This window comes from Cerasibacillus sp. (assembly GCF_036516575.1).
Taxonomy (GTDB): Bacteria; Bacillota; Bacilli; order Bacillales; family Amphibacillaceae; genus Cerasibacillus.
This window is the reverse complement of the sequence record NZ_DATBTY010000081.1, coordinates 1-42,162: the sequence shown is the minus strand read 5'-3', so window position 1 is coordinate 42,162 and position 42,162 is coordinate 1. Positions and strand designations below refer to the sequence as shown.

At 37.4% G+C, this 42,162-nt stretch carries 39 protein-coding genes; 31 read left to right on the top strand and 8 right to left on the bottom strand.

The features are described 5' to 3' along the window. The 7 genes from VIG73_RS14360 to VIG73_RS14330 all read left to right on the top strand — a co-directional run. A partial coding sequence (locus tag VIG73_RS14360; protein WP_331643233.1) for an aminotransferase class I/II-fold pyridoxal phosphate-dependent enzyme occupies nucleotides 1-423 on the top strand: 423 nt, incomplete at its 5' end. A gap of 2 nt (nucleotides 424-425) precedes the next feature. Beyond that, nucleotides 426-2,093, top strand: a complete 1,668-nt coding sequence (locus VIG73_RS14355; protein ID WP_331643231.1) for a thiamine pyrophosphate-binding protein — start codon at nucleotides 426-428, stop codon at nucleotides 2,091-2,093. Nucleotides 2,094-2,123: 30 nt separating this feature from the next. Then, nucleotides 2,124-3,623: an aldehyde dehydrogenase family protein gene (locus tag VIG73_RS14350; RefSeq protein WP_331643229.1), complete on the top strand. Its 1,500-nt coding sequence runs from the start codon at nucleotides 2,124-2,126 to the stop codon at nucleotides 3,621-3,623. 36 nt (nucleotides 3,624-3,659) lie between these two features. Continuing rightward, the gene (locus tag VIG73_RS14345; RefSeq protein ID WP_331643227.1) at nucleotides 3,660-4,832 is read left to right on the top strand and encodes a saccharopine dehydrogenase family protein; all 1,173 of its coding nucleotides are present in this window, start codon (nucleotides 3,660-3,662) and stop codon (nucleotides 4,830-4,832) included. An 86-nt stretch (nucleotides 4,833-4,918) separates the two neighbouring features. Then, nucleotides 4,919-5,653, top strand: coding sequence for an IclR family transcriptional regulator (locus tag VIG73_RS14340; RefSeq protein WP_331643225.1), 735 nt, complete (start codon nucleotides 4,919-4,921; stop codon nucleotides 5,651-5,653). Between the two features lie 19 nt (nucleotides 5,654-5,672). Beyond that, entirely contained in the window at nucleotides 5,673-5,990 is a 318-nt protein-coding gene (locus tag VIG73_RS14335; RefSeq protein WP_331643223.1) for a DUF3870 domain-containing protein, read from the top strand. An 88-nt stretch (nucleotides 5,991-6,078) separates the two neighbouring features. After that, nucleotides 6,079-6,837, top strand: coding sequence for a class I SAM-dependent methyltransferase (locus tag VIG73_RS14330; protein ID WP_331643220.1), 759 nt, complete (start codon nucleotides 6,079-6,081; stop codon nucleotides 6,835-6,837). 100 nt (nucleotides 6,838-6,937) lie between these two features. On the opposite strand, the gene VIG73_RS14325 is transcribed toward VIG73_RS14330, so the two are convergent. From VIG73_RS14325 to VIG73_RS14315, 3 genes are all read right to left on the bottom strand, one after another. Further along, entirely contained in the window at nucleotides 6,938-8,383 is a 1,446-nt protein-coding gene (locus tag VIG73_RS14325) for an NAD-dependent succinate-semialdehyde dehydrogenase (RefSeq protein WP_331643218.1), read from the bottom strand. Nucleotides 8,384-8,518: 135 nt separating this feature from the next. Beyond that, entirely contained in the window at nucleotides 8,519-9,724 is a 1,206-nt protein-coding gene (locus VIG73_RS14320; protein ID WP_331643216.1) for an acyl-CoA dehydrogenase family protein, read from the bottom strand. Between the two features lie 15 nt (nucleotides 9,725-9,739). Continuing rightward, nucleotides 9,740-10,894, bottom strand: a complete 1,155-nt coding sequence (locus tag VIG73_RS14315; RefSeq protein WP_331643214.1) for a CoA transferase — start codon at nucleotides 10,892-10,894, stop codon at nucleotides 9,740-9,742. 387 nt (nucleotides 10,895-11,281) lie between these two features. On the opposite strand from VIG73_RS14315, the gene VIG73_RS14310 reads away from it, so the two are divergent. Then, nucleotides 11,282-11,662: a hypothetical protein gene (locus VIG73_RS14310; protein WP_331643212.1), complete on the top strand. Its 381-nt coding sequence runs from the start codon at nucleotides 11,282-11,284 to the stop codon at nucleotides 11,660-11,662. Nucleotides 11,663-11,737: 75 nt separating this feature from the next. On the opposite strand, the gene mreBH is transcribed toward VIG73_RS14310, so the two are convergent. Next, nucleotides 11,738-12,745 (bottom strand): rod-share determining protein MreBH, encoded by a 1,008-nt coding sequence (gene mreBH, locus VIG73_RS14305; RefSeq protein WP_331643210.1) that lies wholly within the window; start codon nucleotides 12,743-12,745, stop codon nucleotides 11,738-11,740. A gap of 410 nt (nucleotides 12,746-13,155) precedes the next feature. Here mreBH and VIG73_RS14300 point away from each other — a divergent pair, with 410 nt between their 5' ends. Then, nucleotides 13,156-13,965 (top strand): CAP domain-containing protein, encoded by an 810-nt coding sequence (locus VIG73_RS14300; protein WP_331643208.1) that lies wholly within the window; start codon nucleotides 13,156-13,158, stop codon nucleotides 13,963-13,965. A 158-nt stretch (nucleotides 13,966-14,123) separates the two neighbouring features. Then, nucleotides 14,124-14,894, top strand: a complete 771-nt coding sequence (locus VIG73_RS14295; protein WP_331643206.1) for a lysophospholipid acyltransferase family protein — start codon at nucleotides 14,124-14,126, stop codon at nucleotides 14,892-14,894. A 47-nt stretch (nucleotides 14,895-14,941) separates the two neighbouring features. Here the strand turns inward: VIG73_RS14295 and VIG73_RS14290 are convergent, their stop codons facing one another. Further along, complete coding sequence (locus tag VIG73_RS14290) at nucleotides 14,942-15,736, bottom strand: histidinol-phosphatase HisJ family protein (RefSeq protein WP_331643204.1); 795 nt, start codon at nucleotides 15,734-15,736, stop codon at nucleotides 14,942-14,944. Nucleotides 15,737-15,850: 114 nt separating this feature from the next. On the opposite strand from VIG73_RS14290, the gene hisZ reads away from it, so the two are divergent. The 8 genes from hisZ to VIG73_RS14250 are packed head-to-tail and all read left to right on the top strand — an operon-like array spanning nucleotide 15,851 to nucleotide 23,473. Then, nucleotides 15,851-17,068, top strand: coding sequence for an ATP phosphoribosyltransferase regulatory subunit (gene hisZ / locus VIG73_RS14285; RefSeq protein WP_331643202.1), 1,218 nt, complete (start codon nucleotides 15,851-15,853; stop codon nucleotides 17,066-17,068). Nucleotides 17,069-17,092: 24 nt separating this feature from the next. Beyond that, entirely contained in the window at nucleotides 17,093-17,725 is a 633-nt protein-coding gene (gene hisG, locus VIG73_RS14280) for an ATP phosphoribosyltransferase (protein ID WP_331643200.1), read from the top strand. Next, on the top strand, nucleotides 17,722-19,032 hold the full coding sequence (gene hisD / locus VIG73_RS14275; RefSeq protein WP_331643198.1) for a histidinol dehydrogenase: 1,311 nt from the start codon (nucleotides 17,722-17,724) through the stop codon (nucleotides 19,030-19,032). Before hisG ends, hisD begins: the two co-directional genes overlap by 4 nt. Beyond that, nucleotides 18,995-19,582: an imidazoleglycerol-phosphate dehydratase HisB gene (gene hisB / locus VIG73_RS14270; protein WP_331643196.1), complete on the top strand. Its 588-nt coding sequence runs from the start codon at nucleotides 18,995-18,997 to the stop codon at nucleotides 19,580-19,582. Before hisD ends, hisB begins: the two co-directional genes overlap by 38 nt. Nucleotides 19,583-19,607: 25 nt before the next feature. Then, a complete protein-coding gene (gene hisA, locus VIG73_RS14265; protein ID WP_331643194.1) occupies nucleotides 19,608-20,318 on the top strand; it encodes a 1-(5-phosphoribosyl)-5-[(5-phosphoribosylamino)methylideneamino]imidazole-4-carboxamide isomerase in 711 nt (236 codons plus the stop codon). A gap of 1 nt (nucleotide 20,319) precedes the next feature. Next, the gene (gene hisF, locus VIG73_RS14260) at nucleotides 20,320-21,672 is read left to right on the top strand and encodes an imidazole glycerol phosphate synthase subunit HisF (RefSeq protein ID WP_331643192.1); all 1,353 of its coding nucleotides are present in this window, start codon (nucleotides 20,320-20,322) and stop codon (nucleotides 21,670-21,672) included. Between the two features lie 4 nt (nucleotides 21,673-21,676). Next, entirely contained in the window at nucleotides 21,677-22,753 is a 1,077-nt protein-coding gene (gene hisC / locus VIG73_RS14255; protein WP_331643190.1) for a histidinol-phosphate transaminase, read from the top strand. A 51-nt stretch (nucleotides 22,754-22,804) separates the two neighbouring features. Further along, a complete protein-coding gene (locus VIG73_RS14250; protein ID WP_331643187.1) occupies nucleotides 22,805-23,473 on the top strand; it encodes an SOS response-associated peptidase in 669 nt (222 codons plus the stop codon). A gap of 385 nt (nucleotides 23,474-23,858) precedes the next feature. Here VIG73_RS14250 and VIG73_RS14245 read toward each other — a convergent pair whose 3' ends face one another. Continuing rightward, nucleotides 23,859-25,229, bottom strand: a complete 1,371-nt coding sequence (locus VIG73_RS14245) for a sodium:alanine symporter family protein (protein ID WP_331643185.1) — start codon at nucleotides 25,227-25,229, stop codon at nucleotides 23,859-23,861. A gap of 216 nt (nucleotides 25,230-25,445) precedes the next feature. On the opposite strand from VIG73_RS14245, the gene VIG73_RS14240 reads away from it, so the two are divergent. The 3 genes from VIG73_RS14240 to VIG73_RS14230 all read left to right on the top strand — a co-directional run bounded on the left by VIG73_RS14240 (nucleotide 25,446) and on the right by VIG73_RS14230 (nucleotide 27,173). Continuing rightward, a complete protein-coding gene (locus VIG73_RS14240; protein WP_331643183.1) occupies nucleotides 25,446-25,919 on the top strand; it encodes a low molecular weight protein-tyrosine-phosphatase in 474 nt (157 codons plus the stop codon). Nucleotides 25,920-25,933: 14 nt separating this feature from the next. Further along, complete coding sequence (locus VIG73_RS14235) at nucleotides 25,934-26,221, top strand: YtxH domain-containing protein (protein ID WP_331643181.1); 288 nt, start codon at nucleotides 25,934-25,936, stop codon at nucleotides 26,219-26,221. Nucleotides 26,222-26,336: 115 nt separating this feature from the next. Continuing rightward, on the top strand, nucleotides 26,337-27,173 hold the full coding sequence (locus VIG73_RS14230) for a YihY/virulence factor BrkB family protein (RefSeq protein WP_331643179.1): 837 nt from the start codon (nucleotides 26,337-26,339) through the stop codon (nucleotides 27,171-27,173). Between the two features lie 355 nt (nucleotides 27,174-27,528). On the opposite strand, the gene VIG73_RS14225 is transcribed toward VIG73_RS14230, so the two are convergent. Further along, entirely contained in the window at nucleotides 27,529-29,460 is a 1,932-nt protein-coding gene (locus tag VIG73_RS14225; protein ID WP_331643177.1) for a heavy metal translocating P-type ATPase, read from the bottom strand. Nucleotides 29,461-29,704: 244 nt separating this feature from the next. On the opposite strand from VIG73_RS14225, the gene VIG73_RS14220 reads away from it, so the two are divergent. The 8 genes from VIG73_RS14220 to pdaA all read left to right on the top strand — a co-directional run bounded on the left by VIG73_RS14220 (nucleotide 29,705) and on the right by pdaA (nucleotide 38,409). Next, complete coding sequence (locus VIG73_RS14220; protein WP_331643175.1) at nucleotides 29,705-30,565, top strand: transporter substrate-binding domain-containing protein; 861 nt, start codon at nucleotides 29,705-29,707, stop codon at nucleotides 30,563-30,565. 41 nt (nucleotides 30,566-30,606) lie between these two features. Further along, on the top strand, nucleotides 30,607-31,290 hold the full coding sequence (locus VIG73_RS14215) for an amino acid ABC transporter permease (protein WP_331643173.1): 684 nt from the start codon (nucleotides 30,607-30,609) through the stop codon (nucleotides 31,288-31,290). A 105-nt stretch (nucleotides 31,291-31,395) separates the two neighbouring features. Continuing rightward, a complete protein-coding gene (locus VIG73_RS14210) occupies nucleotides 31,396-31,782 on the top strand; it encodes an OsmC family protein (RefSeq protein ID WP_331643171.1) in 387 nt (128 codons plus the stop codon). Between the two features lie 48 nt (nucleotides 31,783-31,830). Next, nucleotides 31,831-32,631, top strand: coding sequence for a YfkD family protein (locus tag VIG73_RS14205; protein WP_331643169.1), 801 nt, complete (start codon nucleotides 31,831-31,833; stop codon nucleotides 32,629-32,631). Nucleotides 32,632-33,245: 614 nt separating this feature from the next. Continuing rightward, nucleotides 33,246-34,556, top strand: coding sequence for a Na+/H+ antiporter family protein (locus tag VIG73_RS14200; RefSeq protein ID WP_331643167.1), 1,311 nt, complete (start codon nucleotides 33,246-33,248; stop codon nucleotides 34,554-34,556). A 194-nt stretch (nucleotides 34,557-34,750) separates the two neighbouring features. Continuing rightward, nucleotides 34,751-36,166 (top strand): glycolate oxidase subunit GlcD, encoded by a 1,416-nt coding sequence (gene glcD, locus VIG73_RS14195; protein WP_331643165.1) that lies wholly within the window; start codon nucleotides 34,751-34,753, stop codon nucleotides 36,164-36,166. Further along, complete coding sequence (locus VIG73_RS14190) at nucleotides 36,166-37,497, top strand: (Fe-S)-binding protein (RefSeq protein ID WP_331643162.1); 1,332 nt, start codon at nucleotides 36,166-36,168, stop codon at nucleotides 37,495-37,497. Before glcD ends, VIG73_RS14190 begins: the two co-directional genes overlap by 1 nt. Nucleotides 37,498-37,611: 114 nt before the next feature. Next, entirely contained in the window at nucleotides 37,612-38,409 is a 798-nt protein-coding gene (gene pdaA / locus VIG73_RS14185; RefSeq protein WP_414648422.1) for a delta-lactam-biosynthetic de-N-acetylase, read from the top strand. A gap of 29 nt (nucleotides 38,410-38,438) precedes the next feature. On the opposite strand, the gene VIG73_RS14180 is transcribed toward pdaA, so the two are convergent. Continuing rightward, nucleotides 38,439-38,837: a LysR substrate-binding domain-containing protein gene (locus tag VIG73_RS14180; RefSeq protein ID WP_331643160.1), complete on the bottom strand. Its 399-nt coding sequence runs from the start codon at nucleotides 38,835-38,837 to the stop codon at nucleotides 38,439-38,441. Between the two features lie 352 nt (nucleotides 38,838-39,189). On the opposite strand from VIG73_RS14180, the gene mbcS reads away from it, so the two are divergent. Further along, nucleotides 39,190-40,773, top strand: coding sequence for an acyl-CoA synthetase MbcS (gene mbcS / locus VIG73_RS14175; RefSeq protein WP_331643158.1), 1,584 nt, complete (start codon nucleotides 39,190-39,192; stop codon nucleotides 40,771-40,773). Between the two features lie 784 nt (nucleotides 40,774-41,557). Beyond that, a partial coding sequence (locus VIG73_RS14170) for an AAA family ATPase (protein WP_331643156.1) occupies nucleotides 41,558-42,162 on the top strand: 605 nt, incomplete at its 3' end.

Sequence of the window (42,162 nt, the reverse complement as noted above, 5' to 3'; positions counted from 1 at the left end):
GTCGGTAATGAAAAAATCATCCGTGCATTAGCAACATTAAAAAGTAATGTCGATAGTAGCCAGTTTTTAGCCATACAAAAGGCAGCTGCTATTGCTTTGGAAAGTGATTTATTAGAAGTGAAGTCCCACTGTCATATTTTTGAAGAACGGATGGAATTACTATATCAAGCTCTAACAGATATGGGTCTAAAGGTAGAAAAACCACGTGGAACAATTTTCCTCTGGGTTCAAGTTCCAGAAGGTTTTACATCGATGACATTTGCAGATAAACTCCTCCAAGAAGTTGGTATCCTAGTCACACCGGGCACGGCATTCGGGTCAAATGGTGAAGGGTATGTTCGAATTTCCTTATCTGTATCAAAAGAACGACTGCAAGAAGTGATTCATCGCTTAAAGTCTAGCAAGTTAAGGGGAGGGAATTAATTTTGAGCACACAAATTAAAGGCGTTTTTTCTGCTAATCAAACAGCAGCACAAGCGATTGTCACCTGTATGAAAAATGAAGGGATTGACAAAGTGTTCTGTGTTCCAGGGGAAAGTTATTTACCACTCCTTGATGCGCTGTATGATGAGCCTTCAATTGATGTTATTTCTGCACGTCATGAAGGTGGGGCAGCTTTTATGGCAGAGGGCTATGCAAAGGCAAGCCTCAAACCAGGAATTGTCCTTGCAACCCGGGGAGTTGGCGCTACGAATCTCTCAATAGGCGTTCATACAGCATATCAAGACTCTACACCGATGATTGTTTTCTTAGGCCAAGTTGATAGTCGATTTCGTGGTCGGGAAGGTTTCCAAGAAGTTGATTTAGAGCAATATTTTGCCCCAATTGCTAAATGGGCAGTTGAAATTAAACATCCAGAAAGGGTTCCAGAAATTGTTTCACGTGCTTTTCATATCGCAAGATCGGGTCGTCCTGGTCCGGTTGTTATTTCACTTCCGGAAGATGTTCTACCAAAAGTCGGACAAATGATTTTTAATCCCTTGATGAATGTGCCAAAGCCAGCACCTTCGCAAAGAGAAGTACACGAAATCAAGCGTATTCTATCAGAAGCAAGAAGCCCACTAATCATTGCGGGTGGTGGGATAAAAACGGCTGAAGCAGAAGAGGTACTCCTCTCTTTTGCTGAAAAAAATCATCTCCCTGTTATGGCGAGTTTCCGAAGACATGATGTTTTTCCGAATGATCATTCACTATATGTCGGTCACTTAGGTTTAGGAACGAGCAAGGAAGTTTTAAGAACAGTCGAGGGTGCCGATGTCATTATAGCGATTGGTTCACGACTGTCAGAAGTAACGACACAAGACTATCAACTGATTACTCGCGATCACCGACTCATTCATATTGACATTTCATTCGATACGATTGGAAAAGTATTTGTGCCAGAATTAGGTATCGTATCAGATGCGAAGGAAGCTTTAGAGAAACTTCTTGACATAGAGTTATCGCCATGTTGGCATGATTGGGTCACTGAAAGAAACGAAGCCGTGCGAAAAAGCTCATTACTTCAAGTGAGTGAAAAAGATGTGATAAACAAACATATTATAAAGGAAATGGTCAACAGTCTTCCGGCTGATACAGTTATAACGAATGATGCAGGAAATTTTGCTGGTTGGTTGCATTCATACTATCCTTTTCAAGAAAAACATACGTATGTCGGACCAACCTCTGGAGCGATGGGGTATGGTTTACCTGCTGCTTTAGGGGCAAAATTAGCTTATCCTAATAAAACCGTTGTTTCTTTATCGGGAGATGGTGGTTTTATGATGACTGTTCAGGAATTGGAGACGGCAGTGCGGTACAATATCCCCGTTATTGCTCTAGTCTTTAATAATCAGTCATATGGCACGATTCGGATGCATCAAGAAATCGTCTATCCACATCGCGTGATGGCGACCGATTTAGGAGCGACATCATTTTCTGAATTAGCAAAATCAGTCGGTGCGTACGGTTATCGTGTTGAAACAATTGAGGAATTTGAAAGCGCTTTAAATAAAGCTCTGAAACACAATCATATGACCGTTATTGAAATATTAACAGATGTTGAGCAGATTTCAGTAAACGCAACGATTGAGGATCTTAGAAAAAAACATTAAGAAAAATCATCTTATTAGGAGGTTTTATTGATGACAGAAGCATTATTAGATGTGAAAAAACTAGCAAACTATATTAATGGTGAATGGGTAGAGGTAGAGGGGGAAACAACACCAGTTGTGAATCCAGCAACAGGTGAAACAGTTCTTGAAGTGCCATTGTCTGATAAAACAGCAGTTGATGCAGCAGTTAAGGCAGCAAAACATGCACAGAAAGAATGGGCCCTTGTGCCAGCACCGCAACGTGCTGAAATTTTATATGAAGTGGGCCATATTATGAAAAAACGAAAAGAAAAACTCGCATATTTATTAACATTAGAAAATGGAAAAGTGCTAGAAGAAGCGCGTGGCGAAGTCCAAGAAGGAATTGATATGGCGTTTTATATGGCTGGTGAAGGAAGACGTCTATTTGGACAAACGACACCAACCGAACTACAAAACAAATTTGCCATGAGTGTACGTGCACCAATTGGTGTTGTTGGTATTATTACACCGTGGAACTTTCCAATTGCAATTGCTACTTGGAAGTCATTCCCAGCAATTGTAGCTGGAAATTCGGTCGTTTGGAAGCCGGCGACAGAAACACCGATTATGGCATATGAATTAGCAAAGATTTTTGAAGAAGCTGGCCTACCAAAAGGAGTCATTAACGTTGTTTTCGGTTCAGGTTCAACGGTTGGTGATGCGATGGTTCACCATGACGATATTCGTGTCATATCCTTTACGGGTTCAAATGAAACGGGGAGAAATATTGCCGCTGAATGTGGCCGTCAATTGAAAAAGGTTTCTTTAGAAATGGGGGGTAAAAACGCTGTCATCGTTATGGATGATGCTGATTTAGATTTAGCGGTTGAAGGGATTATTTGGAGTGCTTTCGGCACGAGTGGTCAGCGTTGTACCGCATGTAGCCGTGTCATTGTGCATGAAGATGTGAAAGAAACGTTAGAAGAGCGTTTACTCCATGCGATGGAACAACTTACGATTGGAAATGGAACAGATGAATCGGTCCGTGTTGGTCCAATCATTAACCAAGCTGGAATGGATAAAATTAAGAAATATGTTGAGATTGGGAAAGAAGAAGGGGCTAAACTACTTGCTGGTGGCTATGAAATGACAGATGGTGATTACGAAAAAGGCCATTTCTTTGCACCGACATTATTTACAGATGCAACGATCGATATGCGTATTGCGCAAGAAGAAATATTTGGTCCAGTTGTGTCACTCATTCCAGTCAAGAGTTTTGAAGAAGCGATTGAGGCAAACAACAGCGTTTCCTATGGCTTATCAAGCTCAATTTTTACAAAAGATGTGAACCGCGTGTTTACAGCGCAGCGTGATTTAGATACAGGAATTGTTTATGTTAATGCAGGAACAACTGGTGCGGAAATTCACCTTCCATTTGGTGGAACAAAGGGTACTGGAAATGGTCATCGTGATTCAGGTGTTCAAGCACTTGATGTCTTCACAGAATGGAAGGCGGTTTATGTTGACTATAGTGGTAAATTACAACGTGCACAAATTGATACAGAATAATAAATAAACAATCTTGGGAATAAGGGAGTGTCAGTTATGAAAATAGGTGTATTAGGTTCAGGCTTAATGGGAAAAGAAGCCACACGTGATTTAGTATCTAGTCCAGGTGTAAAAGCCGTCGGATTGGCAGATATTGATTTAGCGCGTGCTGAAGCAATCTGTCAGCAACTTGATTCAGATAAATTAACGGCTTACCAAGTGGATGCAAGTGACGAAGTTGAATTGGCGAATTATATGCGCCAATTCGATGTCATCATCAATGCGTTATTTTATTCATTTAATGAAATCGTAGCGAAAACGGCCATTCAAGTCGGTGTCAGTTCAGTCGATTTAGGTGGTCATATCGGGCATATTACGGACAAAGTTTTAACATTAAAAGACGATGCAAAAGCATCTGGTGTGACGATTATTCCTGATTTAGGTGTTGCCCCTGGTATGATTAATATTTTATCAGGATATGGTGCGAGTCAATTAGATCATGTCGGCTCGATTAAACTCTATGTAGGCGGGATTCCTGTCCAGCCTAAGCCACCACTTGAATATAATCATGTATTTTCAATGGAAGGATTATTCGATCACTATACCGATCCATCGCTCATCATTCGGAATGGAATGAAGATGGAAGTGCCATCATTATCAGAAGTGGAAACAATTCATTTTGATAAATTTGGTCCATTAGAAGCATTCCATACGTCAGGTGGAACATCAACTTTATCCATTTCTTATCCAAATTTAAAAACATTAGAATATAAAACGATTCGCTATCGTGGTCATGCTGAAAAATTCCAACTACTTGTCGATTTAAATTTAACACGTAAAGATTATGAAGTAGATGTCAATGGAGTCATCGTTAGTCCGCGTGAAGTGTTATTAAAAGTGCTTGACCCAATTGTTGAATTAGGTGAAAAAGATGACGCTGTTTTATTACGTGTCATTGTATCAGGTGATAAAGCAGGGGAAAAAACAACCTATGAATATGAAATGACCACATTTAAAGACCGTGAGCATCAAGTTACTGCTATGGCAAGAGCAACGGCGAATACAATATCGGTTGTTGCACAAATGATTGCTAGTGGCCAAATTGATAAACGAGGTGTCTATCCACCTGAACAGATTGTACCGGGAGATGTTTATATTAAAGAAATGGCTAAGCGTGGTGTCAATATTATTGAAACTGTGACATCAAATAAAACACCAGTAAAAAGTTAAAGGAAAGATTATACGATTTCGTCTTTAATCCCTCTGCACCGAAAGCAGGGGGATATTTTTAAACAGATGTGTAAGGAGTCATAAAGATGAATAAGAGTGTTCACAAAGCTTTACAGATTTTAGAACTATTTACAGAAGAAACACGAGAACTATCGTTAAACGACATTTCAAAACGGCTAAATATGCCGAAGCCAACTGCTTATCGTTTGGTCACAACATTAGAAACGAGAGATTATTTAATGAAAATTAGAGAAGGGCAAGATAGTAGCTATCGTCTCGGATTAAAACTACTAGAGCTTGGTCAACTTGTATCTAATCAACTAGAAATTAGAGAGCACGCCCTACCGATTATGCAAGAGTTAGTAAAGAATATTAATGAAGCGGTTCATTTAGTCGTTATCCGTCAAAATGAAGCCGTTTATATTGAAAAAGTAGATAGTACACGGACAATACGCTTATATACCCGTGTAGGAAAACGCTCACCACTTCATATTGGCTCTGGTCCTAAGCTACTCCTTGCTTTTTTAGCAAAAGATAAACAAAAAGGGATTCTAGAAGAACTAGATGAAGAGACTAAGAGGCGTCTTCAACTCGAATTGAAGAGGATTTTAAAGCAAGGTTATGCTTTTAGTGAAGGTGAACAAGATGCCAATACGATTGGGATTTCCTATCCGATTTTTAATTATAAAAACCAAGTCATTGCTTCCTTAACGGTAAGTGGATTATCTAGTTATTTTACCGATGACAATCTACAAAAAATAAAACGAGAAACAAAATTAGCAGCGTATGATATATCTAAAAAAATGGGTTATCTCGGTTAATAAAGGGGGGAGATTTATCATGCGAACAGTATTTATTGCAGGTCATGCCCGACTACCTTCTGGAATGGCAGCGAAAAGCATTTATGATACAGTGACAATTACAGCAGAAATTGATAAAAAATATGGGGTGATTGTTAATGCCGGATGTACATTAGCAACTTTACACGGGCGTGAATTTGTTCAACAGTTGCTCCGAGGCTATAGCTTAAATGATGGGATCGATGAACCAATAGCCACACTCAAAAAGCACTATCTCGGGAAAGCAGGTCATGCATTAGCATCAGCCCTAACTGATTTATATAAGCAATTTGAGATGTATAAGAACAATGAAGAATGAGAGGGGTGGATAACATCCCTTTTTTTGTTAATTAATAAACGAATATATGTTATGATGGAAAAAATCCTGTTATTCCATGGAGGAAAATATGTTTAGCTATTATGGAAAATTAAGCACACAATTATATGATGTTACGAAGCCTGTTGGCCACTCAATTAATGGTGATATCGAATATTATCTTAAACGATTACAAGGCACAAAAGGAAAAATATTAGAACCAGCTGTTGGATCCGGTCGTTTTATCATCCCGTTACTGAATAAAGGCTATGATGTAGATGGTATTGATTATTCAGCTCATATGTTAGCGTCATGCCAGAAGCGTTGTCATGAAAGGGGATTGAATCCTAATTTGTATGAAGCAAATTTATCTCAATTCTCATTACCTGAAAAATATGAAGCAATCGTTATGCCGACTGGTTCATTTTGTTTAATTGATGAATACGATGATGCGATAAGTGTTTTGACAAGTTTTTATCATCATCTCGTTCCAGGTGGCCGTCTTATCGTAGATTTACTATTACCTGTAGATTGGCATACTGGGGAGATATCGACGACTCCTTATTCATTATCTAGTGATGAGGGAATTGTCTTAGAGAACAAATCTATTGAAATAAACTGGGTGAATCAAACGACACGTTCTCTATTAAAATATGAAAAATGGCGTCATGGAAAATTGGTAGATACAGAGTTACAAGAATTTGTTATGCGCTGGTATGGGATTGAAGAGTTCTCGATGATCCTTGAAAAAATCGGCTTTACTCACATAACATGCTCGGCAGATTATACTTTTCAGAAGGCACCATCAAAAGAAACAGAACTTGTTACGTTTGAAGCAATTCGATTATAAACACTTTTGTTATTACATGAATCTACTTATTAGGTAAGCTAGAGATTACTACACAAAGTACAAAAGGACTACCCTCCCTCATAGGATAGTCCTCTTTTCGTTACTCTACTCCAATGGAAACAAATGTATACTCTAAAAACTCCTCCATCCCGTGATGTCCTCCTTCTTTACTATTACCAGATTGCTTTATACCACCAAACGGAGCTTCTGGTGTAGCTGGAAACACATCGTTAACACCGACAATGCCATATTCTAGTTGTTCAACAACGCGTAAAGTACGACTTGTATTTTCAGTGAAAATATAAGCAGCTAATCCATAGTCGGTATCATTTGCTTTACGGATGACATCTGTTTCATCCGTAAATGTTTGGATTGGAAATAGCGGACCAAAAGTTTCTTCATTCATCACTAACATGTCATCGGTGACATTACTAATGACAGTTGGTGGATAGAAATATCCCTTCAATTCATCAGTTAATTCATAGCCACCTGTGACAACTTTAGCGCCTTTTTGTAATGCATCATCAAGTTGATGTTGAACTTTATCACAGGCTGCTTGATTAATAAGCGGGCCTAAGTCGGTTTCTTGATTAAGCCCATTTCCGATAACGAGTTTTTCAACCTTTTCCTTTAACATAGCTGTAAATGATCCATGAATCGTTTCATGGACATATAAACGATTCGCACAAATACATGTTTGCCCATTATTACGGAATTTACTAGCAAGGGCGAGGGATGTCGCTTTATCTAAATCTGCATCCTCAAACACGATAAATGGCGCATGCCCACCGAGCTCGAGTGAGACCTTCTTGACCTGTTCACTCGCTTCACGCATTAAGTATTTTCCAACTGGTGTCGAACCAGTAAATGTAATTAATTTGACAGTCTTGTGTGAGAGTAATGTCTTGCCAATGGCTTCAGCATCTCCTGTTACCATATTGACCACACCATTTGGCATACCTGCTTTTTCGAAAACTTTAACAATCTCGATGGCAGACAACGGTGTTTCAGGAGATGGTTTTAAAACGACCGTACAACCAGCTGCTAATGCTGGTGCCAGTTTTCTCGTGATCATTGAAGAAGGAAAGTTCCATGGTGTAATGGCTCCGACAACACCGATTGGTTTCGGAATCACGAGCAATCTCTTTGATGAAACAGATGAAGGAATCCATTCTCCGTAGGCGCGTGATGCTTCTTCGGCATACCAAAGCAAGAACTGCGCCGCTCCCTTTACTTCTCCAATTGCTTCTTGAATAGGTTTTCCTTGTTCGAGTGTTAATATTTTCCCTAATCGATCAGCATCTTGTGCCATTAATTCAGCTGCACGGTATAACACTTTTGAGCGTTCGCGCCCTGTTAAGCTGCTCCATGAAGTGAATGCTTTTTTTGCGGCTTTTATGGCAGCTTCAGTTTCAGCCTCTCCGCCATGAGCAACTTCTGTTAGCTTCTCAAGTGTAGCAGGATTGTATATCGTTTCTGTTTTTCCTCGATTCACATCAAGCCATTTTCCATCAATAAAAATACTTCTCGTTACATCCTGAAACATATAAGCCCTCCTTTAAAATTAAATAATATTGAATATCGTGTACTCGAGTTTGAAAAAGAAATTGCGCAATCCCAGGCTAAAATCGCGCAGTCCCCGGCCATAATCGCGCCATTTTTAACACAACATTCATCATGATTAATATGCTCCTACTTCATCTACATCCCAAGCTGGAAGCATTTTGTTTAATGGTTTATCTTCGCGATAGCCTAGGACATATTCGGCTTGTAAAATGGTGTGAATCTCACGCGTTCCTTCATAAATGACAGGTGCTTTAGAATTTCTTAAGTAGCGCTCTACCGGATATTCATCTGAAAAACCATATGCTCCATGGATTTGAACGGCATCATCAGCAGCTTTATTCGCAAAGTCACATGCTTGCCATTTTGCAAGGGATGTTTCTCTTGTATTTCGTTTTCCTTGATTTTTCAACTCTCCAGCACGGTAGACGAGTAAGCGACTCATTTGTAAACCAGCTTCCATATTGGCAAGCATTTGTTGCACAAGTTGGTGCCTACCAATCGGTTTTCCAAATGTTTCACGCTCATGGCAATATTTCACACTCGCTTCGATACAAGCCATAATTTGACCGACAGCACCAGCTGCTACTGTAAAACGACCATTGTCTAAAGCAGACATAGCAATTTTAAATCCTTCGCCTTCTTCACCAAGTAAATTTTCTTTAGGAACTTTTACATTATCAAAGAAAATTTCACCCGTATTTCCAGCGCGGATGCCGAGTTTCCCTTTAATTGCTTTTGAAGAAAAACCTTCCCACTCTCTTTCAACGATAAAGGCGGAAATACCGTGATGTTTTTTCGATTTATCTGTATAAGCAAAAACGATGAAGTAGTCAGCAATATCGCAAAGTGAAATCCACGTTTTTGAACCGTTTAAAATGTAATAGTCTCCATCTTTTATAGCAGTTGCTTGCATGCCAGCAACATCAGAACCAGCAGCAGGTTCAGTCAATCCGAAGGCACCAATTTTTTCACCTTTTGCTTGTGGGACAAGATACCTTTCCTTTTGTTTTTCATTTCCCCATTGTAATAACGTCATACTATTTAAGCCTGTATGAACGGAAACCGCCGTACGAAATGCGGTATCTCCACGCTCTAACTCTTCACAAACAATCGCCAAAGAGTTATAATCCATACCACTACCACCGTACTTTTCAGGTATACATACTCCCATTAATCCGAGTTCTGCTAAACGGCCCATAATTGATAATGGAAACTCACCTTGACGATCCCAATCCGAGATATGTGGCATGATTTCTTTATCGACAAAACCTCTCACTGTTTGACGTAACATGTTTTGTTCTTCACTAAATTCAAAATTCATTTGGCATTCTTCCTTTCAATTTCTATTTATTATTTCTTCAGAAAAAATTTCCTCATTATGTTCGCCCACTTCTGGTGGATGGTAACGGACAGAAATTGGTGTTCGTGATAATTTTAATGGACTTCCAATCATACGAATTGCTCCCGCTACTGGATGGTCATGTTCAATAAACATGTCTCTCGCTTGCAGCTGTGGATCATTCATTAATTCTTTTAAATTCTGAATCGGTCCACAAGGGATTTGGCGCTTATCACAAGCGTCTAGCCAATACGCAGTTGGTTTTATTATAAATATTTTTTCTAATAAAGGAATAAGTTCTTCACGGTGTTTCACACGATTAGGATTTGTCTTGAACCGATTATCTTCAGCATATTGGGGCTTACCTATGACTTCACAAAGGTCTGTAAATTGACGATCATTTCCGACTGCAATCACTATATAGCCGTCTTGAGTTTGGAACGTCTGGTACGGAACGATATTCGCATGTTGATTTCCTAGTCGTTTTGGAATTTGCCCTGACATTAAAAAATTACTGCCAATATTGACAAGTGAACTAACTGCTGCATCATATAATGAAATATCCAGCTTTTGTCCTTTTCCTGAGACCGTCCGTTCTAATAGAGCACCTTGAATACCAATACATGCATAAAGCCCTGTTAAAATGTCTGTAATAGCGACACCAAGTTTCTGGGGACCAGATTGATCTGTACCTGTAATACTCATTAGTCCACTCATTGCTTGAATCATAAAGTCATAGCCCGGTTTATCCTTATAAGGACCTGTTTCACCAAATCCAGTAATTGAACAGTAGACTAGTTGTGGATTAATTTCTTTTAAAATGTCATAGTCTAACCCAAAGCGTTCCATTGTCCCAGTTTTAAAATTATGAATGAGGACATCACTGTCTTGTATAAGTTGTTTTATTTGTTCAACACCTTCTTCAGACTTCAAATCAATCGTGACACTTCGTTTGTTACGATTTGCACAGAGATAATATGCACTCACCCCATTTTTAAAAGGCGGCCCCCATTTTCTCGTATCATCACTTCCACCTGGAGCCTCGACTTTAATAACGTCTGCCCCTAAATCACCGAGAATCATTGTACAATATGGCCCTGCTAGAACGCGAGATAAATCTAAAACACGAATGTGTTCTAATGTACCACTCATGTTATGTACCCCCTTTCTAAATCTTATGGTCTTATTATAGAAAGTATTAGAATCTCGTTCGAAACAAATAAAAAGCCAGCCCAAATCGAATTGCATTTACATGCAAGACAATTTGAACTGGCTCATATCTGTCACATGCGTCTGGCGTTGACGTCACACAGATTAGGCAGTTAAGCGAACCATTCGATTGTATGTGATAAAAAGGAATCTTACGCTCTCAAAAGTTTCGAACAAGATTCTTTATTGATATTATAAATGATTCGCACAAGTTTGTAAACGCTTTCTTAGGAAAACATAAACAAAAGTGAGTCCTTATTTTGTTTATGAATCATTGTTGACTGTCAAAAAGTCATCTATAATAAATAAAGTGTAAAGGGGAGGAAGAAAGTGGGATTTCAAAAATATCTTTATATTTTATCGGTTGCTTTAATTATTCTAGGATTACCAATTGTCGCTTATATTGTTTTTCTAGATATTGATCATCCAGTAGCTTATTACGGTGTTATTTCTTATATCATCATTTTAATTCTTTTTTTATTTATTAGTCTCATTATTTTTATCAAACGATTAAAACATGTTTCAAATGAAGATACGAAAAGAATCGTGAAGCAGTTTTTGATTTTGTTTATCGTTTTAAGTGTTGTGAATATTGCGATTACATATTTGTTTAGTGGCAAGGAGGTCAGTTTTTTACAACATTTAATTATGCCCTTTGCTATTTCTGCAGGAATAACATTTTATGATATTTTTTCTTTTAAAAAGAATTAACTAAAACAAAGCGGAGAAAACATTCGTTTTTCTCCGCTTGAATTCCATTCCGAGGACTATTCTATGCGTTAAAAATTATTTAGCAGATTTTTGTAGTTTACTAATCATTCCGACTGCACGTCCTGTTCCAATCGCAACTGCTTCCGATGGATTAGGCGCTAAATTGACAGGGACTAATAATTCATTAGATAACCATTCTTGCATACCGTGAAGTAATGAGCCTCCACCAGTTAAGACAACACCACGATCAACAATATCTCCACTTAGTTCTGGTGGACAGTTTTCTAATGTTGCTTTAATGGCATCTAAAATCTGCTCAAGTGATTCTTTTAGAGCCGCATATATTTCTGTTGACGTAATCGTAATTGTTTTTGGTAAACCAGTTACTAAGTCACGACCACGGACTTCCATATTTTCTTCTGTATGATTTGGATGGGCATAACCGATTTCCATTTTCACTTGTTCAGCGGTTCGTTCCCCGATGAGTACATTGTATTTTTTACGAATGGATTGAATGATTTCTTCATCAAAACGATCCCCACCGATACGAATTGAAGTTGAGGAAACGACACCACCAAAGGAAATGATACCAACTTCTGATGTACCCCCACCAATGTCGACAACGACGTTTGCAATTGGCTCCTCAACCGGTAAATCAGCACCGATAGCAGCTGCTACAGGTTCTTCAATGATATGGACTGATTTAACGCCGGAACTTGCAATGGCATTATGAATGGCGCGACGTTCGACTTCTGTACTACCAGTCGGGGTACAGACAACGACAACTGGTTTTCTTAGTGACATCCCCACTTTTTTGCTTACCTTTTTCATAAACGCTTTAAGTAATTGTGTTGTCACATCGAAATCAGCAATGACTCCGTCTTTTAGTGGGCGGATTGGGACTATGTTTTTTGGGGTTTTACCAATCATTTCCTTCGCTTCCGTACCGACAGCAATGACTTCTTTTGAATCTATATCAATCGCCACTACAGCGGGTTCATTTAATACAATGCCCTTTGATTTGGCATAAATAAGAACATTTGCTGTTCCAAGATCGATTCCGATTTCTGCATTTGAAAACATAATTTGTTCCTCCAATGATGATAGTTTTAACTTCTAATAACATGTTGAACGATGAAAATCCTACTCTATATCATAACACACGTACTATAAAGATAAGGAAAAAACCTTCAAAAAACAAGTAACAATTCGTTTACAAAACATGTCACTTTGTAACATTTCCACCCTGTTTTTCATGTTGTCAAGAACAAATTGATGCCAACTTCAACCAATGCAATAAAATTATCCCTATCTTTCCTTGTAACGGTATTAGGAAAAGGCATATGATATAAGGCTTTCAATGTATTTTAATTCTATTTTTTATGGTTGGAAATTGCTCCCACAAATATTACATAAATATCGTGATATATTTATTTTGCGAGCCACAGCAAGCGACAAAAAAACGAAAAAATTAAAAGGAGCGTGTTTTATACATGTTAAAAAAAGTAACCGCAGTGACCGCATTATCAGCCGCCATTTTATTCGGTGGAAACCTAGGAACAGTAGATGCATCTATTTCTTCACCAGAACCAGTTAAACAACAAACTTATACGAAAGTATACTATTCAGTTAACGGTAAATGGCAACCGCTTAACGATCAATATAAAACGATCATTAAAAGATGTTTCCCGAACATCCAATGGGAAAAAGGAACATCAGAAAATAAAACATCTGATAATAAATCAAAAGATACTCAAGTTCAAAAGCCAAAAGAATCGGTAAAACAGCCAACTAATCATGTCGATCAAAAGCCAAAAGAACCAGTAAAACAGCCAACTAATGTAGAAAATAATACACAACCAACGCAAAATACAAAACCATCAGCACCAGAACAAAAACAAGATGAAACAAATAAAGGTTATGCACTCAATCAATATGAGCAAGAAGTGGTTGAGTTAACAAACCAAGAACGTACTAAACGTGGCCTAAAACCATTTAAGATTAATAATGAATTAAGTCAAGTAGCTCGTGAGAAATCTCGTGATATGGCAGTAAATGGGTACTTTTCACATAATAGTCCAACATATGGCTCACCGTTTGATATGATGAAAAAATGGGGTATTACCTATCGTACAGCTGGTGAAAACATTGCGAAAGGACAACGCACACCACAACAAGTTGTTCAAGCTTGGATGAATAGTGACGGTCACCGTAAAAACATCTTGAATCCTAACTTCACTGAAATTGGTGTTGGTTATATTGAAAAAGGAAATGTTTGGACGCAGCAATTTATTGGTAGATAAATAAAATAACAATTAAATGATTTCTGATGGAATCCTATCATAGGATTCCTTTTTTTATGGACAAATAGTTAAACATGATATTTTCGTGAACTTACGTCAATATTCGACAAAAATAATCATTTTTCATATATAATCTAGTATGCGGAGGAGGAACACGCATGATTGGTACGATAAGAATTTATTTATATGCAGCAATCTATGTGATCGGCAGTTATTTCAGGCTATTACGAGCAAAAAAATTAGCTAATCAGTCTCATCTTCCCCATATTCAGGAAGAAATATTTAAAACACCAAGTGTTGTCTCGCAAAAAGTTATTGAAAAAACAAATACGAAAGTTTATGTTGAGGGGGAGAAACATTTACCTGAGGGACCTGCTTTGTATGTTGCTAACCATCAAGGACTATTTGATATTTTGGCTTTACTTGGTTATTTAGGTAAACCAGTAGGATTTATTGCAAAAATAGAAATAAAAAGGATTCCAATTATCCGTTCATGGATGAAGTTACTACATTGTGTTTTTATTGATCGAACAGATCGCCGGCAGTCTGTACGTGCCATACAAAAAGGAACAAGGAACATCAAAAAAGGCTGTTCGATGGTTATTTTTCCAGAGGGAACACGAAGCAAAGATGGTGAATTAAATCGTTTTAAAGCAGGGAGCTTTCGCTTAGGTACAAAAGCAAAGGTGCCGATTATACCGGTAACAATTGATGGGACACGCGAAATGTACGAACAAAATAACAATCGCGTTAAGTCGTCTAAGATTCGGCTCGTTATCGGACAACCGATTACCCCGGAAGAATACAGCGAGATGACTGGAAAAGAGCTTGCTCAATATACTGAAAAAATCATCGCTAAAGAGCTTCATAACATGAGAGGACATGTAGCACATTCTTCTCAAACAAAGGATGTACCATTACAAGTCTAATAAAAAAATCAGGGTAAAGAACATATGACCCTGATTTTTTTATTGTCTTATAACTTCTCAACCACATGAAAAATAGGTTCTTGTTTCTTAAATGTCGTTACGTATTTAAAACCAAGATCCTTTAATATGTCTAAAACGAGCGGGAATTTATATCCAAGCGTCGTTTCAGAATGTGAATCAGACCCAAGTGTAATGATTTCTCCCCCCATTTTCTTATATAGCTTTAATATATCAATGCTAGGCATAATGGTATCCATACCATATCTAAAGCTTGATGTATTAATTTCTATCCCCTTACCTTTTGGGATGAGTTCTTTAAATATGTCTTCGATGAGATCATGAAAATCATGATTGACATTATCTTTCGTATAACGTTTGACTAAATCCAGATGTCCAAGAACAGAATAATGATTAAAATGTTTTGCACAGTATAAAAGCTCTTCATAATATTTGAGAAATGCTTCTTCAGTCGTTCTATCCTTAAATAAATTCCCGTAGTGCAATGTTTTTCGATCGGTTGTATGCATCGAACAAATAATAAAATCAAATGACTCTTTCCTTAATAAGTCATCATACTGTTTTAACAGATGGGGTTGAACACCAATTTCGACTCCTTTTTTGATTGCTAGACGATCCGCATAAGCCACTTGCATTGCTTTTATTTTCTGATCATAAGCGTCTAAATTAAATTCGAACGTTATGGTCGAATCAGGATAATCATAATCAATATGTTCAGTAAAACAAATTTCCGAAAATCCTTTTTCAATCGCTATTTCTATTGTTTTTTCCATTGGGGTTTCACAATCTGCAGAAAAATTACTATGAATATGATAATCAATCATGGAAAACATCCTCCTTATAGTTGACAGAAATCAATCTATCTACTAGAATACAATATAACTTCACTACGGTAAAGCAATAAAGTGATAAAGTTAGAGGGCGAAAGGAGAAGAAATATGTATCAATCCAATCTGAACGATGTACTTAAAGCAAATACATTAACATGCGAAAAAAAAGAGAACATCATCAAGACGGCAGAGCAGCTCTTTCATACATATGGATATGATGAAATTGAGACGCCGATTTTTGAACCCTATGATTTATATTTTGCTGTGGATGGGCTGATTATGCAAGACGATATGGTTAAAGTAATCGGTCCTTCAGGGAAAGTACTCGTATTACGCCCTGATGTAACAATTCCAGTGGCTAGATTAATAGCCAAACACGCTAAGGATAACCGACAACTTGAAAGATATTTTTATATCATGGATGTTTTTAGACACGCATCCGATCGCGTTGTAGCACACAAACAAATTGGGGTAGAGCTTTTCGGAGATAATTCAGCAGAAGTCGATGCTGAAGTATTAGCATTAGCCTATGATTTATTATCAAACTTACAATTTACTGATTTTACAATCGAAGTCGGACATGCGGGCTTTGTCAAACAGATTTTAGAAGAAATCACTTTAACACATGATGAACTTAAACAATTAAAACAATTTATTCAAGCAAAAAACAAAGCTGATTTACAGTCTTTTCTAAGCAAACACCAAGTCAGTAAGTCATTACAACATGTGATATTGGAAATTCCAGATTTATATGGTCCTGCTGATAAAGTGATACAACGAGCGCGAACGTTATCACTAAATAATGCGATGAACCTAGCGATTGATCAACTTGAAAATATTTATCAGTTGCTAGATTTATATGGAATAACTGAAAAAATTGTATTGAACTTAGGATTAATTAACCAAATGGATTATTACTCGGATGTGATTTTTCAAGGTTTTATAGCAAATGCTGGAGAACCCGTTTTAATGGGTGGAAGATACGATACATTGACTGAAAAATTTGGTGTCATGATGCCAGCCATCGGTTTTGGTTGTGATATTCATTTGATGATGGGCAGATTAAAAATGAATCGAGATGTTTCAAAAAGAGAGGAAGAAATCATCGTCGATTACACACCAAATAGGATAAAAGAAGCCTATCAATTAATGAAGCTATTAAGAAGACAGTCAAAGCGGGTATTAATGAATCATGCCCCTTGGGAAATCGATAATAATGATCCTGTTCATGGCATTTATTTAAAAGAAGATCAAACAATAGTTTTCAAAGAAGGTGCAAAGAAAGTATTCGATAATATAGAAGACGTTTTGGCGCAATTTCAATAAAAAATAATAGAAGGAGGACGCATGATGATGCTTACAATTGCACTGGCTAAAGGCCGAACAGCGACTGATTCTATTATGCTTTTAGAAGAAGCGGGAATTCGTTTCAATGATTTCCATGAAAAGAGTCGGAAACTTATTTTCTATGATCAGGAGAAACGAATTAAAATGCTCTTTGTTAAAGCGGTTGACGTACCAACCTATGTTGAACAAGGGGCAGCCGATTTAGGCATTGTTGGTAAAGATAATATTTTAGATTCAGAAGGAGACTTTTATGAGTTATTAGACTTAAAGTTTGGCAAATGTAAGATGGTTGTTGCTGGTTTAAAGGAAAGGCCACTTGCCACATCGGCTCAACTGACCATTGCATCAAAATATCCAATCATTGCAGAGAAGTATTTTTTGGAAAAAGATATGACCGTTGAAACAATTAAATTAAACGGTTCTGTTGAACTAGCACCGTTAATCGGACTATCAGATGCCATCGTTGATATTGTAGAAACTGGACGTACTTTAAGAGAAAACGGCTTAGTCATCATTGATGAAATTGAACCTATAAGCACACGTTTAATTGTTAATAAAGCGAGTTTTGCTATAAAACATGATCTGATTACACCATTCATTGAACAAATCAAAACTGCTCTTGAGGTGAAACTATGAAAATCATCACATTATCGGAATTTAAAAAAGAGAATGCTACTGCCAGATATGAAGATGATGACCAGCAATTGGATGATACAGTATTAAACATTCTACGAACAGTTAGACGGGATGGAGATATTGCTCTCTTAAATTATACACGGCAATTTGATGGAATTGATTTACAGACAATCACTGTAACAGAAACAGAAAAGACGTTAGCAAAGCAAAAAGTCACGACGAAATTTATGAATGCTTTAAACGCGGCTAAACAGCAAATCATTGCTTTTCATGAGAACCAACTAGAAAAATCATGGTTTACGGAAAGTGAAAGTGGGACATTACTCGGACAAAAGGTAACGCCACTTGAATCTGTCGGTGTTTATATTCCAGGTGGTAAAGCGGCTTATCCATCGACTGTTTTAATGAATGTTCTTCCAGCAAAAATTGCTGGAGTTGACCAGATTACAATGGTCACACCACCAGATGAAGCGGGACATATTCGTCCAGAGGTTCTTGTTGCTGCTGATATGGCTGGCGTAGATAATATTTACAAAATCGGCGGTGCACAAGCCATTGCTGCTCTTGCTTATGGCACTGAAACGATTCAGAAAGTAAATAAAATTGTTGGACCAGGTAATCGTTATGTCGCTCGTGCGAAGAAATGGGTATATGGCGATGTTGCGATTGATATGATTGCTGGTCCAAGTGAAGTCGTTATTGTTGCAGATGAGTCAGCGCCACCTCAATATATCGCAGCGGATTTGTTAGCGCAAGCGGAACATGATGAAGACGCAACCGCCATCTGTATCACGCCTAGTAAACATTTAGCGTTGTCAGTTCAAAAAGAAATACAAAAACAACTCGAATTATTAGAGCGGAAAGCAATTATCAATGAGTCGCTAGAGAAAAACGGGCGTGTTATTGTTGTCGAATCTTTGAAAGAGGCCTTCCAATTAGTGAATAAAATCGCGCCAGAACATTTACAACTGATGATTAAAAATCCGCTGGAAAGACTCTCGTTAGTCAAGCATGCAGGTGCTATTTTTCTTGGGAATTACTCACCGGAAGCACTTGGTGATTATTATGCTGGACCGAACCACACGCTGCCGACTAGTGGGACGGCTGTCTTTTCATCACCACTCGGTGTCTATGACTTTATAAAAAAATCAAGTGTCATCTATTATTCAGAAGCAGCACTTAATAAAAGCATCGATTCGATTACGACACTTGCCAAAGCTGAGGGGCTGACGGCTCATGCACGGTCGATACAGGTGAGGGGGAAAGAAAATGGTAAGAAAAAGTATACAGTCACGGAAAACGAATGAAACAGTGGTTAATCTTGAATTAATGATTGATGGAATAGGGAAATCGAAACTTGATACAGGTGTTGGCTTCTTTAATCATATGCTTGATGCTTTTACACGACATGGATTATTTAATCTTGATGTGACGTGTCAAGGTGATTTACATGTTGATAATCACCATACAGTAGAAGATGTTGGGATTGTTTTAGGGCGTGCGTTTCGCGAAGCATTGGGAGATATGAGTGGTATTACGAGATATGCAACTGTTTCAACACCGATGGATGAGGCGATTGCTCACGTTTCAGTCGATATTAGTGGTCGGCCATATCTTGTGTTTCAAGTTGATGGCTTGAAGGAAAAAATCGGTACATTTGATACGGAGTTAGTGGAGGAATTTTTTCGTGGATTTGTTAACCATGCAGGGATTACTTTACACATTCAAGTCCCTTATGGGAAAAATAGTCACCATATCGTAGAAGCAATTTTTAAAGGAGTCGGGCGCTGTCTTCGTTATGCAACTGAAATAGACTCACGTGTAACTGGTATACCGTCGACAAAAGGAACATTGTAATTTTCTTAACAAGGAGAGGTTGAACATGATTCTAATTCCAGCTATTGATTTGTTAGATGGACGTTGTGTTCGTTTACAACAAGGCCAATATAATCAACAAACAATTTATAGCGATTCACCTGTTCAGATGGCTGAGTATTGGGAAGAAAAAGGAGCGCCGTATTTACATGTCGTTGATCTTGATGCAGCCCGAACGAATGAAGTGAAAAACAAGGAATATATTAAAAAAATAGCTCAATCGGTGCAAATTCCCATTCAAGTCGGTGGAGGCATACGCTCTCTGGAACGCATCGAGATGTACCTTAAAGCCGGTGTAACACGTGTTATTATCGGAACAGCGGCAATTACAGACCCAATCTTTTTAAAGAAGGCTATTGATTATTATGGCGACAAAATCGTCGTATCAATTGATGCTAAAAACGGTTATGTTGCAACAGAGGGGTGGGAAGAAACAAGTGATGTTAAAGCAATAAAACTCGGTCATCGGTTACAAAAAATGGGTGTAAAAACAATCGTTTATACAGATATAGCAAAAGATGGGATGCTTCAAGGACCAAATTTTGACGAATTAAAACAAATCACCGAACAAACGGATTTGCAAGTGATTGCTTCTGGTGGCGTATCTACACCTAAAGATATTGAACAATTAAAGCAGCTGAATGTATATGGAGCAATTGTCGGTAAAGCTTTGTATGATGGAACAGTCACATTGGAATCATTATTGGAGGTCGTCTAACATGGAAACAAAGACAAAACGAATTATTCCTTGTCTAGATGTTGATCACGGTAGAGTTGTGAAAGGAAAGAAGTTTAAAAGTTTAAAAGATATTGCCGACCCTGTTGAACTTGCTCGAAAATATGAACGACAAGGTGCAGATGAACTCGTATTTTATGATATTACAGCAACGACTGAAAAGCGAGGTATTTTTCTAGATATTGTGAAACAAGTGCGATCAGCTATTACGATTCCACTTACAGTCGGTGGTGGGATTCGTACAGTAAAAGATATTGAGGCGGTTCTCCAAGCAGGCGCAGATAAAGTATCAATTAATAGTGCAGCAGTCAAACATCCAGACCTCATAACAGAGGCAGCGAGTCGCTTTGGTAATGAACGGATTGTTTTATCATTCGATGCAAAAAAGGTCGGTAAAAGGGAGTGGAAAATATTTACGGATGGGGGGTTGGCAGAAACTGAATTAATGGCTGTTGATTGGGCCAGAGAGGGCGAGAAGCGTGGAGCTGGAGAAATCGTCGTAAATTGTATGGATGAAGATGGGGTTAGAAATGGTTATGAAATAGAACTGACCGAGATGATTGCTAAAGCTGTTGATATTCCAGTTATCGCAAGTGGCGGGGCAGGAGAGATGAAGCATTTCAAAGAGGTTTTTGAACGTGGTATTTCAGGAGCTCTTGCAGCATCAGTGTTTCATTATGACGACATAAATATAACAGATTTAAAGTTATTTTTAGCGGGTATTAATTTCCCAGAAGACGGACTTCTTCCAGCGATTGTTCAAGATGTCGATACGAAAGATGTTTTAATGCTTGCCTATATGAATGAAGCTGCCCTTAGAAAGGCAATTGAAACGAAAGAAGCGTGGTTTTTTAGTCGTTCACGTCAAGAATTGTGGCATAAAGGTGCGACATCAGGAAATAAACAAGTTGTTCGTGGGATTCAATATGATTGTGATGGTGACGCGATTCTGTTGCAAGTTAAACGGCTTGGTCCTGCTTGCCATACAGGAGAAGAATCATGTTTTTTTAAATCACTTATTCAAGGTTCAGAGGAATTGAAGAAGGAAGAGGTTCTCTCTCAGCTTGTTGAAACGATTAAAGAACGCCAAAACAATCTAGATAGTGATTCTTATACAGCCTATTTGTTTCGTGAAGGCTTAGATAAAATGTTAAAGAAAATCGGTGAAGAATCAAGTGAAGTCATCATAGGGGCAAAAAACCGTAATAAGCAGGAAGTCATTTGGGAAATAGCTGATTTAGTTTACCATATGCTTGTCTTAATGACGTACTTAGATATTGATGTCAAAGATATTAAACAGGAATTAAAGAAAAGACATGTTAAAAGAGAGGGATAGAGCGATGCAGACATATTGGAGCTCAATGGCTAAACGTGCAACTCCTTACGTACCCGGGGAGCAGATGAATGAGAAATATGTGTTAAAACTAAATACAAATGAAAACCCATATCCACCATCTCAAGCTGTCATTCGGGCGATTACAGAAGCTGCTAATACAGATTTACGTCGATACCCAAGTCCAGATCCCGAACAATTACGAGAACTAATCGGTAAAACATATGATTTAACGAAAGACCAAGTGTTTATCGGAAATGGTTCAGATGAAGTACTTGCATTTTCCTTTATGGCATTCTTTGAACCTGGTGAAACGATTCGTTTTCCTGAAATTACTTATAGTTTCTATCCTGTCTATGCTCAACTTTTTGCTATACCATATGAACCGATCCCAATGCAAGCTGATTTAAGCTTGGATATTGAACGTTTTTTTCATTCGGAAGGTGGCGTTATTTTTCCGAATCCGAATGCACCAACAAGCATGGCAATCCGCATAGAAGAAATTAGAAAAATATTAGAACAGAATCCGACACGTGTCGTCATTGTAGACGAAGCCTATGTTGATTTTTCAACTAAATCGGCTGTTTCACTAATTAATGAATATTCGAATCTACTCATTGTCCAAACGACATCGAAATCGCGTTCTTTAGCTGGATTGAGAGTCGGTTATGCTCTTGGAAATGAAGACTTAATCCAAGCATTAATTCAAATTAAGGATTCGATAAATTCATATACTTTAGATCGATTAGCGATTGCAGGAGCGACTGCTTCATTTTTTGACTCGTTGACAACTAAAGATAACATTAAAAAAATCATTCAAACGCGAACATGGGTAAGTGAAAAAATGAAGGCTTACGGTTTTCAGGTGCTTCCATCTGAAACAAACTTTATTTTTGTGACTCATCCTAAAGTTTCAGCTAGACAATTATATGCACAATTAAAACAACGGCAAGTTCTCGTCCGCTATTTTAACCAGCCAACAATCAGTCAATATTTACGGATTACAATTGGTACAGATAAAGAAATGGAGCAGTTTTTTAAACGTTTGGATCAAGTTATTAAATCTTGTCATCGATTAGGGTAAACATGCTATAATCAGGAGTAAGATAGCGCCTAAGGGACGGGGTGAAAAATCATGTGTGGACGTTTTACTTTATTAGCGGATGAAGTTGATATATTAGCTGCATTCGACCTAGAACATGCGATTCCAAATTATCAACCAAGCTATAATATCGCACCAGGACAAAATGTTTTAGCGATTATTCATGATGGAAAAGAAAAACGAGCCGGTTATTTACAGTGGGGGCTTGTTCCATCATGGGCTAAAGATGAAAAAATTGGTTATAAAATGATTAATGCACGTAGTGAAACAGCACATGTTAAACCAAGTTTTAAATCATTAGTAGCTAAAAAACGTTGCTTAATTATCGCGGATAGTTTTTATGAGTGGCAAACAACTGGAAACGTTAAACAGCCAAAGCGTATTCAATTGAAAGATCGACAACTATTCGCATTTGCTGGATTATGGGATAAATGGGAACGTGGTAATGAGAAGCGTTTTACTTGTACGATGTTAATGAAAGACGCAAACGCATTTATGAAGGATATTCATCACCGTATGCCAATTATTTTACCTAAAGATATGGAAGATGAATGGATTAAACCACAGGTCTTTGATCCGAACGAAGCAAAACAATGGTTGGATCAAATTGAGGTCGATCCAATGAAGGCTTATGATGTGTCAACTTATGTTAATAAAGCAAGTCATAATGATGAACAATGTATCGATCCTATCACTTTATAAAAACTATTTACAGGGAGCTGTCTAATAAGTCTTTGTGACTTATGGACGTTCTTATTTTTTATCTTATTGACTTTTATCGGTTCCCTAATGTTGAGAAGTGCATAACAAATCGGCTCTTTAGGGGGAGTCGACTTGTTAAAGTAGCATCCTAATATCTGTTCTTCGTGTTCTGAAGGGGTATGTTCATAACTTACTAACTTTAGTCCGTCTACTTTACGTCTGAATCTTAATATATTAGTCCCGAATAAAACAACAATGTTTACGAAAACAGTCTCTGGAAAATATAAAGTAAGCGAAGAAAACAGATTCCTGTTTCTTCGCTTACTTTTAGTTTAGGGAACTTTTCAAACCTATATTAGAAAATACTTAAATGATTCATTTTCACCTAAGCAGCATTTGCCTTTTTTGCCTTCTTTTCAGCAGCTCTTTCTTTACTGGATATTTTCAAAAATTTATTCGTTTCATGGACGACAACTCCAGACAATCCGAGTAAACCGATTAAGTTAGGGAAGGCCATTAATGCGTTCATAATATCAGAAATATTCCATACTAGCTCCAATTTCTGTACAGCACCATACATAATTGCTACAACAAAAACAACACGATAGTACGGTACAGCTTTATCACCGAATAGGTATGAGAAGCTTTTTTCACCGTAATAAGACCAACCAATTAACGTTGAAAAAGCGAATAATACGATTCCTATTGTAACGATCAGTCCACCTACATCACCTAAGTAGTGTGAAAACGCAGCGGCTGTTAAATCGCCGCCTTTTGGACCTGTCCTAGCTAGTCCAGACATAACAATTGTAATTCCTGTTATAGAACAAACAATAATGGTATCAATAAATACTTGCGTCATGGATACGAGTGCTTGTCTTCCAGGATAATCCGTTTTTGCAGCAGCAGCAGCAATAGGAGCTGAACCAAGCCCAGCTTCATTAGAGAACACACCACGTGCTACCCCGTAGCGAATAACGGTTCCTAATATACCTCCACCAATGGCTTGGCCGGTAAACGCATCAGTAAAAATAAGTTTGATGACGCCAGGAACGACATCGATATTCATAACCATTATAACAAGTCCACCGGCAACATAGATAATGGCCATGATTGGCACGAAGAAAGCAGTCACTTTCCCGATAGATTTAATCCCACCAAGAATGACCAGTCCAGCTAAGACAGTCAATGTAACTCCTGTTACCCATTCAGGTATATTGAAAGAACGGGAGACAGCTTCGGAAACAGAATTGGATTGTACCATATTTCCAATCCCGAATGCGGCAATTGATGCGAATATCGCAAAAAGTACCCCAAGCCATTTGGATTTTAAACCACGTTCCAAGTAGTACATTGGTCCACCAGACATTTCGCCTTTTTTATTGACGACGCGATATTTAACAGCAAGCAGGGCTTCGGCATATTTTGTTGCCATACCAACTAATGCGGAGATCCACATCCAAAGAATCGCACCAGGTCCACCAAGTGCGACAGCTGTTGCTACACCAACGATATTTCCGGTACCAATTGTAGCAGCCATAGCTGTCGTTAATGCTTGGTAATGTGTAATATCACCCTTCGATTTGTTATCTTGCTTACTAGGACTAAAAGCAAGCTTTAAAGCATACGGTAATGATCTAAATTGTAGAAAACCAAGCCGAAGAGTTAAGAAGAGTCCCGTACCAATGATTAGTGCAAGTGTAATTGGTCCCCAAACAAAATCACTCACACTTTTAATAAAGTCGTCCAATTTCATCTTACTCGCCCTCTCTGTTATATAATAGATTTATTATGTCTATTTTCTAGATATTTTGTCAGTTTGTCAAGGTGTTTTTTGAAAAATTTTAAAAGTAAATTCTCCCTTTTTGTATGTATATATGTATGAAGTTCATAGAAATAGATGAAGTTTATTTACTAAGAGGGATTAAATTCGTTATACTAATGAGAGAAGCGAAAATAGGTGGTGTAAATAGTGGTACATGTTCTGTTTGTCTGTTTAGGAAATATTTGTCGTTCTCCGATGGCAGAAGCGATTTTTCGCAAAATGGTAGCAGAGGAGAATTTATCAGATTACATTCATATCGATTCGGCGGGTACAGGATCATGGCATATCGGTGCTTCTCCACATGAAGGAACACGCGGTATTCTTGATGAAAAAGACATATCGTATGAAGGACAAAAAGCAAGACAGGTTCATGTTAATGATTGGGATACATTCGATTATATTATTGCGATGGATGACCAAAATATGAAAGACCTAAATAAAGTCCGTCAAGCAGACAACCACACCGTTGTAAAAAAATTGCTGGATTTTATCCCACATCCGGAAGAAACAAATGTTCCAGATCCTTATTTTACAGGTGATTTTAATTATACATATGAATTAGTTTCTAAAGGATGTAAACACTTATTACAATATATCAAAGAACAACATTACTTGAATTAAAGGAGAGATTTTTAATGGGTAAACGTAAATTTTGGACTGGTGTTATTGGTGGGGCAATAGTAGGTGGGATTGTTGCTCTTTTTGATAAAGAAGCACGCAGCTACGCTAAACAAAAATGTGCTGATATGAAAGCAACATCTAGTCATGTAATTAAAAATCCATCATCAAGTATCCGTCAACTACAATCAACATTTGAGCAAATGAGCGAAAAGTTGAATAATCAAGCAGAAAACGCGATTAATGCGATTGAACAAGTTGAAGACACGATTGTGAAAGTAACGGGAAAAGGGATAAATGAATAAAAAATAAATGATCCGCTGTGTTTACTAGAGGAAGCCGACAAGCCGACCGGATGTGTCTGCTCTGTCGGCGTTTATTGTATAAAAGTCGTTTATGATGCAAAGGGAATGAAATCATATGAAAAAGATCATCCGTTTCTTAACATACCTATATGAGAGAATAATGGATGGCGATGTTTTTGGATTAGCCGCTCAGTTAGCTTATTTTTTTCTACTCTCACTTTTTCCGTTATTAATTTTATTAATGACATTAATCGGCTATGTACCATTAGAAGAACAGACTATTCTTGACGCCCTTAGTTCTGTCGTTCCTGGAGACAGCATGGTGTTTATTGAAGCAAATATCCGTATGTTATTAAATAAACAAAATACAGGACTACTATCTATTGGTATATTAGGAACGTTATGGTCGGCATCAAACGGTGTCAATGCCATCATGCGTGCGTTAAATCGTGCTTACCGAGTTGAAGAAACGCGTCCATTCCTCATCTCTCGGTTGATTGCTGTTATTTTAATGTTTGCCATGATTGCAGTCATTGTAGTTGCGTTATTACTACCTGTTTTAGGACGGATGATTGGCGTTTATATTTTTTCGTTTTTCGGTTTGTCAGATGACTTTATTCAGTTTTGGAATACAGTGCGTTGGGTTATTTCATCTATTGTCTTTTTTATCGTCTTTTTGGCACTTTACCGTCTTGCTCCAAGTCGAAAAATTCGCTTGAAAAAAGTCGTCCCAGGCGCAATATTCGCCACATTAAGTTGGCAGCTAACCTCACTCGCCTTTTCTTACTATGTGGAAACAATTGGTGATTATTCTGCTACATATGGTAGCTTGGGAGCAGTTATTGTCCTTATGATTTGGTTTTATTTATCAGGAATTATCATTATTATTGGTGGTACGATTAATGCGGTAACTGAAGAATGGTCTGAGGTGAAAGAAGATAACCATAAATAAGAGAGGCATTTTCAATATTCACTCCTGAATGAAAAAATCATGGTAAGACACTGAGTTCGCATCTGGTGGAGGGCTGTATCGGTTGCGGATTACGCTATTTTCAAGAATTCGCATCTGGTGGAGAACAATACTCATTACGGTTATCCTTTTTACAAAAACTACAATTACTAGTAACCGTACTTCTCGTTTTATAATCTACATTTTTCCCACCAAAATAGTATGGCGGTCCACGTCACATAATAATTTGCATTTTCTGAGTGATACTCAATAGATATTAAAAATGAAAAATAATAAGCGGAGAAAACAGCAGCATTCACAGCATTTTCTCCGCTTGCATTATTTTGCCGATATTCGATTATGATCTAAGCAACCGTAACCCATTAAGGATAACCAAAATCGTACTTCCTTCATGGCCAATGACACCAAGTGGTAAATCAATCACTTGTAGGAAGTTAGAAACGATTAATACAGCGATGACAGATAAAGAGAAGACAATATTTTGCTTTACGATTCGATTCATTCGTTTTGATAAATCGATCGCATTTGTAATCTTCTCTAAATCATTTTTCATCAAAACAACATCTGCTGTTTCAAGAGCGACATCGGTACCTTCTCCCATAGCAATACCTGTATTAGCAGTAGCTAAAGCTGGTGCATCATTAATTCCATCACCGACCATAGCAACGTTTCCGTACTTTTCTTTTAAATGTTTTACATGATTAACTTTTTCTTCTGGCAAACAGTTCGCTATATACTCATTAATTCCGGCTTCTTTTGCAATAGCCCTTGCTGTTAATTCATTATCACCAGTTAACATAACAGGGTGTATGCCTTTATTTTTAAGCAATTTAATCGCTTTTTGTGCGTGTTCGCGTATGGTATCTTTTAAAGCGAAAACGGCCGCTATCTTATCGCCAGCCAAAGCACAAACAACTGTTTTTCCTTCATTAGCCAGCTTCTCAGCAATTCCATTATGGAACTGATTAACAAGTTTTTTACCTGCAAAATCAATTTTACCTACTTTCCATGTAACACCATCAGTAATAGCAGTCACGCCTTTACCACTTACCGTTCGCATATCTTCCACTGTTACCGGATGTGAATCAGCTGCTTCTTTACCGTATGATGTAATGGCAACCGCTAATGGATGTGTCGACTCTTTTTCAATTGCAACAACAGTCGCAAGAATTTTTTCTTCATCTAATCCTTCTGCATAGAAAGCATCCGTTACAACAGGTTTACCATTTGTTAGAGTACCGGTTTTATCTAAAGCGACCGCTTTTATTTGACCTAAATTTTCAATATGAATACCGCCTTTAAATAGGACACCATTTCTTGCACTATTTGAAATGGCAGATAATGTAGCTGGCATAATTGAAGCAACTAAAGCACACGGTGACGCAACAACGAGAAGAACCATCGCCCGATAAATACTATCAGCTAACGACCATCCAAAAAGAAGATACGGTAAAAACATCATGACTGCAACGACGATTAAAACAACTTTAACATATGTTCCTTCAAACCGTTCGATAAATAATTGGGATGGTGATTTTTCATCCTGTGCTGATTGCACCATGTTAATTATTTTTTGGAATAATGTCTCACTTGCTGGTTTAGTAATTTCAATCGTTAACGTTCCATCAAGTGCGACTGTACTTGCATAAACTTCTTCCTCAACATGTCTTTGTACAGGAATCGATTCTCCTGTAATCGCTTGTTCATCAATAGAAGAAGTCCCACGAATAATAACGCCGTCAGCAGGTATTCTTTCACTAGCACGAACCAAGACGATATCACCCACTTGTAAGTTCTTCGCAGGCACAATCTTTTCTTGGTTATCAATAATGACTGTCGCTTCTTCAGGTTGTAAATCCATTAATGAAGAGATTTCCTTATTGCTCTTATTCAATGTATAAGTTTCTAATGCTCCTGATAGAGCAAAAATAAAGATTAGAATCGCTCCTTCTGTCCAATACCCTATCATAGCAGAGCCAATCGCTGCAAAAATCATTAATAATTCAACATTTAATTCTTTGTACTTAATCGTATCTTCAATACCTTCTTTAGCTTTGGCAAATCCACCAACAATAAATGCTGTTATATGAAGGATGACAAATAAAGAATATGGAATTGAATCTTTATAAATCCATGCCAACAATACGATCGCACCGCTTAATAAAGCGGCAATTAATTCTAAGTGTGGTTTTAGTTTATGAAAGAATGATTGATTTTTTTCTTGTTTCTTTTTATCTTTAGGGACAAACTCACATGTTTTGATATTCATTATCAATACCTCCATTTTAAATGAGAATAAGAATTGTTATCATTTAGGACGAATTTCGACATTAAACATTGATAATACAGCTTTTTCTAACTGATAAAGATTATCATTTATATTATAATTATTATAATGTACTACTTATTATTATAAGGGGTTTGATTTGAAAGTCAAGCGGAAATCCCTTTGCTAATGATTGAGTTTATTGCTACAATACAAAGGATGATTAAACGGAAGGATGTTTTTTTAAATGAAGAAAATTATACTTGCCTTATGCCTCATGTTATTACTAGCATCATGTGGCAATAAACAGACATCTGAAGAAGAAAATGCTGAAACCGATCCTATCTGGGAAAAAGTACAGAAAGACGGGGCCTTAGTCGTTGGGACATCTGGAACATTAATTGCTGCATCCTACTATGAAGGTGAAGGTGAGAAGAAAGATCAATTAACGGGCTATGATGTTGAAGTGATTAAAGAAGTTGCCAAGCGATTAGATGTTGATGTGACTTTTGAAATCATGGGGATTGATTCGATGCTACCAGCCATTAAAAGTGGTCGAATTGACGTAGCTGTTAATGATATAGAAGTGACAGATAAACGAAAAGAACAATTTGCATTTAGTGAACCATATAAATTTTCTTATGCAACAATGGTCGTTAGAGAAAAAGATAATTCCGGAATTAATAGCTTAGAAGATTTGAAAGGGAAAAAGGCAGGTGGCGGTGCAACGACAATTTACAGTCAAATTGCTGAGCATTTTGGTGCTGAAGTTGTCACATATGGTAACGCACCAAATGAAGCCTATTTACGCGATGTCCATAATGGGCGTACCGATGTCGTGATTAATGATTATTTTTTAAGTAAGTTTGGTGTAGGTGCATTTCCAGATTTTGATATCCATCTTCATCCAGATTTGAAGTTTCATCCATCGGAACAGGCTGTTATTATGCCAAAGGATTCTCATAAGTTAAAAATAGAAATTGATAAGGCATTAAATGATATGCGTGAGGACGGTACATTATCTGAATTAGCGAAAACATTTTATATGGAAGATGCCTCGCAGAAACTAGAAGGAGATTTCGCGCCAATAGAAGGATTGGATTTATAATATGATGAGGTAAATCATTTTATATAAGGTAGGGAACAGGCATGCTATACATAACATATTATTTCGACGACTTATTTAATGCGAAACTAGCATGGGAGAGCTTACCATTTGTTCTGAGTGGTTTACCAATGACATTGCTCGTGTCCATTGTCAGTATGTTTATTGGGCTTATTCTTGGATTATTTCTAGCCCTTGCCCGGACATCGAAAAATATTGCTCTAAATATTCCAGCGCGGTTATATATTTCTTTTATGCGGGGAACACCGATTCTTGTGTTTTTGTTTATTTTGTATTTTGGTCTACCGGTTATCGGTATTAAATTAACCGCCCTTATCGCGGCATGTATCGGATTTGGTTTGAATAGTGCCGCATATATTGCCGAAATTAACCGAGCAGCTTTAAGTAGTGTTGACCGTGGGCAATGGGAAGCAGCACGTGCCCTTAGCTTAACAAATCGGGAAACACTTATGGGGATTATTTTACCACAAGCAGCGCGAATAGCTGTACCACCTTTAACAAATGTTTTCTTAGATATTGTTAAAGCAACATCTTTAGCAGCTGTTATTACGGTACCTGAATTATTTCAAAAAGCACAAATTGTTGCTGGACGAGAATATGATAGTATGACACTTTATATTTTAGTTGCTCTTGTCTATTGGCCAATATGTGCCATTATTGAATGGTTGCAAGGAAAGTTAGAAAAAAGATTAAGTCAATTTATTTAAGGAGCCTCTCGGGCTCTTTTTTGTTTTAGGCAATAAAGATGAATTGATATTCTGAAAGAGATATAATTTTAAAAAATGTAATAAAATAACAATAGAGGTGATCCCATGGAGTTTAAAATGAAAGAAAACGGTATGAGCGTTGATTTGGAATACGGAACATTACATGTATCCGGTAATAGTGAACTTGGTTTTCGACCTTTTCAATTATTAGTTGCGTCAATTACCACATGTAGTTCAATGGTGTTTAGGAGGATATTGGAAAAACAACGCATAACAATCGATGACCTACGCGTGAAAGCCCAGGTAACACGTAATCCCGATGAGGCAAACCGAATCGAGCATATTGAACTTATTTTTGTAGTAACTGGGAAAAATCTTAACGAAAAGAAATTAGCGAAAAACCTTGCGCTAGCACGAAAAAACTGTGCCATGGTTCGTTCAGTAGAAGAAAGTATTAACATTGAGGAATCTCTTGAATTTATTCATGTATAAAATTTACTAATACGAAAAAAATAAAGGCAAAAAGAGAGGATTGTTTATATGAAGAGATTATATCGTATCGCTCTTTTTGTTTCTTTATTAATCGTCTTCACACCAAATATATTTAGTGAAGCAAAAGAGAAAAAAAAGAAAACCGTCAACGAATTCACCATCCCAAATCATGTATTAAATATCTCAAAGGGAAATACATTTCCTAATATAAATGAAGAGCAAGAATTGATGGAACCAAGTGAATCAACAATGGAGCTTTTAGAAGAAACGGATATATCTATTGAAAATCCTGAATTAATTAAGATGCTAAATGAAACAACAGTCAACCCATCACCAGTCGGTATTGGGTATCGTGGGATGATTTTTCTTGGGAGATGGGCTCTACGCTATGATTCCTTAGATACAACGATTAATTGGGAATATCAAAAAATAAATACAAATGAGTTGAATAATCATGGAAGTGATGCGGTCCAACAGCTTAGTTATCATCAGGAAAACCAAAAAGAAGTGAAAGGTGCATTAACAAATAAAATTTCCCAACCTGAACAAGTGAAAAGTATGATGTTGATGAAAACAAAAGTTAAAACAAAACTCCCCCTTTCATATCAGACAATCATTGGCAGTGGAACAAAACAAGAGCAAAGCTATCATGTGCCAATCAATAAAACGGGTTATCTTCATGCTTTCACACCAGCAGTTAGTGAAAAAGGACAAATTACATTTGGTGAAGTATATCTACAACTTAAAGGTTGGAATAAAAAAATAGTGATCAAAAATATCACTAAACAAGGAATAGGTGCTTGGTTGCCTGTTCAAGATCACGTTTCTTTTAATTTTCAAATTCGGTAAGTGCAAAAAGAGCGTCTAAGCTATATGCTTTGATGCTCTTTTTTATTTTTTATTATGTGTTGTAAAGATGGCAGTGATAAATCATTTGTTTAAAGTTCTCCTGTCAATAGTTACAGCCCATTGAGCGCTCCAATGTAAGGTAAGTATGTTCTCTCGTCCTAAGTTACAGTCCATTAAATGTTCCGTTCCAGGTTTTACTTTTAAAAAATTTACCTAGAACGAATTATATATGATTGACACGAACAAAATCGATAATATTTGTGGCCTATCACTAAAATATATTCATCGTTCACTGTTTCCTAACATATAAACAATAATAGAAGATAGCGTATTGAATTTTCAAGATGATCTCTTGTATGAGAACTCGTCATGAGGCATTAGATTGAGTCCACAAGATGACCATTCGCATAAGAAACTTGTGCTGGGACACCGCATGAAAGGATCAACGCGTGTGCTCCCGAGAAAACTATCTTCTGAGAGCTCAATAAAGTTCCGACAAACCTACTCACAAGAAAAAGCTAATCGTTCAATTTAGCATACTTGACAGATTCACTTTAATACTTTACTATAATAAAGTATTAAAGATAAATGTTTTTTGACAGGGGAGAAATAAAATGGAATGGGTCGTTATTGTATCTGTTTTGGTCATGACGATTTTAAGTTTGTTACGCGTTAATGTGATTATTGCTATTATTATTGCTGCACTTACGGCTGGTGTTATGTCCGACCTATCAATCGTTGAATCGATTGAAATGCTTGTTGCAGGAATGGGTGGACAAGCCAATACCGCATTGAGTTATATTTTACTAGGTGCCTTTGCTGTAGCAATTAGTTATACGGGAATTACGACTGTTTTAGTTAAGTTTTTAATCAGAGTTTTAACAGGGAAAAAAACAATGCTTGTTCTGACAATAGCAGGTGTCGCATCTTTATCACAAAACTTGGTTCCAGTTCATATCGCTTTTATTCCAATTTTAATTCCACCATTATTAAAGTTATTTGATGAGATGCGTCTTGACCGTCGAGCTGTTGCAACAGCATTAACATTTGGTTTAAAGACACCCTATATGGTCGTACCAGCTGGATTCGGTTTAATATTCCACGAAACGATTGTTAATGGGATGGTACAAAATGGTGCTGAGCTAACAATGAAAGAAGCAGCACTATCGATGATTATTCCAGGATTAGGTATGGTTTTAGGCCTCTTAATCGCTGTGTTTTTCACATATCGTAAAGAAAGAGATGCGATTCCAGGAGCAGGTGGTGCTGCTAGGGCTATCAATGTCCCAGATAGCAAAAACATTACTTTTAATCGCCAACATGCATTAACATTAGTCGCTATTGTTGCCGCATTAATTGTTCAAATTATAACGAAAAATTTAATTGCAGGAGCTTTGATGGGGCTTATTTTAATGTTTATTTTCTTAGTCGTTCCGTATAAAAATGGTGATAAGATCGTCGCAGAAGGTGTATCGATGATGGGGACAATCGCATTCGTTATGTTAGTAGCAAGTGGATTCGGAAATATTTTACAAAAAACCGGGGCTGTAGATGCTCTAGTTGAAGCTTCATCTGGATTATTAAGTGGGAGCAAGTTAATGATTGCTTTTGTATTATTGCTGGTCGGGCTTGTCATTACAATGGGGATAGGTTCATCTTTTGGTACAATTCCAATTATTGCCGCTCTATTTGTACCGATTTTAACAACAGCCGGCTTTTCACCATTAGCAACCGCTTCACTTATAGGAACAGCTGGCGCACTTGGTGATGCAGGATCACCAGCATCTGACAGTACCCTTGGACCAACATCAGGATTAAATGCCGATGGGAAGCATAACCATATATGGGATACGTGTGTTCCAACGTTTATCCACTTCAATATTCCATTATTTATTTTTGGATTGATTGCAGCAATGGTGTTGTAAATTAATAAATCACTTTCTCAAAATGCATAGAGAAAGTGATTTTGTTTTGTTTTAACCCTTCCTTATTATTCTATTTTCAATTAAAATAATAGTACATGAGATGAAAAATAAAATGAATTATTTATACAACTGAATTGAAATAGCACATACATCATCATAGAAGATGCCTAATATGTTAAGGATGGGGAATGCATATGCTTAATCAAGAAATCATTGCGAAGTTTTATGATATTGTTGGAAAAGAGAATGTCGAAACCAATCAAGCGAGTTTACTAGCTTATTCATATGATTCAACACCACAATATCAAGCGATGCCTGATGCGGTAATAGCACCAAGAAATACAGAGGAAGTCGCTGATATTGTCTCGATTTGTAATCAATATCGTATTCCAATTGTACCACGTGGTTCAGGAACGAATCTATGTGCAGGAACAACACCGATTAAAGGTGGTATCGTCCTATTATTTAAGCACATGAATCAAATATTGGAAACCGATGAAGAAAATTTAACGATGACCGTCCAACCAGGTGTGTTTACAAAAGAAATCAATGACCGTGCTCTAGAAGTTGGTTTATTTTATCCCCCGGATCCAGGTTCCATGCATATTTCACAAATCGGTGGAAATATTAGCGAGAATTCAGGAGGATTACGTGGATTAAAATATGGTGTTACACGTGATTATGTCATGGGATTAGAAGTTGTTTTAGCAAATGGTGACATCATTAGAACCGGTGGAAAACTAGCAAAAGATGTTGCTGGCTATGATTTAACGCGCTTAATCGTCGGTTCAGAAGGGACATTAGGTGTCATTACTGAAGCGACATTAAAATTAATCCCACAACCGGAAACGAAGAAGACGATGCTCGCTTTATATTCTGATTTAGAAGCAGCAGCCGAATCGGTTTCAGCGATTATTGCCAATCGAATTATTCCAGCTACTTTAGAATTTTTAGATCAAGCGACATTAAAAGTAGTAGAGGATTTTGCCAAAATAGGATTACCGACAGAAGCAAAGGCTGTTTTACTCATTGAACAAGACGGTGCACCAGAAATAGTGGAGCGCGATATGAAAAAAATGGCTGAACTTTGTCGGGAAAATCGTGCGTTCGATGTATCAGTAGCAAAGACAGAACAAGATGCAGAGAAATTAACAGCCGCCAGACGGACGGCTCTGTCTGCATTGTCACGTCTGAAGCCAACGACCATTCTCGAAGATGCCACCGTTCCACGCTCAGAAATAGCGAATATGGTTCGGGCAATCACTGAAATAGCTAATAAATATCAACTAACGATTTGCACATTTGGTCATGCGGGTGATGGAAATCTTCATCCGACTTGTTTAACAGATGCACGCAATCAAGAAGAAATCGAACGCGTTGAGAAAGCCTTTGCAGAAATCTTTGAAAAAGCGATTGAATTAGGTGGCACCATTACTGGAGAACATGGTGTTGGTGTAATGAAGCTTCCATATTTACATTTAAAAGTTGGAGAAGCAGGTCTTGAAGTCATGCGCCAAATTAAAAAGGCACTCGATCCAAACAACATATTAAATCCAGGCAAAATATTCGTGCAACAACATGAAGAAGAAAGTCGGGTGAATGAACAATAATGGATGTTTTAGAGAAAGAACGCATACAACAAGCATTTAAAGAGAAAATGGATTATGACGAACTCATGAACTGTACACGCTGTGGATTCTGTTTGCCAAGTTGTCCAACATATATAGAAACAGGGCAAGATGAAGTCCATTCGCCACGTGGTCGCATTGCTATAATGAAAGGACTTGTCGACGGTATAATTGAGCCTAGTGAAGAAGTAAAGGCGTCAATTGATTTATGCTTAGGCTGTCGAGCTTGTGAAACAGTTTGTCCATCAGGTGTTAAGTTTGGTCAACTATTAGAACAGGCAAGAGATGCGATTTATCAAGCGAATAAGCAATCATTTATAGAAAAATTCATGCGTAACGCCTTTTTAAAAAATGTGTTTCCGCATCATAATCGCATGATCGGTTTAACTGGATTGTTACGATTTTATCAACGTTCTGGAGCCCAAACATTAGCACGGGCGACTGGGATTATGAAGCTGTTGCCAGAGAATATGCGCGTGATGGAACGTGTCTTACCAGAAGTACCAAAAAGAATAGAAATGAAAAATCGCCCACATCATCTCATGCCATTGACAGAGAAGAAAACGAAAAAAGTCGCTTTCTTCTCAGGATGTCTAATGGATACGATGTTCATGCCGACAAATGATGCAACGACCAAACTGCTTCAATATGCTGGATGTGAAATTGTTATCCCAGAAACGCAAAGTTGTTGTGGTGCACTTCATGGTCATAGTGGGGAAGTCGACTATGCAAGAGAAATGGCCAAGCGAAATATTGAAGCATTTGAACAAGCTGAAGTTGATTATATTATTACAAATGCAGGAGGTTGTGGTGCCTTTCTCGTTGAATATGGTCATTTATTAAAAGATGACCCAGAATGGCATGACCGTGCAGAAGCATTTGCAAATAAAATAAAAGATATTACGAGTGTATTAGTTGAATTGGATTTCCATAAACGACCACTTCAGTTAAATAAGCAGATTGTCACGTATCAAGATTCATGTCATTTAAAAAATGGTCAACAAACGTTTATTGAACCACGCGAGCTTTTAAAATCAATTGCTGGTGTTCAATATGTTGAAATGAAAGATGCTGATCGTTGTTGTGGTTCGGCGGGAATTTATAATCTCGTTGAAGCGGAAATGTCTATGCAAATCTTAGATTACAAAATGAAACAAGCTAAGAAGACAAAAGCGAAGACGATTGTCACAGCCAATCCAGGCTGTCTCTTACAGATGAAACTCGGGATTGAAAAAGAAGGCTTAAGTGAAGAAATGCAGGCCGTTCACATTGTAGATTTCTTACTGGAAGCATATGAAAAAGCGAATGAATAAAATTTGCCAAAAAACAAGATGGAATGAGTTTTGTTTCCATCTTGTTTTTTCGTTTTCTGAAACGCATTTAATAGCATATTTCATTTTCCATAGGGGAACATAAGGAAAAAAGGATTGATTGAATTGCGTGCTCTACGCCTTTTGTTCTTCAGTTTTATATTAATGATTAGCTTCCCAATTGAACAAGCAAGTGGTTACGGTTGGGGTTATAAGAAAAATAATGATAATAAACTTCCCGATGTTGGAAAATACGGTGAAATGATACAGCCATATGATGCTTATTATGCCGATTTATCAGGTGAAAAGTATATCTACTTAACATTTGATAACGGCTACGAACAAGGCTATACGGCTGATATTTTAGATGTATTAAAAAAGGAAAAAGTTCCGGCAACCTTTTTTGTAACGGGGCATTATGTCAAAACAGCGTCAGATTTGATCAAACGGATGGTGAAAGAAGGGCATATTATTGGGAATCATTCGTATACACATCCAGATTTTACAACCATGTCTAAAACAGAAATGGCTTATGAATTGATTAAGCTAGACAAGGCAGTTAATGAAATAACCGGAACGAAACAATCTCTAAAATATCTTCGCCCCCCGCGAGGTACCTTTGATGATAACACATTAAAATGGGCGACGGAACTCGGTTATATTCACGTGTTTTGGTCTGTTGCCTTTCGCGATTGGAATCTTAATGAACAAAAGGGATGGCGCTATGCCTATGATGAAGTCATGAAACAAATCCATCCAGGGGCAATTATTTTATTGCATGCAGTTTCCTCCGATAATGCAACAGCTTTATCAAAAATGATAAAAGAGTTAAAAAAACAAGGCTATACATTTAAAAGCTTGGACGACTTATTAATGAAAGATATGTTGCCTCATTTTATCCTTGGGTTAGAATGAGAAAGTAATATGATAAAGAGTGTGAATATTTAGATTACTAATAGTTCAAGGCCTAGTTTAGTTGTCAAACTATCCTTCTTGTTCTTTAGATAGATGACATATATGTTATATTCAGGAAACTTAAAGGGAAATTCGTGGTGGGGTTCATGGATTTCTCCTTTTTGTAGATACGGAAAAGCAAAAGACTTTGGAACAAAACCAAAGAAAACCCCGCTTATTAAGTAATTAATCACGAGTGCTGTTTGATTAATTTTAAATGCAGGAATAAATTGTTGACCTACTCGTTCATCAAACCAACTCATAAAAGGTTTTCCCCAATCGACAAATATAAAATGTGCACTATTTAATGATTGTAAATTGATCGTCCTGGACTTATCTCTCCCCACTAGAACAAAAGAATCTTCCTGTAACAATTCGGAGCTAATCAATGGGTGACATGGCTTAGAATAGAATGCCTACATCAATGATTTCATCGATCACTTTTTGTATTGTATTTTCATTTGTATGAGCCATTAAATCTAAAGCAATGTCAGGATGACTCAACCGAAACTTCAATATATTCCGGTTAAGGTTAAACTTCCATATGGATGAAGGCCCCCCAATGACTAATTTTTCTCTAAATTGATTTTCAAGTTGAATTTTTAAATGACATCTTACTTATAACATATGTTTTCTTCACCAACGATACAATTAATCATTCCTTCTTATAAAAAGTAAAACATATCGTTTTAAATGTTAAAAATATTTGATATAATTAAAACTAAAAAAGGAGTGGATAAATTGAATCAATTAAATTTAGTAGCACCAGACTCGTATAATATGACAATGGAAGTTGAGAAACATGCTGAAAATCCGGAAAAGAAAGCTTTGGTTTGGTTAGACGATGAAGGCAATAAAAAAGAGGTCACATATCAAGAACTCATAAAAAATGTGAATAAAATTGGCAACGCTTTCATTGAAAGTGGATTAGAGAAAGGCGATAAGATCCTTGTGATGGTCCCTCGGGTTATAGACGCTTATGAAATTTACTTAGCTGCACTAAAAACAGGCATTATCATTATTCCAAGCTCTGAGATGTTAAAGACAAGTGATTTACAATACCGAATTCGCCATGGAGAAGTGCGCGGTGTTGTCAGTTACTATCCTTATGTCGATCAGTTTGAGGAAGTAGATGAATATGACAGTCTAATTAAACTAGTTGTTGGTCAAGACATGGCTGAATGGATTTTTTTAGACGAATTAAAGGAACAGGCTTCTGATCAATTATCTGGTGGAAGAACAACAAAAGACGATATCGCTTTTTTACCGTACACGTCTGGAACGACGAGCCATCCTAAAGGTGTTGTACATACGCATGCATGGGGATATGCTCATCTTCGGACAGTGGCAAAAAGTTGGTTAGGAATTCAGGAAGACGATAAAGTATGGGCAACAGCTAGCCCAGGCTGGCAAAAATGGATATGGAGTCCGTTTTTAGCGGTCTTAGGTTCAGGTGCAACAGGTTTTGTCTACAACGGCCGTTTTGATGCAGAGAAATATTTACAACTACTCGAAGATGAAGAAATTCAAGTTCTATGCTGTACACCGACCGAGTATCGTTTAATGGCAAAAGTCAATGACTTAGAGAAATATAACTTAACGACATTACGTAGCGCTGTATCGGCTGGTGAGCCACTAAACGTTGAAGTGATTGACACATTCAATAAATATTTTAATGTCGATGTGCGTGATGGTTACGGTCAAACGGAAAACACATTACTTATAGGTATTACAAAAGATATGGAGTTAAAGCCTGGGTCAATGGGGAAACCAACTCCAGGAAATGAAGTTAATATTATCGATGACCTAGGACAAGTGGTTGATGTTGGAGTTGTGGGTGATATCGCGGTAAAACTTGATAGCCCAGCACTTTTTCAGGAATATTATAAAGATCCAGAACGTACTGCAATGTCAAGACGTGGAGATTACTATGTAACAGGAGACCGCGCGTATAAAGATGAAGATGGCTACTTCTGGTTTGAAGGCAGGGACGATGATATTATTATCAGTTCTGGATATACGATAGGACCTTTTGAAGTAGAAGATGCATTAGTGAGACACCCAGCTGTACAGGAATGCGCTGTTGTTGCAAGTCCAGATGAAATCCGTGGAGCAGTTGTAAAGGCATTTATCGTGTTAAAAGAAGGTAAAAACGATGATAAAAAACAACTGAAAAAAGAACTCCAAGATTTTGTCAAAGAACGGACAGCACCATATAAATACCCACGTAAAATTGAGTTCATTAAAGAATTACCAAAAACGACTTCTGGAAAAATTCGTCGTGTTGCATTACGAAATAAAGAAAAGGCACAGGCGAAATTTTAATTAGAACGTAGGAGAGGTTGTAAAATGACTTTTAATTAATGAAGCGGAGAAAATGTGATTGTTTTCTTCGCTTTTTTTGGTCACTGATTTAAACGATTTCAAAGATTTAATCGTATCGAATGCACAGGGTCGTTTTGATATATTCTCTTGAGAGCTTTTATAGGAGGTTCAACACAGCCTCTCGCGTGCGAATTTCATGCTGAGACATCGCATTGGAGCTTCAACGCGTCCTCTCGTATGAAAAAAGTGCCTCGAGACAACGCATTGAAGGTTCAACGCGTCCTCTCGTATGAAAAAAATCTTACGAGACACCGTATTGAAGGCTCAACACAGCCTCTCGCAAGAAAAAAATCTCGTGAGACAACGTATTGAAGGTTCAACGCGTCCTCTCGTATGAAAAAAGTGCCTCGAGACAACGCATTGAAGGCTCAACGCGTCCTCTCGCACGAAAAATTCCCTCGAGACATTGCGGTGAAATTTCAACACGCAAGATACAATCTCGTCTCCGCATTGTATATGATTGAATTGAAACATGAACACAACGTAACCCCTCACTATTTCCCGAATTATACCGCATAAACAGGATAATAAGTTTTTTTCAAGCAAACAACTTGAAAGTCAAATAAGGTCAGAGTATAATAAAGCCAGAAGGTCAAAGATAGTCAAAGTCAAAACATCTTACATGAAGAAGTTGAGAACAAATGTTATTAGTTAAAGTCAAACGTCTTATAAGTCAAGGTAATTAGACATTATAGATTAAATTAATGAACAGGAGGAAATGTATATGAAATGTCAAAAATGTGGTGTTAATCCAGCAAATGTCAATGTTGCCATGCAATTGAATCATGAACGTACGGAATTACATCTTTGTCAATCATGCTTTAAAGAGATGCAAGGGAAAATGGTTAATCCTACATCATTCTTCTCAGATTCCTTCTTTGGAAATGACAATGATTTTGCAAATCAGTTTTTCCTAGGTAATGGAGCAAGTAAAGGAGCAGGAACTCGGACAAAAGAGCGAGCAAATCGAGGCAATGGTTTACTAGATCAACTCGGTAAAAACCTAACCGATGATGCTCGTCAAAATCAAATTGACCCTGTTATTGGACGCGACAAAGAGGTCAAGCGTGTGATTGAAACATTAAACAGAAGGAATAAAAATAACCCAGTATTAATTGGTGAACCAGGTGTAGGTAAAACAGCTATTGCAGAAGGATTAGCTTTAAAAATTGTTCAAGGTGATGTCCCTGCTAAGTTGATGAATAAAGAGGTTTACTTACTTGATGTTGCTTCTTTAGTTGCAAACACAGGAGTTCGTGGACAGTTTGAAGAACGTATGAAACAACTTATCCAAGAACTGCAATCTCGAAAAGATGTTATCCTGTTTGT

Excerpts from the sequence above, each read along its gene's own strand:
- VIG73_RS14350 (WP_331643229.1), top strand. The coding sequence starts at position 2,124 with ATGACAGAAGCATTATTAGATGTGAAAAAACTAGCAAACTATATTAAT.
- VIG73_RS14345 (WP_331643227.1), top strand. The coding sequence starts at position 3,660 with ATGAAAATAGGTGTATTAGGTTCAGGCTTAATGGGAAAAGAAGCCACA.
- VIG73_RS14340 (WP_331643225.1), top strand. The coding sequence starts at position 4,919 with ATGAATAAGAGTGTTCACAAAGCTTTACAGATTTTAGAACTATTTACA.
- VIG73_RS14335 (WP_331643223.1), top strand. The coding sequence starts at position 5,673 with ATGCGAACAGTATTTATTGCAGGTCATGCCCGACTACCTTCTGGAATG.
- VIG73_RS14330 (WP_331643220.1), top strand. The coding sequence starts at position 6,079 with ATGTTTAGCTATTATGGAAAATTAAGCACACAATTATATGATGTTACG.
- VIG73_RS14325 (WP_331643218.1), bottom strand. The coding sequence starts at position 8,383 with ATGTTTCAGGATGTAACGAGAAGTATTTTTATTGATGGAAAATGGCTT.
- VIG73_RS14320 (WP_331643216.1), bottom strand. The coding sequence starts at position 9,724 with ATGAATTTTGAATTTAGTGAAGAACAAAACATGTTACGTCAAACAGTG.
- VIG73_RS14315 (WP_331643214.1), bottom strand. The coding sequence starts at position 10,894 with ATGAGTGGTACATTAGAACACATTCGTGTTTTAGATTTATCTCGCGTT.
- mreBH (WP_331643210.1), bottom strand. The coding sequence starts at position 12,745 with ATGTTTTCAAATGCAGAAATCGGAATCGATCTTGGAACAGCAAATGTT.
- VIG73_RS14300 (WP_331643208.1), top strand. The coding sequence starts at position 13,156 with ATGTTAAAAAAAGTAACCGCAGTGACCGCATTATCAGCCGCCATTTTA.
- VIG73_RS14295 (WP_331643206.1), top strand. The coding sequence starts at position 14,124 with ATGATTGGTACGATAAGAATTTATTTATATGCAGCAATCTATGTGATC.
- VIG73_RS14290 (WP_331643204.1), bottom strand. The coding sequence starts at position 15,736 with ATGATTGATTATCATATTCATAGTAATTTTTCTGCAGATTGTGAAACC.
- hisZ (WP_331643202.1), top strand. The coding sequence starts at position 15,851 with ATGTATCAATCCAATCTGAACGATGTACTTAAAGCAAATACATTAACA.
- hisG (WP_331643200.1), top strand. The coding sequence starts at position 17,093 with ATGATGCTTACAATTGCACTGGCTAAAGGCCGAACAGCGACTGATTCT.
- hisD (WP_331643198.1), top strand. The coding sequence starts at position 17,722 with ATGAAAATCATCACATTATCGGAATTTAAAAAAGAGAATGCTACTGCC.
- hisB (WP_331643196.1), top strand. The coding sequence starts at position 18,995 with ATGGTAAGAAAAAGTATACAGTCACGGAAAACGAATGAAACAGTGGTT.
- hisA (WP_331643194.1), top strand. The coding sequence starts at position 19,608 with ATGATTCTAATTCCAGCTATTGATTTGTTAGATGGACGTTGTGTTCGT.
- hisF (WP_331643192.1), top strand. The coding sequence starts at position 20,320 with ATGGAAACAAAGACAAAACGAATTATTCCTTGTCTAGATGTTGATCAC.
- hisC (WP_331643190.1), top strand. The coding sequence starts at position 21,677 with ATGCAGACATATTGGAGCTCAATGGCTAAACGTGCAACTCCTTACGTA.
- VIG73_RS14250 (WP_331643187.1), top strand. The coding sequence starts at position 22,805 with ATGTGTGGACGTTTTACTTTATTAGCGGATGAAGTTGATATATTAGCT.
- VIG73_RS14245 (WP_331643185.1), bottom strand. The coding sequence starts at position 25,229 with ATGAAATTGGACGACTTTATTAAAAGTGTGAGTGATTTTGTTTGGGGA.
- VIG73_RS14235 (WP_331643181.1), top strand. The coding sequence starts at position 25,934 with ATGGGTAAACGTAAATTTTGGACTGGTGTTATTGGTGGGGCAATAGTA.
- VIG73_RS14230 (WP_331643179.1), top strand. The coding sequence starts at position 26,337 with ATGAAAAAGATCATCCGTTTCTTAACATACCTATATGAGAGAATAATG.
- VIG73_RS14225 (WP_331643177.1), bottom strand. The coding sequence starts at position 29,460 with ATGAATATCAAAACATGTGAGTTTGTCCCTAAAGATAAAAAGAAACAA.
- VIG73_RS14220 (WP_331643175.1), top strand. The coding sequence starts at position 29,705 with ATGAAGAAAATTATACTTGCCTTATGCCTCATGTTATTACTAGCATCA.
- VIG73_RS14215 (WP_331643173.1), top strand. The coding sequence starts at position 30,607 with ATGCTATACATAACATATTATTTCGACGACTTATTTAATGCGAAACTA.
- VIG73_RS14210 (WP_331643171.1), top strand. The coding sequence starts at position 31,396 with ATGGAGTTTAAAATGAAAGAAAACGGTATGAGCGTTGATTTGGAATAC.
- VIG73_RS14205 (WP_331643169.1), top strand. The coding sequence starts at position 31,831 with ATGAAGAGATTATATCGTATCGCTCTTTTTGTTTCTTTATTAATCGTC.
- VIG73_RS14200 (WP_331643167.1), top strand. The coding sequence starts at position 33,246 with ATGGAATGGGTCGTTATTGTATCTGTTTTGGTCATGACGATTTTAAGT.
- glcD (WP_331643165.1), top strand. The coding sequence starts at position 34,751 with ATGCTTAATCAAGAAATCATTGCGAAGTTTTATGATATTGTTGGAAAA.
- VIG73_RS14190 (WP_331643162.1), top strand. The coding sequence starts at position 36,166 with ATGGATGTTTTAGAGAAAGAACGCATACAACAAGCATTTAAAGAGAAA.